The 53,259-nt window shown below is 35.4% G+C and carries 54 protein-coding genes and 1 tRNA gene; 41 read left to right on the top strand and 14 right to left on the bottom strand.

Translation table 11 applies throughout. From position 1 onward, the window contains the following. Positions 1 to 119 precede the first annotated feature (119 nt). The 3 genes from WFK35_RS00795 (at position 120) to WFK35_RS00785 (ending at position 2,469) form a co-directional block, all read left to right on the top strand. A complete protein-coding gene (locus WFK35_RS00795) occupies positions 120 to 581 on the top strand; it encodes a hypothetical protein (RefSeq protein WP_336730916.1) in 462 nt (153 codons plus the stop codon). Positions 582 to 1,422: 841 nt separating this feature from the next. Beyond that, positions 1,423 to 2,193 (top strand): hypothetical protein, encoded by a 771-nt coding sequence (locus WFK35_RS00790; RefSeq protein WP_336730915.1) that lies wholly within the window; start codon positions 1,423 to 1,425, stop codon positions 2,191 to 2,193. A 3-nt stretch (positions 2,194 to 2,196) separates the two neighbouring features. After that, positions 2,197 to 2,469: a hypothetical protein gene (locus tag WFK35_RS00785; RefSeq protein WP_336730914.1), complete on the top strand. Its 273-nt coding sequence runs from the start codon at positions 2,197 to 2,199 to the stop codon at positions 2,467 to 2,469. A gap of 129 nt (positions 2,470 to 2,598) precedes the next feature. On the opposite strand, the gene WFK35_RS00780 is transcribed toward WFK35_RS00785, so the two are convergent. Further along, positions 2,599 to 3,099 carry a hypothetical protein gene (locus WFK35_RS00780; RefSeq protein WP_076394544.1) on the bottom strand — a complete coding sequence of 167 codons (501 nt, stop codon included), beginning with the start codon at positions 3,097 to 3,099 and terminating at the stop codon, positions 2,599 to 2,601. A gap of 236 nt (positions 3,100 to 3,335) precedes the next feature. Between WFK35_RS00780 and WFK35_RS00775 the strand changes: the two genes are divergently transcribed. Next, positions 3,336 to 4,031 (top strand): hypothetical protein, encoded by a 696-nt coding sequence (locus WFK35_RS00775; protein WP_336730913.1) that lies wholly within the window; start codon positions 3,336 to 3,338, stop codon positions 4,029 to 4,031. Between the two features lie 253 nt (positions 4,032 to 4,284). Here WFK35_RS00775 and WFK35_RS00770 read toward each other — a convergent pair whose 3' ends face one another. Together WFK35_RS00770 and tpx (WFK35_RS00765) are read right to left on the bottom strand one after the other, a co-directional pair. After that, entirely contained in the window at positions 4,285 to 4,419 is a 135-nt protein-coding gene (locus WFK35_RS00770) for a hypothetical protein (protein WP_336730912.1), read from the bottom strand. Between the two features lie 225 nt (positions 4,420 to 4,644). Further along, the gene (tpx, locus tag WFK35_RS00765) at positions 4,645 to 5,217 is read right to left on the bottom strand and encodes a thiol peroxidase (RefSeq protein WP_336730911.1); all 573 of its coding nucleotides are present in this window, start codon (positions 5,215 to 5,217) and stop codon (positions 4,645 to 4,647) included. Positions 5,218 to 5,398: 181 nt separating this feature from the next. Here tpx (WFK35_RS00765) and WFK35_RS00760 point away from each other — a divergent pair, with 181 nt between their 5' ends. Beyond that, positions 5,399 to 7,027, top strand: a complete 1,629-nt coding sequence (locus WFK35_RS00760) for an NADP-dependent glyceraldehyde-3-phosphate dehydrogenase (protein ID WP_336730910.1) — start codon at positions 5,399 to 5,401, stop codon at positions 7,025 to 7,027. A 533-nt stretch (positions 7,028 to 7,560) separates the two neighbouring features. Here the strand turns inward: WFK35_RS00760 and WFK35_RS00755 are convergent. After that, positions 7,561 to 8,391, bottom strand: coding sequence for an alpha/beta fold hydrolase (locus WFK35_RS00755; protein WP_336730909.1), 831 nt, complete (start codon positions 8,389 to 8,391; stop codon positions 7,561 to 7,563). Positions 8,392 to 8,517: 126 nt separating this feature from the next. On the opposite strand from WFK35_RS00755, the gene WFK35_RS00750 reads away from it, so the two are divergent. From WFK35_RS00750 to WFK35_RS00730, 5 genes are all read left to right on the top strand, one after another. Continuing rightward, a complete protein-coding gene (locus WFK35_RS00750; RefSeq protein WP_235130308.1) occupies positions 8,518 to 9,021 on the top strand; it encodes an RNA polymerase sigma factor in 504 nt (167 codons plus the stop codon). A 16-nt stretch (positions 9,022 to 9,037) separates the two neighbouring features. Continuing rightward, on the top strand, positions 9,038 to 9,856 hold the full coding sequence (locus tag WFK35_RS00745; RefSeq protein ID WP_336730908.1) for a hypothetical protein: 819 nt from the start codon (positions 9,038 to 9,040) through the stop codon (positions 9,854 to 9,856). A 96-nt stretch (positions 9,857 to 9,952) separates the two neighbouring features. Continuing rightward, positions 9,953 to 11,965 (top strand): M4 family metallopeptidase, encoded by a 2,013-nt coding sequence (locus tag WFK35_RS00740; protein WP_336730907.1) that lies wholly within the window; start codon positions 9,953 to 9,955, stop codon positions 11,963 to 11,965. Positions 11,966 to 12,087: 122 nt separating this feature from the next. Continuing rightward, positions 12,088 to 12,585, top strand: coding sequence for an RNA polymerase sigma factor (locus tag WFK35_RS00735; RefSeq protein WP_214590141.1), 498 nt, complete (start codon positions 12,088 to 12,090; stop codon positions 12,583 to 12,585). 20 nt (positions 12,586 to 12,605) lie between these two features. After that, on the top strand, positions 12,606 to 13,202 hold the full coding sequence (locus WFK35_RS00730) for a hypothetical protein (RefSeq protein WP_336730906.1): 597 nt from the start codon (positions 12,606 to 12,608) through the stop codon (positions 13,200 to 13,202). Here WFK35_RS00730 and WFK35_RS00725 read toward each other — a convergent pair. Together WFK35_RS00725 and WFK35_RS00720 are read right to left on the bottom strand one after the other, a co-directional pair. Continuing rightward, the gene (locus tag WFK35_RS00725) at positions 13,119 to 13,805 is read right to left on the bottom strand and encodes a YdcF family protein (protein WP_336730905.1); all 687 of its coding nucleotides are present in this window, start codon (positions 13,803 to 13,805) and stop codon (positions 13,119 to 13,121) included. The two genes, WFK35_RS00730 and WFK35_RS00725, sit on opposite strands and share 84 nt — an antisense overlap. A gap of 3 nt (positions 13,806 to 13,808) precedes the next feature. Beyond that, positions 13,809 to 15,344 carry a S41 family peptidase gene (locus WFK35_RS00720; protein WP_336730921.1) on the bottom strand — a complete coding sequence of 512 codons (1,536 nt, stop codon included), beginning with the start codon at positions 15,342 to 15,344 and terminating at the stop codon, positions 13,809 to 13,811. A 443-nt stretch (positions 15,345 to 15,787) separates the two neighbouring features. On the opposite strand from WFK35_RS00720, the gene WFK35_RS00715 reads away from it, so the two are divergent. Further along, positions 15,788 to 16,885 (top strand): MBL fold metallo-hydrolase, encoded by a 1,098-nt coding sequence (locus tag WFK35_RS00715; protein WP_336730904.1) that lies wholly within the window; start codon positions 15,788 to 15,790, stop codon positions 16,883 to 16,885. 1 nt (position 16,886) lies between these two features. Here the strand turns inward: WFK35_RS00715 and WFK35_RS00710 are convergent, their stop codons facing one another. Further along, complete coding sequence (locus WFK35_RS00710) at positions 16,887 to 17,174, bottom strand: GNAT family N-acetyltransferase (protein WP_336730903.1); 288 nt, start codon at positions 17,172 to 17,174, stop codon at positions 16,887 to 16,889. Positions 17,175 to 17,419: 245 nt separating this feature from the next. On the opposite strand from WFK35_RS00710, the gene WFK35_RS00705 reads away from it, so the two are divergent. The 20 genes from WFK35_RS00705 (at position 17,420) to WFK35_RS00610 (ending at position 32,521) form a co-directional block, all read left to right on the top strand. Continuing rightward, the gene (locus WFK35_RS00705) at positions 17,420 to 17,848 is read left to right on the top strand and encodes a hypothetical protein (RefSeq protein ID WP_336730902.1); all 429 of its coding nucleotides are present in this window, start codon (positions 17,420 to 17,422) and stop codon (positions 17,846 to 17,848) included. A gap of 119 nt (positions 17,849 to 17,967) precedes the next feature. Next, positions 17,968 to 18,861 (top strand): helix-turn-helix domain-containing protein, encoded by an 894-nt coding sequence (locus tag WFK35_RS00700; RefSeq protein ID WP_087710808.1) that lies wholly within the window; start codon positions 17,968 to 17,970, stop codon positions 18,859 to 18,861. Between the two features lie 88 nt (positions 18,862 to 18,949). Then, the gene (locus WFK35_RS00695; protein ID WP_336730901.1) at positions 18,950 to 19,951 is read left to right on the top strand and encodes an aldo/keto reductase; all 1,002 of its coding nucleotides are present in this window, start codon (positions 18,950 to 18,952) and stop codon (positions 19,949 to 19,951) included. Between the two features lie 75 nt (positions 19,952 to 20,026). Further along, positions 20,027 to 21,217: an MFS transporter gene (locus WFK35_RS00690; RefSeq protein ID WP_273074685.1), complete on the top strand. Its 1,191-nt coding sequence runs from the start codon at positions 20,027 to 20,029 to the stop codon at positions 21,215 to 21,217. Between the two features lie 285 nt (positions 21,218 to 21,502). Continuing rightward, positions 21,503 to 22,000, top strand: a complete 498-nt coding sequence (gene tpx, locus WFK35_RS00685) for a thiol peroxidase (protein ID WP_336730900.1) — start codon at positions 21,503 to 21,505, stop codon at positions 21,998 to 22,000. 121 nt (positions 22,001 to 22,121) lie between these two features. Next, positions 22,122 to 23,333: a DUF763 domain-containing protein gene (locus WFK35_RS00680; protein WP_336730899.1), complete on the top strand. Its 1,212-nt coding sequence runs from the start codon at positions 22,122 to 22,124 to the stop codon at positions 23,331 to 23,333. A 237-nt stretch (positions 23,334 to 23,570) separates the two neighbouring features. After that, positions 23,571 to 24,161 (top strand): Crp/Fnr family transcriptional regulator, encoded by a 591-nt coding sequence (locus WFK35_RS00675; protein ID WP_336691163.1) that lies wholly within the window; start codon positions 23,571 to 23,573, stop codon positions 24,159 to 24,161. Between the two features lie 76 nt (positions 24,162 to 24,237). Then, entirely contained in the window at positions 24,238 to 24,645 is a 408-nt protein-coding gene (locus tag WFK35_RS00670) for a VOC family protein (protein ID WP_336730898.1), read from the top strand. Between the two features lie 343 nt (positions 24,646 to 24,988). Continuing rightward, complete coding sequence (locus tag WFK35_RS00665) at positions 24,989 to 25,420, top strand: VOC family protein (protein ID WP_336730897.1); 432 nt, start codon at positions 24,989 to 24,991, stop codon at positions 25,418 to 25,420. A gap of 75 nt (positions 25,421 to 25,495) precedes the next feature. Next, a complete protein-coding gene (locus WFK35_RS00660; protein ID WP_308003661.1) occupies positions 25,496 to 25,909 on the top strand; it encodes an SRPBCC family protein in 414 nt (137 codons plus the stop codon). 23 nt (positions 25,910 to 25,932) lie between these two features. Continuing rightward, a complete protein-coding gene (locus WFK35_RS00655) occupies positions 25,933 to 26,187 on the top strand; it encodes a DNA-directed RNA polymerase subunit alpha C-terminal domain-containing protein (protein ID WP_087710780.1) in 255 nt (84 codons plus the stop codon). A 158-nt stretch (positions 26,188 to 26,345) separates the two neighbouring features. Continuing rightward, complete coding sequence (locus WFK35_RS00650; protein WP_336730893.1) at positions 26,346 to 27,212, top strand: VOC family protein; 867 nt, start codon at positions 26,346 to 26,348, stop codon at positions 27,210 to 27,212. A gap of 132 nt (positions 27,213 to 27,344) precedes the next feature. Further along, positions 27,345 to 28,178, top strand: coding sequence for an SDR family oxidoreductase (locus WFK35_RS00645; RefSeq protein ID WP_336730892.1), 834 nt, complete (start codon positions 27,345 to 27,347; stop codon positions 28,176 to 28,178). Between the two features lie 38 nt (positions 28,179 to 28,216). After that, positions 28,217 to 28,645 carry an SRPBCC domain-containing protein gene (locus WFK35_RS00640; protein WP_336730891.1) on the top strand — a complete coding sequence of 143 codons (429 nt, stop codon included), beginning with the start codon at positions 28,217 to 28,219 and terminating at the stop codon, positions 28,643 to 28,645. 17 nt (positions 28,646 to 28,662) lie between these two features. Continuing rightward, complete coding sequence (locus WFK35_RS00635) at positions 28,663 to 29,109, top strand: SRPBCC family protein (protein WP_336730890.1); 447 nt, start codon at positions 28,663 to 28,665, stop codon at positions 29,107 to 29,109. Positions 29,110 to 29,206: 97 nt separating this feature from the next. Next, complete coding sequence (locus WFK35_RS00630) at positions 29,207 to 29,665, top strand: DoxX family protein (RefSeq protein ID WP_336730889.1); 459 nt, start codon at positions 29,207 to 29,209, stop codon at positions 29,663 to 29,665. 521 nt (positions 29,666 to 30,186) lie between these two features. Then, positions 30,187 to 30,741 carry an RNA polymerase sigma factor gene (locus WFK35_RS00625; RefSeq protein ID WP_336730888.1) on the top strand — a complete coding sequence of 185 codons (555 nt, stop codon included), beginning with the start codon at positions 30,187 to 30,189 and terminating at the stop codon, positions 30,739 to 30,741. A 13-nt stretch (positions 30,742 to 30,754) separates the two neighbouring features. After that, positions 30,755 to 31,096 (top strand): hypothetical protein, encoded by a 342-nt coding sequence (locus WFK35_RS00620; protein WP_214590122.1) that lies wholly within the window; start codon positions 30,755 to 30,757, stop codon positions 31,094 to 31,096. Positions 31,097 to 31,182: 86 nt separating this feature from the next. After that, entirely contained in the window at positions 31,183 to 31,455 is a 273-nt protein-coding gene (locus tag WFK35_RS00615) for a hypothetical protein (protein WP_273075453.1), read from the top strand. A 418-nt stretch (positions 31,456 to 31,873) separates the two neighbouring features. Further along, the gene (locus tag WFK35_RS00610; RefSeq protein WP_116098831.1) at positions 31,874 to 32,521 is read left to right on the top strand and encodes a J domain-containing protein; all 648 of its coding nucleotides are present in this window, start codon (positions 31,874 to 31,876) and stop codon (positions 32,519 to 32,521) included. A gap of 289 nt (positions 32,522 to 32,810) precedes the next feature. Here the strand turns inward: WFK35_RS00610 and WFK35_RS00605 are convergent. From WFK35_RS00605 to WFK35_RS00595, 3 genes are all read right to left on the bottom strand, one after another. Then, positions 32,811 to 32,882, bottom strand: a tRNA-Arg gene (locus WFK35_RS00605). 87 nt (positions 32,883 to 32,969) lie between these two features. Next, entirely contained in the window at positions 32,970 to 34,736 is a 1,767-nt protein-coding gene (locus WFK35_RS00600) for a TonB-dependent receptor (protein WP_336730887.1), read from the bottom strand. A 106-nt stretch (positions 34,737 to 34,842) separates the two neighbouring features. Then, on the bottom strand, positions 34,843 to 37,806 hold the full coding sequence (locus WFK35_RS00595) for a tetratricopeptide repeat protein (protein WP_336730885.1): 2,964 nt from the start codon (positions 37,804 to 37,806) through the stop codon (positions 34,843 to 34,845). A gap of 249 nt (positions 37,807 to 38,055) precedes the next feature. Between WFK35_RS00595 and WFK35_RS00590 the strand changes: the two genes are divergently transcribed. The 4 genes from WFK35_RS00590 to WFK35_RS00575 are packed head-to-tail and all read left to right on the top strand — an operon-like array spanning position 38,056 to position 41,086. Continuing rightward, positions 38,056 to 39,726 (top strand): APC family permease, encoded by a 1,671-nt coding sequence (locus tag WFK35_RS00590; protein ID WP_336730883.1) that lies wholly within the window; start codon positions 38,056 to 38,058, stop codon positions 39,724 to 39,726. Positions 39,727 to 39,730: 4 nt separating this feature from the next. Further along, complete coding sequence (locus WFK35_RS00585; RefSeq protein ID WP_336730882.1) at positions 39,731 to 40,342, top strand: hypothetical protein; 612 nt, start codon at positions 39,731 to 39,733, stop codon at positions 40,340 to 40,342. Between the two features lie 2 nt (positions 40,343 to 40,344). Then, positions 40,345 to 40,683 (top strand): DUF962 domain-containing protein, encoded by a 339-nt coding sequence (locus WFK35_RS00580; RefSeq protein ID WP_336691152.1) that lies wholly within the window; start codon positions 40,345 to 40,347, stop codon positions 40,681 to 40,683. 55 nt (positions 40,684 to 40,738) lie between these two features. Beyond that, the gene (locus WFK35_RS00575) at positions 40,739 to 41,086 is read left to right on the top strand and encodes a DUF4377 domain-containing protein (RefSeq protein ID WP_336730881.1); all 348 of its coding nucleotides are present in this window, start codon (positions 40,739 to 40,741) and stop codon (positions 41,084 to 41,086) included. A 34-nt stretch (positions 41,087 to 41,120) separates the two neighbouring features. Here WFK35_RS00575 and WFK35_RS00570 read toward each other — a convergent pair whose 3' ends face one another. Then, positions 41,121 to 42,071, bottom strand: coding sequence for an SPFH domain-containing protein (locus tag WFK35_RS00570; protein ID WP_336730880.1), 951 nt, complete (start codon positions 42,069 to 42,071; stop codon positions 41,121 to 41,123). A gap of 232 nt (positions 42,072 to 42,303) precedes the next feature. Further along, positions 42,304 to 43,659: a deoxyguanosinetriphosphate triphosphohydrolase gene (locus WFK35_RS00565; RefSeq protein WP_336730920.1), complete on the bottom strand. Its 1,356-nt coding sequence runs from the start codon at positions 43,657 to 43,659 to the stop codon at positions 42,304 to 42,306. A gap of 161 nt (positions 43,660 to 43,820) precedes the next feature. On the opposite strand from WFK35_RS00565, the gene WFK35_RS00560 reads away from it, so the two are divergent. From WFK35_RS00560 to WFK35_RS00535, 6 genes are all read left to right on the top strand, one after another. After that, positions 43,821 to 44,366, top strand: coding sequence for a hypothetical protein (locus WFK35_RS00560; RefSeq protein ID WP_336730879.1), 546 nt, complete (start codon positions 43,821 to 43,823; stop codon positions 44,364 to 44,366). A 50-nt stretch (positions 44,367 to 44,416) separates the two neighbouring features. Continuing rightward, the gene (locus tag WFK35_RS00555) at positions 44,417 to 45,151 is read left to right on the top strand and encodes an endonuclease (RefSeq protein ID WP_336730877.1); all 735 of its coding nucleotides are present in this window, start codon (positions 44,417 to 44,419) and stop codon (positions 45,149 to 45,151) included. A 15-nt stretch (positions 45,152 to 45,166) separates the two neighbouring features. Further along, positions 45,167 to 46,249 carry a hypothetical protein gene (locus tag WFK35_RS00550; RefSeq protein ID WP_336730875.1) on the top strand — a complete coding sequence of 361 codons (1,083 nt, stop codon included), beginning with the start codon at positions 45,167 to 45,169 and terminating at the stop codon, positions 46,247 to 46,249. A 915-nt stretch (positions 46,250 to 47,164) separates the two neighbouring features. Next, complete coding sequence (locus WFK35_RS00545; protein WP_336730919.1) at positions 47,165 to 47,905, top strand: AAA family ATPase; 741 nt, start codon at positions 47,165 to 47,167, stop codon at positions 47,903 to 47,905. Between the two features lie 127 nt (positions 47,906 to 48,032). Beyond that, positions 48,033 to 48,605, top strand: a complete 573-nt coding sequence (locus WFK35_RS00540) for a hypothetical protein (RefSeq protein ID WP_336730874.1) — start codon at positions 48,033 to 48,035, stop codon at positions 48,603 to 48,605. A gap of 110 nt (positions 48,606 to 48,715) precedes the next feature. Continuing rightward, complete coding sequence (locus tag WFK35_RS00535; protein ID WP_336730873.1) at positions 48,716 to 49,540, top strand: hypothetical protein; 825 nt, start codon at positions 48,716 to 48,718, stop codon at positions 49,538 to 49,540. Positions 49,541 to 49,639: 99 nt separating this feature from the next. On the opposite strand, the gene gcvP is transcribed toward WFK35_RS00535, so the two are convergent. After that, on the bottom strand, positions 49,640 to 52,498 hold the full coding sequence (gene gcvP / locus WFK35_RS00530) for an aminomethyl-transferring glycine dehydrogenase (RefSeq protein ID WP_336730872.1): 2,859 nt from the start codon (positions 52,496 to 52,498) through the stop codon (positions 49,640 to 49,642). Positions 52,499 to 52,846: 348 nt separating this feature from the next. Next, positions 52,847 to 53,218 (bottom strand): response regulator, encoded by a 372-nt coding sequence (locus WFK35_RS00525; protein WP_336730871.1) that lies wholly within the window; start codon positions 53,216 to 53,218, stop codon positions 52,847 to 52,849. Between the last annotated feature and the right edge of the window lie 41 nt (positions 53,219 to 53,259).

Genomic DNA, 53,259 nt, shown 5'->3' with positions numbered 1-53,259 from the left:
CCTTTGTTTAGCTTACAAAATTTTAATAAGTAAAAAAATCTTTTGTTTTTCTTTGGGATAAATTAATATAATACTATAAATCTATTGTTTAAATTTATTTCTTATTCCGAACTGAGGTTATGAATAAAATATTTTACATTTTTCTATTTCTGGCTCTGGTTTCCTGTAAAAAAGATCATGAGGTGAAAAAGGACGAGTGGGATTATCTAAACAGCAGTTTTAATAACAAAGAAAACCTGACCGATCTTACGATGCACTGTATGTATGATCTGTTTTCTGTAAAAAGGATCAATGATTCATTGTTCTACATCAGGCTTGATGAATTTCAGGGATGGAAAAAAAATTACAGAGTCTATGAAGATACCGTAAAATTAAGCGAGAATAAAAAGATTACAGATTCATTGGGCAACCAGAAAAAACAGATCTTAAGATTTTCGAACAGCCATAATGTAGATCTTGAAATTGAGATTCATAAAATTGCAGTACATTTCGATTCGGCTTCTCTCTACGAATATAACGGAAGAGTAAGCATCAATAACAAAAAGCTTCGGTATACCTGCAAAGATTTATTTGTAAAGTAAAAATTGTTTTTCCTCAGTAAAATGATATTTTTGAAGGATGAAATTGTTCACGATAAAACAAATTTTATCTTCTTGTCAGCTTTTAGATGAAGCAGGGGTGAAAATCTTTGATTTTCTTCTTATGTGATCTTCTAAATACTTCATTAAACTAAACTTATGTGACTTAAGTGTTATATTTAAAAATCCTGTCATTCTGAATGGAATTTTGTGCAGCATTATGAAATCATGAATCTATCAAGATGCAGTTGTTTTTAGATTTTTCGACTCCACTTCGTTTCGCTCAAAATGACAGCTTTGCAGGTTGAAAAGTTTTTAAACACTTAAGTCACATAAGATTTTAAAATAATTCTAAGTTTTATATAAGAACACATTAGTTTATGAAAATCTTTGATTTTCTTCTTATGTGATCTTTTAAATATTTCATTAAACTAAACTTATGTGACTAATGTGTTATATTTTGAAATAGTTAAATTCCTCTGTCATTCTGAATGGAATTTTACGAAGCATTGTGAAACGAAGAATCTCTTAAAATGCAGTTGTTTGAGATTTTTCGGCTCCACTTCGTTTCGCTTAAAATAACAGCTTTGCAGGTTGAAAAGTTTTTAAACACTTAAGTCACATAAGATTTTAAAATAATTCTAAGTTTTATATAAGAACACATTAGTTTATGAAAATCTTTGATTTTTATGCTTTTGAGGGCTTTTATTATTCTGAAAATCAACTTTATCATTATCTTTTGTGCCTTTTGCGGTTAAAGAAAGTAATCATATTTAGCTTGTTTTTTACAATTTTCAGCGCTGAAAAACCATAATAAAATTGTAATTTTCGGCAAATAAAAAATATGAAGAAAGTCGGGATCATCGGTTGTGGCTGGCTGGGAAATCATTTGGCGGAGCATCTGTCTAAAAACTATGAAATTTTTGCGACCACTACAACAGAATCAAAACTGGATGTTCTGAACGCTAAAGGATATCATGCGGATCTTGTAAAATTTCCAGATGAAACTGATGCTGACATGAAACCGTGGAAAATAGCTTCCGAACTGGACGCTATTATTGTTGCCGTTCCTTTTTCGGGACTCAGAGGCTCCAGGATTCCGATGACGGAAAAAAGGGAAAACCTGCTTCGTTTTATAGGAGATTTTAACCGTCAGATTTTTTATACAAGTTCCACAGGCGTTTATCCGGATATCGAAAAAGAATTTACAGAGGATGATCTTCCGGCAGCGGAAGTGGAAAGCGAAAGCTTTATTCTGGAGAAATTTCCTCAGACCAATATTCTTAGACTGGGCGGTTTAATGGGCGGCGAAAGACTGCTGAAAAATTATAATATATCCCATCCGGATCAGTTGGTGAATCATATTCATTATGAAGACATCTGTTCGGTTGTTGAAAAAATGTTAGGCCAGAAGTCTCAGGCTAAAGTTTATAATATTGTTGCGCCGATTCATCCCAACAAAGAAGAAATCATCAACGCGCAGAAAAATCTGGCTTATGAAGGAGAAAGAAGAACCACAGGAAGAATAATTTCCCCTGCAAAATTAAAAGAAGAGCTGAATTTTGAATTTCAATATCCTGATCCGAGATATTTTCACCTGAATGTAAATAATTAATATATGCTGAGTATTTTTTTAGCTTGCGGATCTGTTTTCGAGCCTTTAATGGGAATGTTGTTTTCTACGGTTGCCTGTATCGGTATTCTTGGGGTTTTAGCGGTTCGTTTCTTTAAAGGCGAAACTTATACGCTGTTGAAAAATTCAGGAACCGCGAATAAAACCTTCAGTATTATTCTGTATGGTGTGGCAGGAATTATAGTGACAGCATTTGTCTGGTTTATTCTCACCTTTATGTTTACGGCACTTGTTTTCTGGTATACTAAAAATTTTTAGAGTATTTTTTAAGTAAAAAGATCCTTCCACAAGCTCAGCATGACATCTTTGGTGCAGACTGTTATTTTCAACGGTGTAACACTGAGCCTGTAGAAGATTTATGATAAAATAATTAACAGGCAGTTTATTCTATCTGTTCATGAGTATATTCTCAATCGATTCTAAAATTTCTTTTTCAATATTTTCTTCGGTAATTGTTTCCAGAGTATATTTCTGCTCCTTAAAAGCAGCGGTTCCTGTTCCGTTCTGAAAAATGGTGTCCTGATGAATTCCGATGCGTTTCAGATTTTTATCGGCAACGAACATGATGTGCGGAAATTTATCATTCGCATAAAAATTAGATTCCACATTTCTGGAAATCTGAAGTTTCATATGGGTTTGTGAATTGACGCCCAAACCGTTTTTATTTTCTTCATTAAAAGTTACTTTACAGCCAAATCCGTTTTCTCTCAGCATCCTTCTGAATTCCTGCATTTTGGGTTCGATGAGGTTTTTACTCAGCGTTCTGAACCCTTCAATAAACATATCTTCCTCGCTTTTCTTCTTGGCAAGACTTTCCTGCAGTTTTTGTTCTTCCGTTTTTAAATTGGAAAACAGAGAATTAAGCCGTTCTATATTTTCTTCCTTCATGGTAATTAAAAATCAATAAATAATTGTCCTGTTTTTAAGTTCCGAAATATCGTGAATTTTTTTGAGTAGATTGATATGTTGCATTCAAGCTTAAATTATTAGTTCCACCTTTTTATTACTTTTGACTCCGTTAAACCTTTGGTTTGTAATTAATAAAAATTGTGGTCAGTTTTAAAAATATCAGTTTACTTTCCAACCTTTTTAGCCGATCATGCATCTTTATAAAAAAGATCAATATGAAAATAACGATACCAAAACCATGTCACGAAAACTGGGAAATGATGACACCCGAAGACAAAGGGCGATTTTGCGCAGTCTGCTCAAAGACGGTGAGAGATTTTACGAACGCTTCGGATGAAGAAATCATCAATGCTTTTTCTAACACATCAGAAAATATCTGCGGAAATTTCAACGAATCTCAACTCGACAGAGATCTGCATTATTCTTACCTCAATTCGCTCCTTACCAAATTTGCAGTAGGCTTTGTTTTTACAACAGCGGGCTTTGTCGCACTGAATGCACAGAAGACTACAGCGAAAGATACTATAAACAGGGAAAGAACCGATGGAATTGTTCTCACAGGATTTACTACTAAGAAAGAATGTAAACAGATTGTTACCGGTATTACAACAGTAACTTCTGAAGAACATGTGGCTAAAGAATCGGTAGCTCAATTAAGAGGAATGACTTCTGGTGTAAAGATAAAAGATACAGTTCAGTCGGACAGGCTGATTCTCGGAGGCATTCATTCCGTTAAAATTGATGATTACAGACCTTTGTACGTTTTGGACGGAAAGATCATCAGCGAAAAAAAGTTCCGGAAATTAGACCAGAAGTCCATAAAAACAATGAATATTTTGAAGGGAGCTTCAGCAACTGCAATTTATGGTGAGAAAGGAAAAAACGGAGTGATTTTGGTGAAGACGAAATAATTTTTTAGTGTAATAGCAAAAAGAACTATGCTAATCAAAAATTTTTAATTGATATGGCTGTCATTTTGAGCGCAACGAAGTTAAGCTGAGAAATCTTAAATTACTTCATATTAAGAGATTCTTCACTGCATAATGCTTCGCAAAATTTCATTCAGAATGACAGGGAAATTTAACCACAAAAGGTACAAAAGATAATGATAAAGCCAAATTTCAGAATAATTAAAGTCCTCAAAAGCATAAAAATCAAAGATTTTTAAAAACTGTTGTGTTCTTTTATTCTTACGCTTGTTAACTTTAATAAAACATCAAAATCTTTTGTGGCTTTTGTGGTTAAAAAAGTGCTTACATTTTCAACCCGTAAAACCATCATTTTTAAGAGATTCTTCATTGCATAATGCTTCGCAAAATTTCATTATGAATGACAGAAGAATTTAACCACAAAAGGTACAAAAGATAATGATAAAGCTGATTTTTAGAATAATTTAAGTTCCCAAAAGCATAAAAATCAAAGATTTTTAAAAACTGTTGTGAGCTTTTATTCTTACGCTTGTTAACTTTAATAAAACATCAAAATCTTTTGTGGCTTTTGTGGTTAATCAAAAGTCTTTCAGTCTTATTTTTTCACAGCAGCGATCGCCGCTTCATAATTCGGTTCGTGAGAAATATCTTCTACCTGTTCTTCATATACGATTTTTCCTGAAGGATCAATTACAACAACTGCTCTGCTCAATAATCCTTTCATAGCAGAATCGGTAAGTTCCACACCATATTTTTTTCCGAAATCTGAACGGAAATCTGAAAGCATCACAACATTTTTAATTCCTTCTGCACCGCAGAATCTTTTCTGTGCAAACGGAAGGTCTTTAGAAATACACAAAACCAGTGTGTTCGGAAGATTTGCCGCATCTTCATTGAAATGACGCACAGAAGCTGAACAGACTCCTGTATCTACACTTGGAAAGATATTCAGGATCATGTATTTTCCTTTATAAGACTCCAGAGTCTGCTCTTTCATGGTAACGTCGGTAAGGGTGAAGTTGGGAGCCATTTTGCTGACAGCGGGCAATTTCGCGTAGGTATGAACTGGTTTTCCTCCTGCCAAAACGGTATTGCCAGACTTTGAATTTTGTGCAAAAGTAAACACCGCCAAAAGTAACAGCGCACCGGAAAATAATTTTGAATACATGAATTTCATTTTTTAGATGGTTTGAATGTCTGGCAAAATTATTCTTTTTTCAGGGGCTGAATGTTAATTTTTGTTTTAAATAGAGCAAATCTATTACACGGAGTATTTTAAAACCAATTTTTAGATCTACCTTTAGTATAGACAAATTTTAACCTTACCATATTAAAAAAATAGAAGATTTATGAGTTCAGAAAATAACCCGTCATTTCATGAAATATTCAAATCCGAAAACGAAATCCCGGAAGAATATAAAGTTCCCGAAATTCATCAGCGGGAATACCTTCTTAATGGAGAACTGGTAGAATGGAACGGCGATGTGCAGCATATTTATTCCCCTGTCTGTATTCGTACAGAACATGGTCTGGAGAGAAAACTGCTGGGAAGCATCCCGAATATCGGTCCCGATGAAGCCATGAAAGTTTTGGATGCCTGCGTAAAAGCGTATGACAACGGACTGGGAGAGTGGCCAACAATGTCGGTGGAAGGGAGAATAAAATGTATGCAGAAATTTGTATACTTAATGATTCAGCAGAGAGATCTTGTGATCAGATTGCTGATGTGGGAGATTGGGAAAACATTGGCAGATTCCACCAAAGAATTCGACAGAACGGTAGATTATATCAACCAGACAATTGATGCACTGAAAGATCTGGACAGAGAATCTTCCCGTTTTCAGCAGGCGGAAGGAACGATTGCCCAGATTCGAAGAGCGCCGCTTGGCGTGGTGTTAAGTATGGGACCTTTCAACTATCCTTTAAATGAAATCTTTACGACGCTGATTCCGGCTTTAATCATGGGAAATACCATTCTGTTTAAACTTCCAAAACATGGTGTCTTAGCGCATTATCCTTTATTAAATGCTTTTAAAGAAGCTTTCCCGAAAGGAACGGTAAATACGTTGTACGGAAAAGGTTCGGAAATCATCACACCGATCATGGAAAGCGGAAAGGTGAATGTTCTTGCATTCATCGGATCGAGTAAAGTTGCGAACGGGCTGAAAAAACTGCATCCGAAAGTTAATCGTTTAAGAGCGATTTTAAGTCTGGATGCAAAAAATGCAGCAATCGTTACAAAACATGCGAATCTGGATGTTGCCGTGAGCGAATGTATTTTAGGCTCCCTGTCTTTTAACGGACAACGATGTACCGCTTTGAAATTAATTTTCGTTCAGAAAGAGGTGGCAGAAGAATTTAGCCGCAAATTAACCGAAGCCGTTTCTGCCATGAAACCGGGACTTCCTTGGGAAAAAGACGTGAAAATAACTCCTCTTCCGGAAGTCAATAAGCCTTCTTATCTGAAAGAATGTATAGATGATGCGTTATCCAAAGGAGCAAAAGTCTTAAATGATAACGGCGGCTTTACGGAAGAATCTTTCGTGTTTCCGGCAGTGGTTTATCCTGTAAATCATGAGATGAAATTGTATCATGAAGAGCAGTTCGGACCTGTAATTCCGGTGGTTCCTTTTGACGATATTGGAGAGCCTATCGATTATCAGGTAAATGCAGATCACGGAATGCAGGTAAGTATTTTCAGTGAAGATGCTATGGAAGTTTCAAAATTAATTGATCCTTTTGTGAATCTGGTAAGCCGTGTGAATATCAATTGTCAGGCTCAGCGCGGACCGGACGTTTTCCCGTTCACCGGAAGAAAAGACAGTGCAGAAGGAACGCTTTCTGTTTTTGATGCGCTTCGTTCGTTCTCAATCCGTTCTCTGGTTGCTGCAAAAGTTACAGATTCTAATAAAAATCTCCTGAACACGATTGTAAGAGATCATGATTCTAATTTCCTGAGTACGGATTATATTTTTTAATCACTGATCTTTTAACCTGATTTTGAAATTTTATTAAAAGTTAACAGGCGTAAGAGTTTTTTTTAACACATAAGTCACATAAGATTTTATAATAATTTTAAGCTTTATATCAGAACACATTAGTCTATGAAAATCTTTGATTTTCTTCTTATGTGATCTTTTAAATATTTAATCAAACTAAACCTATGTGACTAATGTGTTAACTTTTATAGATTAATAAGGCTTTTAATTAACCAGAAAGTCACAAAAGATTTTGATACTTTATTAAAAGTTAACAGACTTAAGAGTTTTTTTTAACACATAAGTCACATAAGATTTTATAATAATTTTAAGCTTTATATTAGAACACATTAGTTTGTGAAAATCTTTGATTTTCTTCTTTTGAGCAATTTGATTATTCTTAAGCTTAGCTTTATTTTTTGCAATTTAATTTGAAGTTAGTTAAATAAAGACCATACAACAAAATCCGCAATCTGAAAGGACTGCGGATTATTTGATTAGTAAAAATCAAAAACATATATTTGGAAGAAAAGTTATTTTTCTGTTAGAAATCTGCTGATAATGCTGTTTAAATCATCTGCATGCGTTACGTTTAAACCGTGAGGTGCGCCTTCAATAATAACAAATTCGTTATCGGCAATTCCCTGTGCAGCCTGTTTTCCTGCTGTATCAATGGGAACAATATTGTCTGCATCTCCGTGAACGATGAGTGTTCTTACGTTCACGTTGGCTAATTCGGGACGGAAATCTGTATTTGCCCAGCTTTCAGCACACTTTATGGTGGCAATAGGATTGGCAAAAGAAGCAATTGCCCAGTCGAAATCCAGCTGTTTCTGGCTTACAGGCTTTGAAAGCATTCCGAAATTATAAAAGTCTTTGTGGAAAGATTCAAGAAAAGTGATTCGGTCTGTTTTCAAGGCATTCATGATCTCGTCCAATTTTTCCTGAGGAACTCCGTCCGGATTGTCGTCTTTCTGCTTAACAATCGGAATAATGGATGAAATTAAAGCAACTTTATCAACATTTTCTGAGCCGTAATTGGTTAAATAACGCACAACTTCTCCGCCTCCCATAGAGAAACCAAAAAGGATAACATTTTTAAGGTCTAACTGTGAGATGATTTCATGAAGGTCTTTTGCCAGGCTATCATAGTCATATCCATCGTAAGTAGGTGAGGATTTTCCGAACCCTTTTCTGTCGTATGCAATAACGCGGTATCCTAAATTTAAAAGTACCGGAATCTGCATTTCCCAGGATTTTCCGCTTAAAGGCCATCCGTGGATTAATATAATGGGTTGTCCGGATCCGAAATCTTCATAGTAAAGCTGAACGTTCTGATCGTTCTGTTTTGTAATGTAAGGCATATTTATATTTTTGGTGTTACTCATCAATTCCAAATATTAAGCCATAAATAAGGGATATTTAAAAATTTAAGATAGTTTGTGTAACAAAATACCACATTTCCTACTAACTGAAATACAGCCTAAATAATGTCTTTACTGGAAATGGAATTCTTAGAGAAGATTGAAAAGCATAAAGGTGTAATTTTCAAGATCTCGAAGATGTATATGGATAATCCCGACGATCAGAATGATCTCTATCAGGAGATCATTTATCAGGCGTGGAAATCTTACAGCGATTTTCAGAAGAAGAGTGAATTTTCGACATGGTTATACAGAACCGCGCTTAATACTGCCATTGTATTTCTCCGAAGCGAAAAAAAACGTAGTTTTATACAGAATCAGAGCATAGAAAATCTTAGTGTTCATCAGGAGTCTTATAATGATGCAGACGACAGGAATATGAAGCTGATGTACGAGGCAATCCATCAGTTGAGCGCGATTGACAAGGCATTGATTTTTTTCTATCTGGAAGATTTTTCGGGAAAGGAGATTGCAAAGCAACTGGGCATAACGGAAGTAAATGCAAGAGTAAAGCTGAACCGGGCGAAAACCAAACTGAAAGAAATTATTGAAAAACAAGAGGCTCTCTAAACGTAAAGAAAAAGGTATGGAATTAGAAAATTTTAAAGAACTCTGGGACAAAGATCATCAGGAACTTCCGGAAGTTTCTTTGGAAAAACAGAATGAAATACATTCGCCGCTGGAAATGATCAGAATCAACATGAAAACTGAGTTTTGGCTGATGATTCTCACGCTTCCAATGATTTTAATCGGTTTTCCTTTTGCAACGGAAGATTTTAATGTAAAGACCATTTCGGTTTTAGTGGCATTTCTTACGATAGCTATTATTATTTATTTTTATTCAAGATTCATAAAGCTGTATAAGATGCTCAAGAAGACGAGTATTAATACCAATTATGATCTTTTCAATATCAAAACCCAACTGCTGGTTGCCAAAGAAATTTATATTTCATACTACATCTCTTATATTCCTTTAGCGTTTGTTTCTTCTCTTGAGCGGATTGATTTTCAGTTTAATATAGATTACCATTTTGCTGTTTTTGTCGTTAGTTTTTTGATCGCCATTTTTGTTTTGTTTATTTTAATAAAGTACTGGATCTACTATATGTACGGAAAATATATTGAAGATGTCGTACGGCTTGTGGATGAACTTAATGGAGTTGAAGCAGAGATCAGACAAAGAAAAAACAGGGATAAAACATGGTTTGAACGTTCCCAGAAATATTTCATCAAAAAATTCGGAATTAAAGGAAATATCCTGAACACGGTATTGTGGTTTGTTTCCGCTTATAGTTTTATTGTTATTTTTTTTACTATTGTTCTGTTTGCGGTTATTTTAATCGGTGTGAAGCTTGATTTCATAGACGTTCATATCCTTCTGAAAGCTTTAAAAAAGGGGAATTAGAAAGTAATATTCATGAATTTTTAAAAAAATACTGTCCTTTTTGTAACAAACTTTATCTTTTTCTACTAACTGTCAGATTTAATCAAAAATAATAATATGAAAAAGACAGTTACAATCGTTAAAGCATTGATTTTTTCATTTGCTATCGGTATTGCACCGCTTTCTCTGGTGAAGGCTCAGAAGAAAGACCGCACAGAACTTTCTGTGAAAAATTTTCCTAAGCGTATTACTACTTCATCAATGGGAAATTTCAGTGCTGATTTCAGCGGGCAGAATATTCCTTCAGATTATCTTATTAATCATTTAGGAGAGTGGTTGGGAAGCAATGGAGATCACTCTTTTTCACTGGTAAAAACTGCTACGGATGAATTGGGAATTAAACATTCATCTTTTCAGCATTATTATAAAAATGTAAAGGTTGCAGATGAATTAATTCTGGTTCACGAGAAAAACGGGATTCTTACTTTTGTAAACGGAGAATTTACAGGTAATATAGATTTACAGATCTCACAGCCGCTTACGAAATCTGAGACAGAAAATATTGTAAGTAATGATATGAAAGCTCCGAATCTTTCCTTTACCGATTTTGAGCAGGTTATTACAAAAGTAAATTCTGCTAAAGGGGTAAAGCTGTATTTTGCATCTCAGATTAATGCACTTTCCCTGAAGGCTCTGAAGAGTTATTTGTACTATGTAGATAATTCAACGAAGCAGGTTGTTAAAAAATTAGAAAAAATTCATCAGCATAATAATGAAATCATAAACATCGCAAAACCTTTTGCAGATACTCCTTCTACAAGTGCCACTTTCTATAAGGGAAATCAGCAGATAACTGTGGATTCTTACAGCGGATCTTACCGATTGAAAGATAATGCGAGAAATATCCATACTTTGAACGGAACCAACTGGGACGGAAACGGAAATACTGCAACCGGTGAGCTTACAGGTGCGATTACTGAATATACGAGTACAACACCTAACTTCACGACAGCAGATACAAAACCTCCTGTTGAAGTTCACTGGGCAATGGCAAAGGCTCATGATTACTATGTGAGCAGACATAACAGGAATTCTTATGATGGCAACGGATCCATTGTAAGAAATTATTACAACATCAATTTTGCAAGTGCGGGACAACCTGCCAACGGAGTAAATGCTGCCGCAATCGATACACAGGGGATTGTAGCAATGGTTTATGGAAGCGGTGTTTATCAGGGATTATCCGGATATTTTAGCCCGTTTGTGGGAATAGATGTTGCAGGTCATGAATACTCTCATTTAATGGTGAGCCGAACAGCAAATCTTGCTTATCAGGGCGAATCAGGAGCTTTAAACGAATCTTTTGCAGATATATTTGGAGCATCAATAGAATTTTATTCTAATATCAGTCCGAACTGGACGATTGGTGAGGGGATTCCGAATCCGGCTCTGGGCTTTACATTTTTAAGAAGCATGTCTAATCCAAACTCGGGTCCTGCAGTATTGGGTTCGCAGCAGCCGGATACTTATCAGGGAACTTATTGGGTAGATCCCACAAGTTCTACTGATAGCGGGGGAGTTCATACAAACAGCGGGGTAGGAAACTATTGGTTTTATCTTTTATCAGCAGGTGGTTCCGGAACAAATGATATCGGAAATGCATTTAACGTAACAGGAATTACGATCCAGAAAGCTGAAAAAATAGCGTATCGGACACTTGCGAACTACCTTACTGCAAACAGTCAGTTTATAGATGCTTATACGGCAAGTAAACAGGCGGTTACAGATCTTTATGGAGCAACAGGTAACGAACAGCAGCAAAACGTTAAAGCATGGTATGCAGTAGGCATTGGCAATGGGCTTCTTTCGACCAATGAAGTTAAAAATAATTTAGAGAGTCAATTTAATGTTTATCCAAATCCTGTTAAAAACGGAGTGTTCACCATTGAAAATACTAAGAATGATGCAACCTTCGAAATTTATGATGTTTCAGGAAAACTGGTAAAACAAAATGAAAAATTAAATAAAGGAATCAATAAAATTAATATCTACGGATTACTAAAAGGAATTTATATCATTAAAATTAGTGTAGATGATACTGCTGTTTCTAAAAAAATAGTAGTAGAGTAGGTTTTCAGAATCAAGAAAACAAAATCAATGCCCGATGGAATATTCTGTCGGGTTTTTTATTTTAATAAAAAAAACTGTAACATTTTTATGAAGGGTAAACTAATTCTATAGAGCGCAAAACTATGACCTCATTAGAACAGGATTTTTTAAGAGAAATAGAAAAACATAAAGGAATCATTTTTAAGATTTCTAAAATGTACATGGACGAAAAAGAAGACCGCGATGATCTTTTTCAGGAGATCACCTATCAGGTCTGGAAAGCCTATCCCAAATTTAAAGGAGAAAGTGAATTTTCTACATGGCTGTACAGAATTGCCCTGAATACGGCCATTATTTTCCTTAAAAACGAAAAAAGAAGAAGCTTTATAGGAAATGAAGATTTTTCGGAATATAAAATTATTCAGGAAGAATTTGATCATGAAAAAGAAGAAAAACTGAATGCCATGTACAAAGCCATTCATCAGTTGAATCCCATTGATAAAGCTTTTATTTTCTATTATCTCGAAGATTTTTCGGGAAAGCAGATTGCCGAACAGATGGGGATTTCCGAAGGAAATGTAAGGGTAAAAATGAACCGCGCCAAAAATAAGCTGAAAGATATCTTAAACGCAAATAAATAATAACATTTAAATCAGACATCATGAATATAGACGACCTAAAAAATACATGGAATGAAGATCATTCTTTTGGAGAAACCCCTGAAATAAGCATCGAACAGAAAAACAGAATTCATCTTCCGCTGGAAAAGATCCGTAAAAATATGCGGATGGAATTTTGGTCTACCGTGGCAATTTTCGTTTTTGCTTTTGCCTTAATTGCAGTATGTGCAGGATCTTTTAAGTTTAAATTTTACATCACAATTCTTATAGGATCTATGGTTTTTGTAACCTTTTTCTTTTACAGTCAGTTTTTTAAGCTGTATAAAAACATGAGCGAAACCATGATGAAAACCTATGACAGTCTGCAGGATCTTTTGCATCAGTTTAATCTGAATAAGCAATACTATCTTTCTTTTTATCTGTCTTTTGTGCCGTTCTTGGTCTGTGAACTTATTATCGTTCTGGAGTTTATACCGAGACCGGTTCCTTTATCGGATACACAGATTGCCATCGCGCTGATTTCTACCATGATCATCACCATGCCTTTGCTGTTTTTACTGGGGAAAGTTTGGTTCAATGGTTTCTACGGAAAATATATTAAACAGATTGAAACGCTTTTCTCTGAACTGAAAAAATAAATTTTGATTGGTTTTCGGCGGCGAAGCCGCCGAAAACCTTTTCTGCGTATAATAAGCTGGAAATTCACGCAAAATCGAATACAGATCCCGCCATTCAAAATAAGCCGGACTTGCTGAACTTACATTTTCAAAACCCCGATCTTCAAACAGTTTTTTGGTTCGGGTTACGTGGAAATATTGGGAAACAACGATAATGCTCTTAAAATGTAACTGAGGCTCAAGTTTAAGCGTATTTTCAACGGTCAATCTTGTGTTATCTCCTTTATTATCAACAATAATTACAGAATCCGGAACTCCATTATTAACAAGGAAATCCTTCATTTTATCGCCTTCATAGAAACCCTCTTTTCCCAATCCGCCACTCACGAGAATCTTTTGGATTCTGTGTTGCTGATACAATGCAATTCCGGTTTCCAGACGTTTTTCAAGCCTTGTCGATAAAGTTCCGTCTTCGTTCACTTTATTTCCTAAAATCACGGCAAGATCGGCACGTTTTCCCTGATCAGAAAGACCATCGGTAATCATATAGACAGAATGAATGACGAACCATAAAAACAGAGCCGCAATTATGATTTTTAAAATTTTATAAATACTTTTTTGCATCAGTTATGGGTGTTTTTCTTTGTCAATTTCAGTCATGATCCAATCCAGTTGCGGATCTTTTTTCTCAAGAATATCTTCCATGGTTTCAGAAACTTTCACATCGGGAACAACGCCTTTTTGAGTATCTGTAAATGTAATATTGGGCTGTACCAGAAGAACACCGATAGGCAGATCGATCTTGGAATTAGGCAATGTTTGATAAGAGTAAAATCCGGCAACCGTACCGTCATTGGCTCCGCCGGTTTCCTCACCCACAAGAACTGCTTTCTTATCATTTTTAAGCTTTGAGGTTAAAATAGAAGATGCCGAAAAACTCGAGCCATTAATAAGCACAAAAACTTTCCCTTTAAAAACATCATTTTTGGGTTTAGATACTTTGTCGGCTCTCGTTTTGTAATAAAATTTGCCGTCTTTTTTATACGTGCTGAAAGTCTGTCCGAAGAAAAATGCAGGGTACATCAATGTTTTGAAAGCATACTGCAAAAAACCTGATTTTCTGAAATAATTGGTTTTCAGAGGCGACGATTTCGAGATTACCTGTGACGGTTTTATCAGCGTGTACGGCTCAGAACTAAGATAAGAATACAGATTATTGATTTCTTCAAGCGAACCTCCGTAATTGTTCCGAATATCAATAATTAAATATTTTGCATCCGCTTTTTTTATCTTTCTGAACGTTTCTTTATAAAACTTCGAAGAAAAAACACCCGAAAAACTTTTCACCTGAATGTAAGCAATTGTACTGTCCTGATCTAAAAATTTAAAATTACGGTTATAAGAATTGCTGAAAGCAACGTAATCATTCACTTTTTTCTCCTGCGTCCGCTTTTTGTTTTCCTCGTCTTTCTTAAGATCCTCTTCAGATTTTGATTCCCGCGTTATCTCGTAAGTCTTTTTTTCTCCTTTATAAACCGTTTCCAGAGTCGCGTGGTCTTCGTAGCCTTTTTCCGCAACATAATAATTGAAGAAAACATCTTTCAGGAAATAAGGCTGAAAAGTAGTGTTGAAACCATCACTGCTGATCAGTTTTTTATACCGTTTAATATATTCAGAAACAGGAATCTTATCGATCGAGAGAATTTCTGTTCCCGGCTTTATATTTTGGATCGAATCTTTATTTTCGATAATGTAAAGCCTGTCGTTTTTCACATAATATTCAAAACGGCTGAACATTCCTTTTTTCCCTTCCAGCGTTTTAATTTCCTTTTTGGTGATTCTCTTGGACGGAATTCTCAGCGAAAGATGACCTTCACGGATTTCCGCAATCACAGGCTGCAATTTAAAATAAAACTGAAGCGGCGTAAGCGGTTCCTGAAGCGTTTGTTTAAGACTGTCAAACTTAAAATCCAGCGTTTCTCTGGTGATGTACCAATACAAATTTGGGTGCGTTTCTTTCAGTTTGGAATACGCAAAATCTACATCTTCTTTCAGTTTTTCGGGGGAAATACATACTTTCTGCTGCTCATTGTGCTTTTTTACAGATACACAAGAGCATAGCGAGACAATTAATACTAATATGAAATAATTTCTGAGGCGCATTTTCAATTTTACCAATGCTAAAATAATTACTTTAACACAATGAATTGTTGATGTTTACCAAAAACAACTAAAATACTTAAAACTTTAACATATTTCTAAATATATAACGCATTTTGGATTTCTTCACTTTGTATTACTTATATAAGTGAAACGCCTTGTTTGACTTAATTTTCCATTATTCAAATCAATTTTGTCTTTCTTTGCGGTTTAATTATTGAAAAAGAGCTTCTTACAATAAAATCATGCATCATTTCCTTTGTGACATCGGAGATTCAAAGAAGTCAACCGTAATTCCGAACTGAATATATTACAAAAATATCAATAAATCCTCTGAAAACCAGACGTTAGAACAATTACTAAAAATTATTCATAAAAAATAAAGGAATTTCAATTTCAAATCGTCATAGCTTATAAAGTCATACATTTGACAATTATTTTAAGAAATGGTTTATACAATTATTGCAGTCGCAGTTTTAGTGGTTTTATTATATTTCGTAATTACAGGACAGGAAGTCTTTGGTGCAGAAGTAAAAGGAGAAAGATTGAAAAGAATGCAGCAGTCCCGTCATTACAGAGACGGTCAGTTTCAGAACCTCAGCGAAACCCCCTCTCTTGCAGAAGGATATTCCATGCCGAAAGTAATGTTCGATTTCTTTTTTGCCAAAAAAAATCCGCTTTTAAAGCCACTGAAAAATATTCCATCTATTCATACAGATTTAAAAAACCTTCCTAAAAATGAAGATATTTTTGTGTGGTTGGGACATTCTTCGTATTACATTCAGACCGATGGCGTTTCATTTCTTATTGATCCGGTGTTAAGTTCTTACGGTTCGCCGTTTAAGTTTTTTAATAAGGCCTTTTCCGGAGCTGATATTTTTAAGCCCGAAGATATTCCGGAGCTTGATTATCTGGTGATTACCCACGATCATTACGACCATCTGGATTATCCTACGGTAAAAGCCATTAAAAATAAAGTAAAAAAAGTAATTTTGCCATTGGGAGTCGGTTCACATCTGGAAAGATGGGGTTATGAACCGGAACAGCTCATCGAAGAAGAGTGGGGAAGTGAAGTTGTTTTGAAGAATGATCTTAAAATAATTTATACTCCTGCAAGACATTTTTCAGGAAGAAAAATCAAAAGAAATGTTACGCTCTGGACTTCCTATGTTTTGGAAACCCCTATAAAAAAACTGTTTTTAGGCGGAGACAGCGGCTACGATACCCACTTCAAAATGATCGGTGAGAAATACGGACCTTTCGATTATGCGTTTATGGAGAACGGACAGTATAATGAAGCGTGGAAATACATTCATGCATTGCCGGAAGATGTTATTCACGCAAGTATTGATGTAAAGGCGAAAAATATCATTCCGGTGCATTCGTCCAAATTCGCATTGGCACTCCACGCTTGGAACGAACCACTGGAAAAAGTAACAAAATTCGGAAAAGATAAAAATCTTAATATTTTAACACCCATGATCGGCGAACCTGTTGATCTGAATGCTTCAGATAATAAGTTCAGAGACTGGTGGAAAGATTAATTTACGCGTGCCAAATGTCTTTGTAACGGGCAGGATGATTTTCAAACTGCTGTCTTACAAAATTACATTCAGGATCTACCAGAAGATCTTTTTCTTCGGCATAGCGAACAAGTTCATCCAGAAGCATTTTGGCGTAGCCTTTTCCCTCATACTCCTCTTCAAGTTTGGTGTAGTAGACAATTAAAAGTCTGCCGTCGATCTCAATGGACATATAGCCCGACTTTTTTCCTTCAATAAGTATCTGCAATTCATCCTGATAAGGAGATACTTCAAATTTTATATTTTCCATACGATTGAGATTTTTGGTGAGTAAGAAGTATTGAAAACTTTCTTCTTTTAAAATTACAAATTAAAACTGAAATCTGCGAAAGTTTTAAGAATTTTTAAAATCATTAAGAAAAATTTATGAATGGTTTGTATCTTTAAGATAATCAGTAATTTATGAATGTTTTCTGTTGCGTTTAGAAATTGTTTTAAATGGTTTGGCATTCAAATTGAAAATTTATATTCAGTTTAATTTAAAATGAATGAAAGATGAAAAAGTTAATCATAACAATGATGTTGGTAGGAACTTTTGGTTTATCCTACGCACAGACAGACTATTATAACGATTACAGAAGAAGTATTACCGATGTCAATTGGCAGAGTGTAATTTCAGATCTGGTGCTTTCAACAACACAGGCAAACCAAATTTATGCGCTGAACGACCGTTACAGAGATTATGATTCTTGGAACAGAGTATATGATAATAATCCTGATCGATGGAGAAATGACCGTTATGTAGAGTTGGAAAGAATTTTGGGAAGAGATAAATATGCTAAGTTTAAAAACAGATATTACAAAGGGCAGAATCCGGTAGCGGTCTACAACAGAAATAAAAATAATGATAAACGCTACAAACACATGGATAAAAAAGCCAAAGGTTACAAACAGAACCATGGCAACGGAAAAGGACATCATTAAAATCAATTAATCATTATATTCAATCTTAAAACGGGTGGTCGAAAGATCAGTCGTTTTTATTTTATCTATCGCTGTTATTTCATTATTGAAATTCTGTTTGAATTTTATAATTTTGAAAAATGGAATCTAATGAAACCGTAAAAGGATTTTACCAGCGCGTCGGTCTGGAATGTATAAAAACTCCCGGAGTAGGACATTTTAATGTCTTTTCACGCGAAAACTGCTCACTCATTACACCGTACAGCAGAAGAGATTATTATAAAATTTCTTTGATTATCGGGAAAGGAAAACTGCATTATGCCGATAAATGGATTTATGTGGATCAGCCGGCTTTGCTCTTTTCAAATCCGGTAATTCCTTATTCTTGGGAAGCGGAAGATAATGATCAGAAAGGTTTCTTCTGCCTTTTTACAGATCATTTTGTACATGACGGAAATCGTCTGGGAAATCTTCAGGATTCCCAGCTCTTCAAAATTGGCGGAACTCCCGTATTCTTTATCAATGAAGAACAGCAGAAAACCGTTGCCGATATCTTTATTAAAATGATGAACGAAATTCAGTCTGATTATCTTCATAAATATGATATGCTGCGTGCTTACCTTCATCTTCTGATTCACGAAACGATGAAAATGCATCCTGCGGAAAATTTTGAACCTTATCAGAATGCTTCGCAGAGAGTCGCTTCCTTATTCATGGAATTGCTGGAAAGACAATTTCCGATTGACAGTCCCGAAAGATTTTTAAAACTGAAAAGTCCTGTAGATTATGCCGAAAGTCTTTCCATTCACGTCAATTCATTAAACCGTTCCGTAAAGGAAATTACCGGAAAAACGACAAGTCAGCAGATTGCGGCAAGAATTATTCAGGAAGCTCATGCCTTATTAAAACATACCGACTGGAATGTCTCTGAAATTGCCTACGGATTAGGCTTTGAAGAACCTGCCTATTTTACCAATTATTTTAAAAAACAAACCGGAATGACACCCAATGCAGTAAGAACTGCTCTTGTTTGAATTTTATAATTCTTCGTTTGAATTCTATATTGAAATCATCCCGCGGCTGTTATAATTTTGTACTGTAACTTTAAAATCACAAGCTATCATGAAATTTAGAAAATTAGGAAACACAGGTGTAGAATTATCGGCGATCGGTTTGGGCTGTATGGGAATGAGCTTTGCTTATGGACCAACGGATGAACAGGAAAGCATTAAAACCCTTCATAAATCGTTGGATCTTGGGATCAACTTTTGGGATACAGCCGATATGTACGCCAACGGAGAAAATGAAAAACTGATTTCAAAAGTTTTGGTTCCGAACCGTTACAAAATTTTTATCGCAACCAAATTCGGATTCAGGTTTAAAGATGGAAAAGCCGGTCACAGCGGCGCTCCGGGAACGTATTTTGACGGTTCACCGGAATGGATCAAGAAGGCAGTGGATTTAAGCCTTCAGCGCCTTAAAATTGATGAAATTGATTTGTACTATGCACACAGAGTAGATCCCAATATTCCTGTGGAAGAAACGGTAGGAGCAATGGCAGATTTGGTAAAGGCAGGAAAAGTAAAATATCTAGGTTTATCCGAAGCTTCTGCGGAATCGATCAGAAAAGCACATAAAATTCATCCGATTACCGCGCTGCAGTCAGAATATTCTCTGCTTACGAAAGATGTGGAGCGTGAAGTTCTGCCTGTAATCCGTGAACTGGGAATCACTTTAGTTCCTTATTCACCTTTAGCACGGGGACTTTTCTCCAATATCAATCAGACTAAGAATTTTACGGATGGAGATTTCAGAAAGTCTTTACCGCGTTATCAGGAAAAATATCTTGAAAATAACAGAAATTTAGCTCAGGAGATCAATGATTTTGCGGCTTCAAAAGGTGTAAAAGGAACTCAGCTTGCTTTAGCGTGGGTTCTGAATCAGGGAGATGATATCATTCCCATTCCGGGAACGAAACGCATCCAATATCTCGAAGAAAATATTGGAGCAACCAAAATTGAGCTTTCAGAATCCGACCTGAAAACAATAGATTCAATCTTAAAAAAATATCCCGACGTTGGTGAAAGATACAGCGAAGGATCAATGAAATTAGTCAATAATTAAAATTGCATGAATTCAGATTTTTAGGATTTTTTTCCGGAAATCTGGATTTTCAATTGATAATTTTTAACATCAGCAATGGTTACCCTTAAAGAAAAAAACAAATTTATTGCTACGGTTTTAGCATTTGCCGTTATTCCGATGTCCGGATTGGCAACGGATATTTATCTGCCTTCTATGCCGAGTATGGCAACGGAACTGCACCAGACGGAAAGCAATATTCAGCTTACTTTATCCATATTTTTAATCAGTTACGGTCTTACCCAGTTTTTTGCCGGAAGTATTGTAGATTCTTTCGGAAGATATAAAGTTTCCATGATTTCTCTGGCACTTTTTGTCGCCTCTTTTTTAATTACCGCTACAACGCAGAACATTTTTGTGATCTATGCAATGCGTGTTTTGCAGGGTGTTTTATCGGGTTTCGCAGTCGTTGCCAAAAGAGCTTTTTTTGTAGATGTTTATGAAGGAGAAGAGCGGAAGCATTATCTCAGCATCATGACTATTGTATGGTCAGTTGGACCTATTGTTGCACCGTTTATTGGAGGTTATCTGCAGAAAAATTTCGGATGGCAGTCAAATTTTTACGTTTTGGCAGGGTACAGTTTGTTATTGCTGATTCTTGAATTTATATTCTCTGGTGAAACATTAAAAAAGAGAAATCCATTTCATGTGGAATTCCTGATTAAAGAATATAACTCCATGTTCAAAGCTAAAGATTTTTTCTACGGAATGATTATGTGTGGTTTGAGCTACTCGATGATTATGTTTTTTAATTTGTGTGGTTCCTTTATTATTGAGCATAAAATGGGCTATTCCGAAGTTGTGGCAGGATATGTTTCTCTTATTCTCGGTTTTGCATGGATGACGGGCGGATTTTTAGGAAAGGCATTAATTAATAAAGCTTTTTTACCCAAAATAAGAAACGCTAACTTTATTCAGTTGCTTCTGATTGCTGTTATGTTTGCCGCTTCCTATTTTTCCAATAATATTTACAGTCTGGTTGCTTTCGCTTTTTTAATTCACGTAACGGCAGGATTTATTTTCAATAATTATTTTTCCTACTGTATCGGAAGATTTCCCAATTCTGCAGGAATTGCAGGCGGTTTAACGGGTGGAGTAGCCTTCATTATTACTTCAGCATTAAGCTATGGAATTGCCGCTTTCATAAAACCTCAGATTCAGCTTCAGGTTGCGGAAGGTTATTTTATTCTGGGACTTTTAGGTCTTTTTATTTTAAGCATGATTAAATTCAGAAAAGCTCATGCTTAATATTTTTTATTTATTTAAATTTTCCACGACATAGTTTTCATAATTAATCCTCTCATTTTCGGGAGGATTTGTTTTTTACTTTTCATATTTTTAATAGAAAAGCCCCTTTATGAAAGGAGCTTCTGTTAAGTATATTGCTAATAATTTCGGATACTATTTGAAACCCATTGAATGTAAAAGACCCGTTATTGGTATTTCTTTCCTGATTAATTATTTTTTAACCATTATTTGATGGGAAAAGTTTTCTTTTTTAGCTAAATTTGAAAAACATTAAAAAAACAAATTATGTCAAGTATTACATTAAAAGGAAATGCAGTAAATACAATAGGAACTTTACCGTCAATAGGAAGTACAATTAAAGATTTTGCTTTGGTAGATTCTGGGCTTAATGTGAAAACTCTGGAAACTTTCGAAGGAAAGAAGAAAGTGTTCAACATTTTCCCAAGTATCGATACCCCGACTTGCGCATCATCGGCAAGAAAATTCAATGAAGAAGCTTCAGCTTTAGAAAATACAGTCGTTATTAACGTATCTAAAGATTTGCCTTTTGCTTTGGGAAGATTCTGTGCCGCGGAAGGTCTTAATAATGTAGAAACGTTATCAGATTTCAGAAGCAGTTTTGGAGACGATTACGAAGTAACCATTACAGATTCGCCAATGAAAGGACTTTTAAGCCGTGCTGTCATTGTAGCGGATGAAAACAATAAAGTGGTGTATACAGAGCAGGTATCAGAAATTGCAGATGAACCCGATTATCAGGCTGCATTAGCTGCGTTGAAATAAAAACCGATCCATAAAAAATCGGAGTCCTGCACAGTTTGCAGGACTTTTTTCTTTCCTGTTTTCCATAAAATTATTGATCACAATCATTAAAAATTAAAAACTTTCCGCTTACCTTTACATAATGAAACGTTCCGGAACCGCAGATTTACCCCTTCACTATGGCAAAGTACCGCCGTGGTTGTATGAACGGATGTCGATCCTCGGGCTTTCTATTGTTGAGGTAATTCTCATGGAGTATGGAAAAGACGAAGTTCTCCGTCGACTGGCAGATCCTTTCTGGTTTCAGAGTTTTGGCGCGGTGATGGGAATGGATTGGCATTCTTCAGGAATTACAACCTCCGTAATGGGTGCTTTGAAGCGTTCCATCAATCCAAATTCCCAATCATTGGGGTTGTATATTTGTGGCGGAAAAGGAAAATTTTCCCGCGAAACACCTTCGGAATTACTTCAGATTGCTGATAGAACAGGATTGAACGGAAATGATCTCGTAAAAGCCAGCAAACTTTCGGCAAAAGTGGATAATACGGCAATTCAGGATGGATATCAACTGTATCTGCATAATTTTATTCTGTCGGATAACGGAAACTGGAGCGTTGTTCAGCAGGGAATGCATGAATCGGACGGAACGGCAAGACGCTATCATTGGCATTCGGAAAATATTAAATCTTTTGTGGAAGAACCTCACACCGGAATCAACGGAATTTCAAGAGGAACCATTTTAAACCTTACAGATGCGGAAGCTTCCGGGAACAGAAAAGGAATTCTGGAAATTTCCCACACCGATTCTGCGGAAATCATGAGCGATTTCTCAAGATTAATTCTTCCCAATCATCACGATGTTCAGGCTTCTGATGTTGATCTGAAACGACTTGGAGCACTTTTATACGTAACCAGAGAACAGCAGCCACAAAATTTCGAAGATTTGCTCATGCTTGAAGGCGTTGGTCCGCGAACCATGCAGTCTCTGGCTTTGGTAAGCGAAGTCATTCATGGTGCGCCGTCAAGATTCAAAGATCCTGCGAGATTTTCATTCGCCCATGGCGGAAAAGACGGTCATCCGTTTCCGGTTCCTACCAAAGTGTATGACGAAAGTTTGCAGATTTTAAAATCAGGAATCGAAAAATCTAAACTGGGAAATTCCGACAAGTTAAAAACCTTAAACAAACTACACCAGATTATTGAATCAACTGAAAAGGATTTTACTCCCGATTTTGATATTCGGGAAGTCATTGAAGAAGAAAGACAGAATTCATGGCGGTTTGGAGGAAAAACTGTATTTGGAGATACCCAGAAACCTTCCAGTCCAAAACCTATACAGCTTTCTCTGTTTTAAACTTTTAGATTTGAAAGTTTTTCTTGATTTTGTGATTTCAAAAGAATCCACTCAAAGGATTTATAAAGATTAACACTTCTTTTGTCATTAATTTGTAATCGGTGAACAGATCCGGAATATACTTATTGTAAAGGATTACGCAAAAATAAGCTACCACAAATCATCACTTTGTTTAAGAATTGCTTCATCAGTTCCGGGAAAAATTTTATTTTTAAAGCTTTGAAAAACATTTACTTGATGAGTAATAAGGCCTTACAAATCTGTTACGATTTCCCTTTTTTCCTTGATGATGAGCTGGATGAAATATTTCAGGCACATGAAAAAGTTTTTTTTCATAAAGGAGATTTTATACTGAAAGAAGGAAAAACAGCCAATGAATATTATATTCTGGAGAAAGGTCTTGCCCGCTCATTTGTCAACGATTTTAACGGAAATGATGTAACGATTAATTTTTTTGTTGAAAATGAAATCATTATTGAAGTTTCTTCACTGTTTCAGAGAATTCCCACTCAGGAAAATATTGTCTGCATTACAGACTGCGAATGCTGGAAATTTGATTTTGAAACTTTTCAGGAACTGTTTCATAAAATTCCGAATCTCAGAGAATGGGGGAGAGCATGGATGTCTCAGCAGCTTTTCTTTGGTAAACAGCGTTCCGTAGAAATGTTTACCCTTTCCGCAACCAAACGTTATCTCAATCTTTTAGAGCAGAAGCCGCATGTAGTACAGTTTGCTCCCTTAAAGCAGATTGCTTCATTTCTGGGAATTACAGATACTTCTTTGAGCAGAATCCGTAAAGAGCTGGTTTCCCATCCGAAGAAAATTTAAATCTTGTCTTATGGCAAGTTGATTTTTATTTTAACTTGATAACTTTGAGTATAATTTTAACAGTAAAAACAGCAAAATGAAAATCAATCAGATTTATGTGAATCTTCCGGTGAAGGATGTACAGAAAACAAGAGAATTCTGGACAAAATTAGGCTTCCCAACCAATGATGAAATGTCCAATGACCAATCCGTTTGTATTGTTATGAACGATAATACTTACGTGATGTTTTTAACGGAAGAATTTTTCCAGACTTTTTCAGAAAGACCTGTTCCGGAAGGAGATACAACGCAGGTTTTGGTCGCCATAAGTTTAGATACCCGTGAACAGGTAGATCAGATGGTAAATACCGCTGTGGCGAATGGTGCAACACAGCATGAAGAACCGCAGGACTACGGATGGATGTATCACAATTCCTTTTGGGATATTAACGGACATGGCTGGAATGTAATGTTCGCAGATCCGTCCCAAATGCCTAAAGAGTAAAATTTAAATCAATACAATTAATTCTTACATAAATTTTAGTAAAAAAAATTTGTGCGGATATTTCTTTGTCATTTTAACGGAAATTCTCTTGAATGATCTGATATTAAAAAAATGATAAAATAGATTCTTCCTTCGTTAGAATGACAAATTATCCGTTGATAAAAACACCAATCACACAAACGCTCTACACAAATTCCATAAATATTATTAGTGTTATTCGTAAAAAATATTAGAGCTATTTGTGTTTAAAATATTAATACACAAATTCCACAAATATTATTTGTGGTATTAGTGGAAAAATTAGTGCTATCTGTGTTTAACTAAAAAAAAAATAAAAAAAATTATGGCTAAATTAAATCCTTACTTAAATTTTGATGGGAAAGCAGAAGAAGCTTTCAATTTTTACAAATCCGTTTTCGGCGGAGAGTTCGTTGGTGAAATTTACAGAATGGGCAATGCTCCCGGAACTGAACATTTATCGGACGAAGAGAAAAACAGGGTAATGCATATTGCACTTCCGATAGGCGGAGATTTACTGATGGCATCAGACATCGTTCCAAGTTTTGGACAAAAACTGAATGTGGGAAATAACAATTATGTTTCTGTTTTTCCGGATTCCAGAGATGAAGCCGACAGAATTTTCAAAGGGCTTTCTGAAGACGGAAATATAGAAATGCCGATTGAAGACCAATTCTGGGGAGACTATTTCGGAAGCTTTCAGGACAAATATGGTGTTCACTGGATGATCAATTATAATGAAGAATACGTAAAATAGACTTATCTTTAAACTGAATTATATTGAAGGGGCAACTTAACTTTGGTTGCCTTTTACACCTTTAAAAATAATATTATGGAACCAATTCACATCGATATTACCATTCTGGCTCCCGTTCAGAAAGTCTGGGATTATTACAACGGACCGGAACATATTACAAAATGGAATTTTGCCCACGAATCCTGGGAATGTCCGAGCTCTGAAAACGACTTAAGGGTTGGCGGACAATTTAAAAACAGAATGGAAGCCAAAGATAAAAGTTTCGGATTCGATTTTGTGGGAACGTATGATGAAGTTATTCCGAACGAAAGAATAAAATATCATATGGAAGACGGAAGAAAAGTGGAGATCATTTTTGATAAGATCGACGAAAATACAACCAGCGTTACCATCACATTCGATCCGGAAACGCAAAATCCTGTAGAAATGCAGAGAGAAGGGTGGTACGCTATTCTGAACAATTTTCATAAGTATGTAGAAAACAATTAAGAACGATTTTAATTTTCAGAACCATGATCAATTTAGTAATAATGGCAAAATGTTTAAGTTCCATTTGCGCGGTGAGTCATGTAGTGAGCGGAACTTTTTTACAGGGAATTCTTTCTGCACCTGCGAGAAGAGCTTTGGCGAAAGAAAAAATTGATTCTCTGGAAAAACTTTCAGATTATTCTGAAAAAGAAATTATGCAGCTTCACGGTTTCGGAAAAAATGCGATGCAGAAACTCAAAGCTTATATGAAAGAAAACCATGTTTCATTTAAAAATTGATATTGGACACAAACTGAACCAATATCAGCATAAATTTTCACTATAAATTTGGTTAAATGCTTCATCAACAATGCAGTTTCTGTCGAACCATTCGTGATTATTCGTGAAAAATATTTGCAGCTACTCGTGTTTAAGACAAAAAAAATAAATTTAAAATTATGAACAAAAATATTTTCCCGTGTCTTTGGTACGACGGAGACGCGAAAGAATCGGCAGACTTTTACTGCAAAATATTTGACGGAAAAATTACCACAGATACTCCGATGGTGATGAACATCGAACTTTTTGGTCAGAAAATGATGCTCCTGAACGGTGGTCCGCATTTCAAGAAAAATGCTTCGGTTTCTTTTATGGTCATTTGCGAAACAGAAGATGAGGTACAAAAATATTGGGACGGATTATTGGAAGGCGGAATGGCTTTAATGCCTCTGGATTCTTATTCCTGGAGCAAAAAATATGGCTGGCTGAAAGATAAATATGATGTAACGTGGCAAATATTTTTAGGTGAAAAACAAAGCGAACAAAAGATTATTCCTACTTTGATGTTTATCCATGAAAATAATGGTAAAGCAATGGAAGCAATGGAATTATATACTAAAGTTTTCCCGAATTCCCAAATCGGAAATATTTTAAGATACGGCGATGGAAGTGAAGGGCATCCTGCTCCTGAACCGGCAGAAAATATTCAGCATGCCCATTTTGAAATTGATGGATACAGTTTTTTCTGTATGGATAATTCTTACGATCATCAGTTCGATTTCAATGAAGGGATTTCTATGGTCGTAATGACAGATGATCAGGAACAAACCGATCATTACTGGAATGCTTTAACGGCAGATGGAGGAAGAGAAAGTATGTGTGGCTGGCTGAAAGATAAGTTTGGCTTGAGCTGGCAGATTGTTCCCAAAAGATTGTTGGAACTGATGAACGGATCAGATCCGGTAAAAGGACAAAAAGTATTTCAGGCGATGATGGGAATGCACAAAATTGTTATTCAGGATCTGGAAGACGCTTATAATTCTTAGTATCTGATTGAAGAAGGAAGCAGGGAGGTTGAAGCTTTTTAACCGTTACAAAACTTTCTGCTTATATTCTTCAAATTCATAATTTTTCCGTTTCGGCTTGCTGTTTGATGGGTATTCATAAAAGATTTGCTTATGAAGACACAGAACAAGTCAGACTCAAAGTCAAAAGTTCCTGAAGACGGGTTATTTCCTGAAATCATCCGTGAAAATTATAAAGGAAGCGATAAACTAAAGGGTAAAAAAGCCTTAATTTCAGGTGGAGACAGCGGAATCGGACAGGCGGTTGCCGTTCATTTTGCGAGGGAAGGAGCAGATGTTGTGATTATTTACAAAGAAAGTGACGATGATGCAAAAGAAACACAGAATCTGGTAGAAAAAGAAGGGCGGAAATGTATTCTGATGAAAGGAGACGTCTCCGAAAAGTCCTTCAGAAAAAAATGCGTGGATTCGCTTAAAAAAGACTGGAAAACCTTAGATATTCTTGTAAACAATGCGGGTATTCAGTTTCCGGAAAATGATATTAAAAATATTTCTGATGAGCAGATTCTCGAAACTTTTAATGTCAATATTATTTCTATAATTGCTCTCACCAGAGATCTTTTAACCCTGATGAAAAAAGGCAGCCGGATTATCTGTACCACATCCGTGACGGCGTACCGCGGAAGCGATCATCTGATTGATTATTCTGCTACAAAAGGAGCTATCGCAACTTTCATCCGTTCTCTGGCAACCAATATCGCAGAGAAAGGGATTTTAGTCAACGGCGTTGCTCCTGGTCCAATCTGGACTCCGCTTGTAAAGGAAACTTTCGACGATCTCTCAACCTTTGGAAAAGATAACCCGTTAAAACGTGCAGGGCAGCCATCGGAAGTTGCTCCGGCTTATGTTTTTCTGGCTTCGGAAGATTCCAGTTTTATTACGGGAGAAATTATTCACATTAACGGCGGAGATTTCGTAGGCGGGTAACATCGTATTTAAAATAACAGCTAGTTTATATATTTTTTATGGAAAAATTACATTTTGATATTCAGATCAATGCTGAACCGGAAAAAGTATGGAGTGTACTCTGGGATGATTTTTCTTTCAGACAGTGGACTTCAGCATTCAGAGAAGGTTTTTTTTATCAGGGAAATTTAAAAGAAAATGAAATTATTAAATTTCTGGATCCTCAGAACAACGGGATGTTCAGCAAAATTGTGAAGCTTGTTCCCAATGAAGAGATTACCTTTCAGCATCTTGGTGAAATTTATAATGGCGTTGAAACACCGCAGAACTTTGAAAGTGGTACAGAAAATTATATTTTAACAGAAAACGAAAATACAACGCATCTTACCGTTGAAATTCAGACTTCCGAAGAGTTTAAAAGCTTTTTCGAAGAAAATTTCCCCAATGCACTTTCCAATGTGAAGCATTTATCTGAAAATCAGTTTTAAAATTGAATAAAAACATTATGGAAACTTTATCGTATGAAATTATCATTAACGCTCCGAAAGAAAAAATCTGGGACGTTTTGTGGAATGAATACACTTATAGTGAGTGGACGAAATTTTTTAATCCGAATTCGGCTTCTTTTATGAGATCCGACTGGAAAGTAGGCGGAAAAACCTATTTTGTAAATGCAGCCGGAGCAGGAATGGTTTCAACAATAGACAGTCTGGAAAAGCCAGACCAGATTATTTTTAAACATCTGGGAATGATCGATGAAGAAGGAAATGAAGATACCGAAAGCATGGAAGTGAAACAGTGGAGCGGCTGTTTCGAAAAATATTTTTTAATCGATTTTGATGGCAAAATAAAACTTCATGCCGAAGTTCAGACTGAAAAAGATTGGGAAGAGCATATGAATACAGGTTTTACCAAAGGGCTGCAAATTGTAAAGGAACTTGCCGAAAAATAATATTTCCGAATTTATTTTAGGCTATATTTACAGTTGATAAAGTTACGATTAATCATAGTGTAAATCTTTGTATCTTCTGGAAACAAAAAGATATTTTATGAAATTACTCACCATTCTTTTTACCACATTCATTTTAGCTTTATTGGCAACCAGAATTTTTCAGAGCGACTGGAATTTTTTGTTTTCCGGAAATCTGGGAATGGCTGTTTTCATCATATTTACAGGATTTTCTCATTTTAAATTCCAAAAGGGAATGGCAATGATGATTCCGGATTTTATCCCGGCAAAACTATTTTGGGTATACATAACAGGAATTATTGAGATTGCAGCCGGAGTTGGATTGATGATTCCTTCCATTCGTGAACTGACTGCTGTTTTACTGATTGTTTTTTATGTTTTGGTTTTCGTTGCGAATATCAATTCTTCCCGAAAAAAAATCAATATTTTTAAAGCGGATTTCACTGGTCCCGGAATGAATTATCTGTATAAAGAAAGAATTCCGATGCAGATTATTTTGATTGTCTGGACTTGGTACTTCGGAATTTATCTGAATTAAAACTTATCATTCAAAATACAAACGGAAGGCTTAGCTTTTCGTTTTTTTGTTTAAATACAAATTAGGACATATATCTTTTAAAATTTCATACTTAACCTGAGTTCTGGAGAAGTCTTCTTAAACGCAAGGTTAAACAAAAGATTCAATTATCAGGAATTCAGCTTTTAAGATATACAAAGGCGTAGAACTTATAAAAGTAATACCATTTTTGTTTTTTTTTAATAAACGAAGTGCCCTTGTTTAGCTTACAAACTTTCAATAAGTAAAAAAACTTTTGTTTTTCTTTGCGATAAATTAATATAATATTATAAATCAATTATTTAAATTTATTTCTTATCCCAAACTGAGGTTACTTAATGACAGAATTTGTGTTATTAGCAAAAAAAAATTGTGTTATTCGTGTTTCAAAATACGGATGAATAAAAGAAAATCTTAATTTCTTAAAAATTATTTTAAATTTATTAAAGTAAAACAAAATTTTCAATCGTCATAGCAATATGGAGATTGTCGAAAAAATAACAATGCCACAGAAGGAGAAGGAAAATATCATCTCACAGACCGTTTCAAAGTACGGAGGAAAGCTGATGTCGTACATTCGTCCGAAAGTGAAAAATACGGAGGATGCGGAAGATATTCTGCAGGAAGTGTGGTATCAGTTCAGTAGTCTTACCAATCTTTCGGAGATTGTGAATGTTGGCGGTTGGCTGTACAGAGTAACGGCAAATAAAATCACGGACAAATACCGCAAAAAGAAAACCGAAAATCTTGAAGATTTTGTGTATGAAGATGAAGACGGAGATTTTTCCATCAAAGACATTCTGCTCATGGATGAAAGTGCAGGACCCGAAATTAAAATGTTTCAGGACGAGATCTGGAAAAAGCTCTTTGAGGCTCTGGATGAACTGCCGGAAAAGCAAAGACTGGTCTATGTGGAAAATGAACTCAATGACAAAACCCTTCAGGAAATTGCGGATGAACAGGGCGAAAATATCAAAACGATTATTAGCCGTAAAAATTACGCCGTCAAACATTTAAGAAACCGATTGAAAAAATTATACGAAGATTTAAACAGTTAGTAAATAAAAAGATATGAATCATAAACATAAAAAAGGCTGGATTTTCCTGATTCTTTGTCCGCCATTGATTTTTTTAGGCGTTACATGGATCGTGATGGCGCTCTGGAATTGCCTTCTCCCTGAAATTTTAGGAGTAAAATCAATCACGTTCTGGCAGGCAATGGGAATTCTGATTTTAAGTAAAATTCTTTTCGGAGGATTTCATTTCGGAAAAGGAATGAGGGATTTTAAAGAAAAGAAGATGAGAGAAAAAATGATGCATCTTACTCCCGAAGAAAGAGAGAAATTCAAAGAAGTGTGGAGAGACAAATGTTCAGCAGGTTTTTTCAACAGACACAACAGAACCAACGAATAAATAAAAATTTAGAAGTAGTAAAGTAAATTCAGCATTTATTCGTCTATATAAAAAACAAGAAGTAGTAAAATTTAAAATTTTGAAAAATGAAAAATTCAGTATTAAAAGGCGCTTTAGCTGCTTTAGCCGTAGTAGGAGTTGCAGCAGTTGTTAAAAAAGCAGCGCAGAGAAAAAGATTTGTAAAAGGTATTTTTGATGAATACGGAATTAAAGAAAAATCTCCTTTCGGATTGGCAGATAAAATCAGAGAAATGAATGACGAGCAATATCAGGAGCTGAAAGGGAAGTTTAAAAAAGAATTCGCTTCAAGATGCCGTCATAGAGGTTTTGAAAGAAAAGAAAACGCTGCGGAAGCATAATAAAAGTAACTCAATTGAAATTGTTTAATTCCGGCTCGGGAAGCGAAGCTTCCCGAGCCGGAATTTTTTACAGTCATTGCGATGAGCGAAGCGAAAAAGCAATCTCGGAAAATAGGGTTTCGGTTCAGGCGGCAAAGCCGCCTGAACCGAAACATCAAAAAGATTTAAACAAACAAGTTTGAGATATTTTGATAAATGTTCTAAAGATAGCGTTCCTACGGAACGCCGAACGTTCTTTTAATATGATTTCTACACAGATAAAACTCCAAAGAGTTTTTAGGAATTTTACTTTATACGACTGTTTGTTTTAAAGAAAAAAATTAAAAGCATAACATAAAATTATTCAGGCTATTTATGAAATTATTCGTGCCATTTGCGTTTAAAAAAGAAAATAAATTCCCTATTTTTGCATAGCTTAATGAAAGATTACTACTATTTTCTCGGAATTTCTCACGATGCTTCGGAAGAAGACATCAAAAAAGCGTATAGAAAACTATCTTTAAAATATCACCCTGATAAAAATGATAATGATGATTTTTTCGCAGACCGGTTCCGTGAAATTCAGGAAGCTTATGAAACATTGAGTGATAAAAGCAGAAGACATTCTTACGATCAGAATTTAGAAAGCCATCAGAAAAGCTTCAGGTACAATATTCCGCCTTCTATTAAAACTTTTACGGCAAACAAAATTCATGCGAAAAAAGGAGAGGAGATCATTATCAATTGGCAGACTCAAAATGCGGATGTGGTGAAAGTGTTACCTTTCGGACTGGAAAAACCTTATGGAGAAAGAGTTTTTAAAATAACGGAATTTAAAGACGGAAAATTCCAGATTCTGCTTCATGCTACGAATTCACTACTGCACAAAACAGCCGTTCAGGGCATTACGATTACCGAAGTTTTTGAAAACAATTCGGAAAAATTTAAAGATAAGGCAGAGGAATTATTTAAGTCACAGCCAAGAACTGTTGCAAATCCTCACGGACAGCCAAAAATCGCGAGAATTATTATTGGGGTAGTGTTACTAATTCTGGCGGTCTATTTCCTGTTAAAAAGCTTTAATTAAGCCATTTTCTTTCTTCCCGGGCACTTTTTACATCTTTTTCCTTTTTTAAATTTTTTGCAGCATGATTTCTTATCGCCGCAATACATTTCTTCGGTATTCATTGAAAAAGCAGGAGCTAATGGAGCTACTTTGAAAGGAACGATCATATTCATGATGCAAATATATTAATTTAGAATAAATCCAGATAATAAATTTGACAAAAAATTAATGATATATATCAAAGAGATTTAAATGATTGGCAATGATAATCAATAAAAAAGGACAAACATCAAATGTCTGTCCTTAAAAGTGACCGCAGAAGGATTCGAACCCTCACTGTCGGAGCCGAAATCCGAAGTTCTATCCATTAAACTATGCAGCCGTATTGAGTCGAAAAGTTTGAGACTAAGAGAGTTTTAAATCTGAATAAATAAACACTCAAACACAAAAACTTTCCCATCCTAAGACTCTAGAACGTAATCTTCACGCCTCCCAAAATCTGTGCACCCAGAACTTTATAGCCTTTGTACGTTTGATATTTTGAGCTCAGAAGATTATTTCCAAGCGCGAAAATACTGAAATTTTTGTGAATTTTATACTCTGCCGATAAATTTAAATCTGCATAACCTCCCACTTTATCGTTGGTGTTCTCTGTAGACTGATAGAACATGGGACTTCCAACTCCCTGAATAATAAATGAATTCGTTGTTCTGTCACTGGCAAAAATCCCTTTAAAACCTAATAATAATTTTTGATCCAACATCGTATATTTTGCTCCGATTGTTGCCGTAACCAAAGGTACATTGTAAATATTTTCGTAGTTTTTAAGATCAAACTTAGTAAATTTCACTTCTCCGTCCAATACTAAATTTGCCAGAGGAAAATACTGCAAACTACCTTTGATATCTCCTACATTTCCGTCATCATACACCGCAGAAAAAGTATTTGCGAAGTTATAGGCAGAACGGTTCAGGGTAAAATTCGTATCAAAAAGATCATTTGCCTTAAAGAACATAATGTCTCTCATTTTTCCGTATCCTGCAGAAACATCGTACTTAAAAGTTTCATCAATATCTCCTCTCAAACCTACATAAAAATGGTATTTTGTTTCGGTAGGTCTTAAATACTGGTCAGAAACGATGAAAGGATTCTGCTGCAGTAAATCCGAATACGTATTCAGTTTTAAACTTCCGTCAACTCCTCCGTAAAATTTAAACTCCTGTGCGGCAGCAACCTGAAATTCCGCTTCCGGAAACCAATAGGTTTTATTGTTTTTCATTTGTTCAGCCATCAGATCATTTTGGTTTTTACCATTCAGAAACGCAAACTGCGATCCTAATTTCAAGTAAGAATCCCCTTTTCTGAAAGTAACTTTCGGGCTCAGATTTGTATTGAAAAAGTTGGACGAATTTTTATCTCTGATCGAAAATTCAGTTTTTACCGTTTCCAAACCAACGCCTAAATCTGCATTCAGACTGATACCTGATTTGCCGATTTCAACCCCATGTTTCGAAAAGTTAGCCAAAACGGAAGCCTGATTTTCCTGAGCGTCAAAATGATCTTTTAAAAATGAAGATTTCACCCTCACATCATTCAGAATTTCGTTCGAATAAAAATCATAATAACCGTTTACTTTAAACTGATTGACTCTTTGATCCAGATCAACATCATTGCTCGGAGTCAGCGCATAAATTCCGTAATAATTATAGCTGTTCAAACCATATTCCGCATTCAGATTGAATTTTCCTTTATCTCCGTAAGAATTCAGAAAAGCTCCTAAAGTGGTTGAACTCTGCTTAGAATCCCAGTCGTATTCCTTTTTTAAACCCTGTGTTGAAAGAAAATGAGCATCCACTCCAACCTCAATTTTATTTTCCAGCGTTTTCGAAATATTTGCGTCGCCCAGAATTTTACCGAAATTTCCCATTCCGAACTGGATGTAGTTGTTTTGCGCTGAACCTTCGAATTTCGGGGTTACATCTGCTCCCTGAATGGTTGATGTTTTAAAATCCGAAACCGCAGGAACATCCGTAATGTTGTATTGTACAGGATTCTGAGATTTTTCTTCCGGTGGATAATTTTTAATGGTCTCTACCGAAGTTTTCTTTTTTTCGATCTTTTTTACTTCCGGTTCTCTTTTTTTATTGAGAATCAGTTTTTCTTCTTTGATCTGGGAAAACGCTACCGACGAAAACCCTAAAAATATGATGGATAATAATTGAATTCTTTTATTCATTACTTTTTGTATTAATAATGTACCAATTTATCAATGCAGCAATCCGGCAATGTATAGTTTGATTGGTAAACTGTTACATTGATAAATTGATACATTAAATATATTTTTACTTTTTAATCTGCTTTTTAACTTCCTTCGCTTCCGCTACAATTTCAGGAAAATCTTTGTAATTTTCAATGATCTGATCACAAGTGTAACTTGCTTGATAATTGTCTTTCAGACCAACATAGTTTTTCGCCATCAGAACTAGTGCTTTTGCCCCCCAATATTCTTCGGAAGAATAATTATTGGCCAATTTAAAGATCGTTTCATTAGAGGATTTAAACGCTTTTCCTTTGTTTTGATAATAAGCTTTCGCGTACAGAGATTCTGCGGCAACCGAGGTATTGGATGATTTTTCAAGAGAAGCGTAAGCCGACTGTGCGTCTTTGTCTTTTCCTGAATTCATCAGACTTCTTGCCTTAATTACTTTTGCTGTCTCAATAACCGCTGCGGAGTTTTTATTGTTGGCAATCACCGCATCGGCTAATTTTTCAGCCTGAGAAAAATTCTTTTCATCAGCATAAACTTTCATCAGTTCAACATTGGCGTAATTTTTAATATTGACGTCTGATGAGTTTTTAATATTTTCAAGATATTTTTTAGCTTCAGCCGTATTCCCCTGATTGACATGGATTTGCGCTAAACGGGTTTGTGCATCATCCTGATAATCATTCTGAACATTGGCAACTTCCTGTAAAACCAACAGTGCTTTTGTAGTATCTTTGGTCTGATAATAACTTTCACCAAGCTCATATTTTGCCTGATAAAGCCCTTCTCCGGTAGGATTCTGTGTTAAATATTTTTCGTAGTAAGAAATCGCATTTTTGTAATCTTTCTTCGTGAAATACTGTTTTGCAGTCGATAAGTTAATTTCATCAATTTCTGATGCATCAATATTAACGCCTAAATTTCTTGCGAAAGTTTCATAGCCGGAAACATCTCCGTTTTTCGTGAAGATTGGTTTCGCCGCCTGAACAATTTTTTCAGCATAGGCTGTATTTTTATACTGTTCTCCAAGAGATCTCAGTTCAGACAAAGCCTTATCACTTTGGTTTTGGTCAATATAATTTTGTGCTCTGTAAATCGATGCATTGGCAACCAAATCTTTATCAGACGAAGTTTTAATCACTTTATTAAAATAATCATTAGAATTGCTGAAATCATCCTGTGCTGCGTAAGCTGTCCCGATTTCGTATTGTGCATCATCATAATAATCAGAATCCGGATATTTGGATAAAAGATTTTTCAGGTTGGTGATTTTTGCCTGAGTATCTCCTTTAAATCCTAAAGCCATTGCCTTTTGATACAATGTATAATCTGTTGCATCTTCATTTTTATCGTAGATAGCAATCGCTTCGTTCAGGTTATTATTCGCGTAATTAATATCTGCCAAACGAAGTTCTGCATCATTTCTAAACTCAGGTTTTGGATTCGTTAAATACTGTTTGAAATACGTTTCCGCCTGGTCGAATTTTTTAGATTTGAAATAAGCATAGCCTAAATCATAAGGAAGCTGCTGCTTTTCAGGGAAATTTTCACCCAGTAATTTTTCATAACGGGCGATTGCGGAAGGATAATTTCCTTTCTGATAATACACCTGTCCTAACCAATACAAAGCTCTGTTGTTGAATTCTTTATTGATGTTGAATCCTAAACTTCTTAAGAAATAATTTTCCGCTTCATCATAATTTCCTTTGTTGAATTCTTCCGTTCCCAAAAGATAAGAAACTTCCTGATCGATTTTATTGATTTCCGGCGTTGAGCTTTGTAAACGGTCAATCGCATTCAGCGTTTCTTTATAATTTCCGGAATATAAATAGGATTTTACCAAAAGCGATCTCATTTCCGAAGCATTCGCGCCGTTTTGGTTTTCATTAATATAATTCTGAATTACCGTTGAAGCACTTTCAAACGGATTTCCGATGTCGTAGCTTAATTTAGCGTATTGTTCATGCGCAAGCTTTTTCACATTCTTATCATAATTCATCTGATACGCAGAACGGAAAGCAGAAAGTGCTTCCTGTTTTTTACCAACCGCCAGATAAGCATTTCCAAGCTGATAATAAGCATTCTGAGCCAAAGCCGAATTGCTGTTCAGCAATTGGTTGTAGTAAGAAACCGCTTCGTCATATTTTTTAAGCTGAGCCGCTACAAATCCCATCTCATAAAGATCATTCTCGGACGGATTTTGCTGAACGCTCAGATAATCTTTCAAATGCGGATAAGCCGAAGTGTAATCATCTTTCATGAAATAACTTTCACCGATGATCTTGTGAACTTCCGCTTTGTAAGATTCCGAAATATCTTCATTCAGTAAAGCAGTTCCTTCAGAAATCGCTTTATCGTAATCCTTATCATTATAGTACATCTGAACATAATAAGGACGCACCAGCTTAGAATATTTCGGTTCTTCTTTAATGGAATCAAAATAACGGAACGCTTTATCATTCTGTCTGTTGGAATAATATAAATGTCCCAACATATAAGCAATATCGCCTTTTTGAGACTGATCTGCCGTTTTATAAGCTTCTTCCAGTGCATCTGTTGCACCTTTGGAATCGCCCATCATGAATTTGGCATATCCTAATTTCAGAATGTATTGTGTATTTTCCTCTTTTGAAAGCTGATACTGGTTTACTTTTTTCAGAGTTTCCAGAGCTTTGGCGAAATCTTTTTTAGCCAAATAATAATCAGCCAACGGTAAATTGGCCTGTGCAAAATACGCAGAGTTCGGATACTCTTTCATGAAAGCGGTTAATCCTTCTTCCGCATGATTTTTCTGAAGAATAACGCCTATCACATTATCAAAAAACTGCGCAGCCTCTTTTCTCGAACGCGACAAATGCTGATTGTAGAAGTATTGTCTGGCGTATTCGTATTGTGAAGCGTTGTATATTTTGGTCTGATAAAGATTTTCAGCGAGATTGAATCTGTAGTTTTCTTTTTGGGTAAAGTACTGAGACTGTTGCGCATCGGAGATCCCGAAATACATTACAGCAGCCGCTAAAAGTATTTTTTTCGATTTCATTAATTTTAAATTTTAACATGAAGAAGCCTGAAAATCAGGTTCAGATATTTAAAATTACGGGAATTTTTATCCACAATTTATCAACGAAAATATTGAAAAGATATTGTATAAGCAAGCGTTTTAACACATTGTTAGTAACCAAATATTTTTTTAAGACTTCTTAACTTTCTTGTAAGAAACGTTAAGAAAATAAAAATTATTTCGGAGAAATAATTACATTTGCTTTTTTCGAATCAAATATAGAATTGAATGAATCAACTTTTTAGAAGAAAAATCTATTCAGATACAGACACATCTACAAGTTTATTGAGGGTTTTGGGTGTTTGGGACATCGTATTTTTTGGTATTGCCGCCATCATCGGAGCCGGAAGTTTCAGCAGTTTGGGAGAAGCCGTCTTCAGAGGAGGTCCCGGTGTGATCTTACTATATTTGATTTGTGGTTTTGCGTGCGGTTTTACGGCACTTTGCTATGCAGAATTTGCGAGCAGGATCCCGACAGCGGGTTCCGCATATACTTATGCCTATGCAAGTTTCGGGGAATTAATTGCCTGGATCATAGGCTGGGCACTGATTATGGAATATTCTTTCGGGAATATCTATGTTGCCTTTTCATGGTCCGATTATTTTACAAGTTTCTTGCACCGCTTAGGAATGCATATTCCTGATTATCTTACGTGCAGTTATACCGAAGCTAAAAAAGCTTTTATGAGCGGTTCCGAAAACAAAGAACTTATTAATGCATGGACGAATGCTCCGTTAATAGGAAGTTTAAAATTCATCGTTGATGTTCCGGCTTTGGTTATCAACGGATTGATTACATGGCTTTGTTATGTAGGAGTTAAGGAAAGTAAAAACTTTAATAACGCGTTGGTAATCCTGAAATTAGCGGTGATTGTTTTGGTGATTTTAGTAGGATTTGCTTACATCAACACAGATAACTGGACGCCTTTAAATCCGGAAACTCAGGTTACTTCTTTCATGCCGAATGGTTTTGCAGGCGTAATGAGTGCGGTTTCGGGGGTTTTCTTCGCTTACATCGGGTTTGATGCGCTGAGTGTACTTTCAGAAGAAACAAAAGATCCTCAGAAAACGCTTCCGAAGGGAATGATTATTTCTCTGGTATTGTGTACATTTATTTATATCGCTTTAACGCTGGTTCTTACCGGAATGGTGGATTACAGAAAATTCGATGGAGTAGGAGATCCGCTTTCCTTTATTTTTGAAAAAGGAAATGCCAATGTTGCATGGATGGAACTTGTTGTTTCGTTTGTAGCCATTGTAGCGATTACAACCGTTCTTTTGGTATTCCAGATGGGACAGCCGAGAATCTGGTACGCCATGAGCCGTGATGGACTGATGCCGCAGAAATTTCAGACGGTACATCCGAAATATAAAACACCATCGTTTGCGACCTTGGTTACAGGGATTGTGGTGGGAATTCCGATTTTGTTTACCGATAAATCTTTCATCCTCGATTTTACAAGTATCGGAACTATTTTCGCGTTTGTTTTGGTTTGTGCGGGAGTTTTAATGCTTCCGGCAAAGGAAAAGATCAAAGGAAGATTTCACTTGCCTTACGTGAACGGAAAGCTTATTTTTCCTCTTATTTTCATCGGTGGATTAGTGGTTTTCTATTTCTGGCAGCCTGATTTTTTCCATAATTTAATGGACTGGAAAGATCCTAAAGAAGGAGAATTCAGAGCTTCTATTTTCTTTTTTATTCTGGTCAACTTACTGCTTTGTGTATTGGCATTTGTTAAAAATCTTTCACTGATTCCGTTAATCGGTTTAAGCTCATGTTTATATCTTCTTACAGGAATGAGCCATGACAACTGGTTCTGGTTTGGACTGTGGTTTGCTATAGGTTTGGTAATTTATTTCTGCTACGGATACAGAAACAGCAAACTGGGTAAAGCTTAATTGTATGATGAAATATCTGCTTGTTTTTTCGCTTCTGATATTGGGAGGCTGTAAAAAGACATCTGATCATGAAGGCAATTCCCCAACAAACCGTACAGAAGTAAAACGAAGTTATAAGGAATGTTTAACAGCAATTCATAAAAAAACAGAAGCAGAGAAAAAGCAGTATTTTTTTAAATTTATCAATAATGATGTTCCTCAATACTGGGCAAAAACGCCATGGTCATTTGCAGGAACTTCCAGAGAGCCGAAGAAGGGAAGTATTGCCTGCGGATATTTTGTAACGAATACTTTATCGGATTACGGTTTTGATATCAACAGAACGTATCTCGCGCAGCAGGCTTCGTCTGTAATGATTAAAAAACTTTGTACAGAGATAAAATATTTCAGCAAAAGGCAGGATCTGGAGCATTATATTTTAGGTAAAAATAAAAATCAGGTATATATTGTAGGACTGGATTTTCATACAGGTTACATTACCCGCGAAAACAGAGACACTTATTTTATTCATTCTAATTACATTAAGAATGAAGGGGTAATAAAGGAACTAACTAAAAATTCACGTGCATTGAATGCTTCTGAAACTTTTATGATTGGAACTTTAAAGTACAAATAATCATGTCAGAAAGAATTAAAACCTTCAAAGAGTTCTATGAATTTTATCTTACGGAGCACAGTAAAACAGGAACCAGAATCTTTCATTTTCTGGGCACATTGCTTGTCTTTTTTGTGATAGGTTATGTTATCAGCTCCGGAAAAGAACGCTTTCTCTGGTATGTCCCAATTTTCGGGTACGGATTCGCGTGGTTCAGTCATGCAGTGATTGAAAAAAACAGACCTGCAACCTTCAAATATCCGCTTTGGTCGCTGATTTCAGACTTCAGGCTGTTTTTTGAACTGCTGATCGGGAAACAGAAATTTTGGGGAGTTTCAGATAAAAAACCTGTGGAAAAGTAGAATTTAAGATCATTTCACGGCACAGTAATTGCAACCCAGTCCTAAAATTTTATTTATGAAAAATTTCACAACATTTTTAAAAGTAACGTTTTCGGCAATTTTTGTTATGATTCTTACACAATGTACAACTTCTTCCAACGTTTCTTCTGCGAACGAAAAAACATTTATTGTAGGTCCTGAAACCGCAGACTGCACCGGAGTTGCACCCATGAAATGTCTTCAGGTAAAAGAAAATGCTTCAGATTCGTGGACGAATTTTTATACCAATATCGAAGGTTTTACTTATGAACCGGGTTATGAATATGTTTTAAAAGTAAAAACAGAAAAAATAGAAAATCCTCCGGCAGACGGATCTTCCATAAAATACACTTTGGTAAAGCAAATATCTAAAGCTAAAAAATAAACAATAAACCTCCGGAATTTCCGGAGGTTTTGCTTTATCTGCTGTTGTTTGTATTGTGATCGTGATCATTCTGCGGTTTGGGATAATTTCCTTTGGTTTCTTCTCCTACAGTATTGGCGGTAGTCATGGCAACAACCAGATCGTTCAGCATTCCGCTTGCTGCGGTAGGAGAATTGGGCAGTAAAACAAGATTGCTTCTGTTGCTTGCTCCCACAGAATGAAGCGTGTCGTAATGCTGCGTAACAACAATAAGAGCAGATGCTTCGTGAGAGTTGATATCAACGTTGTTCAGCATTCTTACAGATTCTTCCAGACCTTTTGCAATTTCTCTTCTCTGGTCTGCAATACCTTGTCCCTGCAGTTTTTTGGATTCTGCTTCGGCTTTTGCAACGGCTACAATTCTTATTCTCTGGGCTTCCGATTCGTATTCTGCGGCTGTTTTTTCTCTTTCCGCAGCGTTGATTCTGTTCATGGCGTGTTTCACCTGCTCATCCGGATCGATATCTGTAACCAGAGCTTTGATGATATCATATCCGTAACTCTGCATCGCTTCCTGAAGTTCTGCTTTTACGGCAATGGCAATATCATCTTTTTTTAAGAAAACATCATCCAGCTTTAATTTCGGAACTTCGGCTCTTACGACATCAAAAACATATGATGTAATCTGGTCGTGCGGACTTTCCAACCTGTAAAAAGCATCGGCAACCTGCGTTCTGATGACCTGAAACTGTACGGAAATCTTCATTTTCACAAAAACATTATCAAGAGTCTTCGTATCAATCATTACATCCAGTTGCTGGATTCTGAGGTTCATCCTTTTTGCGATCCTGTCCAGATAAGGAATTTTAAGCTGTAAACCTGCATGACGGACGGAGTGGAATTTTCCGAGTCGCTCCACAATGGCTGCAGTTTCCTGTTTCACCGTGAAAAAAGAAGCAAATAAGGTTACCAATCCTATAAAAACAATAATTCCGAAATAGGTCATAATCTGATTTTTTAAATGGTTTATAAATTCTGACCGGATGAAATATTTTCTTCCGTTTCTGTTTAAATATATGAAAAATAATTGAATGGCACAGCTATAACAATCAGCAGTTGTTATCAACAGAGAAAGAGAATTTACGTTCAGTTTAAGACGTAAAAAAACTTCAACAATATTAAATTGAAGAAGTTTTAATTTTAAATTTTAGTAAAACTTTTATTTGACTAAACCGCAATTACACGGTCATCCCAATGTCTATTCCTTTAATTTTACGGTAAAGATCGGTTGCATAATTATCCGTCATTCCTGAAACAAAATCAATTACACCCAAAACTTTCTGGTAATCGGTTCCATCGTCGTATACAAACTGTTTAGGTAATAGTTTTAAGGCTTTTTTATCGTAAGATTTTCTTTCATCGTGCGATTTAAGAATAGACGGAATAAAATGATCCAGCAATTCGTACATTACATTATAACCTGCATTTTCAATTTCCACAACGGCTTTATGGTTGTAGATTTTTTCTATTGAGAAAGATTCGATATCCTGCAAAGCATTATTCTCAGATTTATAAATGTCCAGAAGACCTTTTTCTAAATTTCCTTCCAGAATGGTATTAAAGTTATTTTTATAAAGCTCAATCGATTTGTTGATTAATGCATTGATTACTTTAGCTCTTAAATAAGAAATCTGTTCGTTTTCGTTTCCGATGGAATCCAGCTTGTCTTTTACTCTGTTTATATCGTCGGTTTCAGATTTTACGAGTTCAAAGAACAGGTTTTTGCAGTCCGCCGTGGAAACGATTCCCAATCGGTGCGCATCTTCCATGTCGATAATATTGTAACAGATATCATCTGCAGCTTCAACCAGCCAGACAAAAGGATGTCGCTTAAAAATATAAGGTTCTTCGCTTTCTGAAATTAAATTTGTGCCTTTTGCAATCTCAAGGAAAATATCTTTTTCATTCTGAAAAAATCCGAACTTTTTACGGTGAATAATTCCTTTCTTTTTAGCAATCGCTTCACAAGGATATTTGGCGATACTTGCCAAAGTAGAAAACGTAAGCTGAATTCCTCCCGCATCTTTTCCCTGCTGTTGCTGCGCAAGAACCCTTATTGCATTGGCGTTTCCTTCAAAATTCACCAGATCCGCCCATTCTTTTTCATTGAATTTCGGTTTTAAATCAGATTCATTTCTTTCAAAATAACTCGCAATTGCATCTTCTCCGGAATGCCCGAAAGCAGGATTTCCGACATCGTGACACAGACACGCCGCCGCAATAACGTTGCCTAAATTGTGAAGGTAAAAGTTTTTGGAATCTTCTGTAAGATCATTTTTAAATTCATCATGAATAAACTCACCCATTACACTTCCCAGACTTCTTCCGACAGAAGAAACTTCCAGCGAATGCGTTAAACGGTTGTGTACAAAAACACTTCCCGGAAGCGGAAAAACCTGCGTTTTATTCTGCAGTCTGCGGAAAGCCGAAGAGAAAATGATTCTGTCAAAATCTCTCTGAAAATCCGTTCTTGAAGCCTTTGTATGTGGATTGTTTCCGGTACGCTGATTCGTGAAAATCTGGTTTAAGTTCATCATTTTTCAAAATTACTTCAAATTTTATTTTTTTCGAAAGAATAAGAAGAATTTTTCTGAAAAATATCGTGTTTCCACACCTGCTTTTCCGTAAAATACCTGTGACATTTTGCAGATTTCCATTGTAATTTTAAAGGAACTAACTTTTAAAAACTAAAATCATGTCCGAATTTTTTGAACAAATCCTTGGAAGTACGATTGTTACAGGATTTTTCACCGCAGTAATCGCATATTTCTTTCACAAAAGAACAGAAAAATACAATTCCGTTTTGAAAAGGGAATTTGAAGCATTATCAAAAAAAGATACGGCTTATTTTGAATGGAGAAAAAATACCGTAGAATTGTTGGGGCAGGTTTACATTCATCTGAACCGTTTAAAGCTTGCTTTTCAGAACAAATATTCTAAAATACAGAAATATGACGGATTCTATGAAGATGAAATTATTTTAAAATCCAATCAGCACATCAGAGATCTGCTCATCAATAACGGTCATGCTTTGCCTCCTGAATTATTGGACGAAGCCACAAAACTGATCGAACATTTCGATGTTTGGTTAACGAAATACAATCAAACAAGAATTTTGGATAAAGATTTTAATTCAAAACAAATTTACGTTGGACCGGATGGTTTCCGTTTTCCTGAAAATGCCGAAAAACTGTTCAAAGAAAAATATGTTGAAATGTTTAATGAACTTCATCGGTCTTAATTTTTTTCATGGCAAAATAATTGTTGTGTACATTTTCTAATTCATATGCTATGCCCGAAGGTCCACCGATTGTTCTGATGAAAGAAGATCTGCAGAAATTTGCAGGCGAAAAAGTAATGGAGGTAAAAGGAAATTCGATTACTGAAACTACAGAAATTAAAGATCATATTTTACGCGAAATAAAAACCTTCGGAAAGCAGACGTTTTTAATTTTTGATAAAGCCAATATCCGAATTCATTTGCTGATGTTTGGTTCTTACAGCTTATTTGAAAGAAAAGATCAGGCGCAGAATCTTCGTCTGGGCTTAACCTTTAAGAACGGTGGAATGTACTTTTATACCTGCAATGTAAAAACGGTAAAAGATAAATTCTTAAAAGATATCGATTGGGAAGTCGATGTGATGAGCGATCTGTGGAATCCCGAAAAGGCAGAGGAAAGGTTAAAAGCTAATCCTGAAATGATGGTCTGTGATGCTTTGATGGATCAGGATATTTTTGCGGGAGTAGGGAATATTATTAAAAATGAGGCTTTATTCAGAATTGGAGTTCATCCTGAAACTTTTATTAAAAATTTACCTTCAAAAAAATTAAAGGAACTGATTGCAGAAGCCAGAAATTACAGTTTCGATTTCAAAAAATGGAAAAAAGCGAATATTCTGAGAAAACATTTTGAGGTATATCATCAGGAAAAGTGTCCAAAATGCGGTCTGGAAATTGTGAAAAAAGAAACCGGAAAAGGGAAAAGGACGAGTTTTTTCTGTGAAAAAGATCAGAAATTGTATTAGAAAAATTAATCAGCCATGAAATTCATTTATATTTTAATTCCTCTTGTGTTGTTTTCCTGCAAACAGTATGAAATTGACAGAAACTGTTTTGAAAGTGGAAATAAAAAAGAACCTCAATACAAAGAGTTTGAGTTGGATCAGCCTGAAACCATTATCAAATCCAATCCGAAACATGTAAAGTTTTCTGTCGATGCAAACGTTAAAAGTTTTGAGGAAGAACAGGATGAAATTAACAGTAATTTCTTTGATGAAAAGGAACGCAAAAAGCGGATGGATGAATATGACCTGAAATTTTCTGAACTGGAGAAAGATTTTGGCGATCAGTTTTATTATAAAAATATTCAGAAAGAAAATGGTCTGATCTACGGAATTGGTGAAAACCAGTTCGGATACTGGTTTCTTGAAATTAAAAACAATATTCCCAATGCTTATTATCTGGGGTTGAGTAAGTTTACCTATCTTAATAAAAATCAGCCTGAAATTTTTGTTTCCGGTAATAAAATAATACTTTCCGGAAGTTTTGTAAGAATAAGCGAAAATTGGGGATATCCCGAATTTCCATCAAAAGAAGCTGTAAAGGACAGACTGGTTTTTGAAATTGATCTGAAAGAAGTTTTAAAAGACAGCGATAAAGACCGCTTTAATGACCTGTTTGAAAAATTGATTTTGTTAAATCCGGATTCATCAGATACGGATAAAGACGGAATAAGTGATTTTACCGATAAAAATCCCCTGTACAAATCTGAAAAATCAAAGTTTTCGGATCTGTATTCTCAAATTATTGACATGGATTACGAACAGTTTCATTTCTCTGAAAGCCATTACTTTTTCACAGGATATTTTTCTGACTGCGATTATTTTCAAAAGATGAATCCGGAAAGTATAAAAGTTCTTATTTATCCTGAAAAAGAACAGTTTCATTTAGAATCAGATTATCGTCTCGGAATGTTTCCTGATTATATCGGAAATATTAAAAAAACCGATGATAAAGAACGGTTTCTGATCAATTACGGAAGTGGGGCGGGTGGCGGATTTATAGAAGCTGTTTTCAAAAGCGGTAAATGGACATTAAAAAAGACACAGACGATCGTAATTTGATTTATCGATCTTAGTGTAATCTGAATCCTCTTTATAATTGAGTGAGTTTATAGATTTTGATTTTATCATTTTCTTATACTATCTGGAAAAAATTTTGGGAAATAATTATTCTTCTTCAAAAATTTCTGTTATGTTAACAGGGAATCATAAAAAATACTATCATTTTTCGTCCTGAAAAAAGCTGTTTTTTTCTTTACTCTAAAAAATTTTATTCAAAAAAAATACTCGAAAATGTGCCTTGTAGAGTTTCTATGCTAACATTTCTTAACATTGCGGAAGTTAAATATCAAAAATAAGTGAGATATTATTGTCCCCGAAAATGTTATTATGTATTGCATTTTTTCTTTTTTGGATTATCAACTTTTAAATACAAGCTGTAAAATATTTAACAGATTAATAATTTTTTGCACATAAATCAAAAAAAGCCGTATTATTTTTTCATTTTTATATTAATTATTTGTAAATTATTTTTATCTAAATCTTAAACAAAAACCACTTAAAACACTGATATACATCATGATTATTTATTTTGGAACCTTGTTTGAAAGTTGTAATATTGCAAATGTAAAATTGATAATAAATAGTCAAATAATTAAAAATTAAACAAAATGATCACTTACATCGGAATTGCAACATGTTTAGTAGTATTCGCCTCTTATTTTGCAGCAGCAAGAAGAGAAAGAAACTAATTTAGAAAGTTCTGATCTGGAGAAATTCAGTTCCTGAACAAAGACGAAATTATATTGTTATATGTTTTCAATCTGCAAAGATTGACTGCTCTTTTACTCAGCGCGAGTAAAAGGGCACAAAAAACATAAAGCAAGATTTTACACTAAGGAAGATAATTTTAATTTTTATAATAGCCGATAGAAAGTCGAACATTCATTTGTTCGGCTTTTTTGTTGGATAACCTTTATCTTTGCATATAATTTTCGCCAAATGAATCTGTACAATCTTATTATTCAAGACAAAGAAGAAGTTAGCCTTAATGATGTGTTCCTTGATCCTCAAAATAAAGAACAGCTTGTACAGCTTATTAAAGAAAATACATTTTCCAAAGAACTTCTGGAATTTGGGCTTCCGGTAAACAACAAAATTCTTCTTCAGGGAAGTTCCGGCTGCGGAAAAACAATGACAGCAAAAGCCATTGCCAATGCTTTGGGAAAAAGCATCATCATCCTCAATTTAAGCAATATCGTTTCTTCAAGAATCGGGGAAACTTCCCAGAATATCAAAATGATCTTTGATAAAGCGGCAAGAGAAAGATCTGTCCTCTTCCTCGATGAACTCGACCAGATCGGGAAAGCCAGAGGAAGCGACGATAAAGATGTGGGTGAAATGAGACGTCTCGTAAATACTCTCATTCAGTTGATTGATTATTTTCCGGAAAATGCGCTTCTTCTATGTGCGACCAATCATCCCGAAATTATTGATACGGCTTTATTAAGACGCTTTCAGCTTAAAATAGATTATGCACTGCCTTCAAAACAATTTTTAGATGATTTTTACGACGATTTACTCATGAAGTTTCCGGCAGATTTAAGAAGTATTGAAAGAAAATATGATATTTCTTTTGCGGAAGCGAAAGATCATGCTTTTACGGTGGTGAAAGGGAATTTGATCAGGAAGCTGGAATCTAATGCAGAGAAAATATAAGCTGTCTTTATTAAGTCCAAATTTTCAATAATTTTAACAGCAGCTTTATTGTCATAAATATTCTTTTAATGTAGCGTACTGAAATATTTTTAATACTTTGGGGCTCTAAATTTAAAACTAATACACTATGGCAATCAATTTTGCATCAGAGGAAGAGAAAAACGGTTTCTGGGAACTTTCTAATACCATTCAGGCAGGAAACTATGAAGAAGCTTTAAATCTTTCTAAAAATTTACTCGAAAAATTTCCCGACAATAAAGCCATCTACCATAACCAGATCGGCGCAATGATCTATCTTTCCAAGAATGATTACTGGGGCGCAACATCGCACTATACCAAAGCTTTAGAATATGGTTTCGACGCGGAAGCCTGTGAAGAAAATATCTGGGAATCGGCTGTAGATTCTTACAAATTCCTTATCGACAGTGAAGAGGGTTTCTGTTCACTGATGATTAAAGATACACACGAATTTATTGCCGCCAATGATTTGGTTCAAAAATACCAAAGCCTTTTCCCGAATGGAAAATATGCAGATGAAGCTAAAGAACTCAATTACATTTTCAGCTTATCAGAAGAACTGCTGGAAAACAATAACTACAATTCTTCGGCATTGCAGCAAAACTATTCGGAAAAATATCCGAATGGAAAACAACGCGAAGTGGTGACGGCTTTGTGTGAAATTGTAGATAGGAATTTATAATTCTATATTAATTACGGATTGCTCTATTTGCAATATAAACGATAAACTCCCTTTCAGGAATGAAAGGGAGTTTAATATTTATCAAAAAATAATTTTTAAACCTTATATGTATGAAAACAATTTTAACAAACAGAATATCATTCGGAATTGGTGAATCTTTTTCAACAATATTTCTAATATTATTTCTTCTATCTATTTGTGTTTTTATATATCGAGTTTCGAAAAATAAGCGGAATGGAAAATATAAATTTACACTTGGTTCTCTTTCTTTCCTATTAACCTTACATTTGATTATTTTTCCTTTTATATATACCTTAATGCTCAAAAATAACCCAGCCAGTTTTGAGTTTAAAACTACTATTCACACCAATCAAAAAAAGATAGTTCTTAATGAGTGGATTAATGATTCGCGGTCTCTTCCACATGAGATTAAAGATCTTGAGGAGATTAAACTTTCGAATTATAGTATTTTAAAAATGCAAATAAAGGAATTAAAACGATTAACTTTTACAAAAGATTATGTAATTCACAGCGATATTAATTTCAATATCCCACGAGATTTCATAGGAACTATTTATATATTTAATAAAGAAGGTGTTTTAAAAAACAAATTGAATACATTTGGAAATCGACAAGAAATAGATTCAACTAAATTTGAAAGTGTCTTAAACAATAATATTAACTATCTTAAAAATGAACTTCAATATTATAAAGTAAAAAAGGCAGAACTTGATAGAAATAATTTTTGGACATTTGCAACAGTACTTCCTTATAGTATATCTTCAATATTTACAGGAAATATGTCTCCAATAACACCAATAGCCAATATATTTTATTCCTTTCATTATTTTATAATTTATTGTATCGGAATAGGTGTTTTTCTTCACTTTTTAATTTTGAACATCAATTTTTTAATTAGAAATCGAAAGTCTTAGCCTTCCAAACGAGATTGCTTCGTCGCTTCGCTCCTCGCAATGACATAAAAAATCCCTTTCATCACTGAAAGGGATTTTTCTATAGCTAAAAACTTTTAATTACATATAAGCTTCAATCGGCTCACAGGTACAAACTAAGTTTCTGTCTCCGTAAGCTTCGTCCACTCTGGAAACTGTAGCGAAGAATTTGTGGTCTCTTACCCAATCTAAAGGATAAGCTGCCTTTTCTCTGCTGTATGGTTTATCCCAGGAATCGGAGATTACCAACTGTTCCGTGTGAGGAGCGTTTTTCAATACGTTGTTGGCTGCATCTGCTTCTCCGTTTGCAATCTCATCAATTTCCTGTTTGATGGAAATTAAAGCTTCTGCAAAACGGTCGATTTCTGATTTGCTTTCAGATTCAGTCGGCTCAATCATTAAAGTTCCTGCAACCGGGAAAGAAACCGTAGGAGCGTGGAAACCATAGTCCATCAATCTTTTTGCCACATCAGCAACTTCAATTCCTAAAGATTTGAACTGTCTGAAATCTACGATACATTCGTGGGCAACTCTTCCGTTTTCGTTTGAATATAAAATCGGGAAATGTTCTGCTAAAATTTCTTTTAAATAATTAGCATTTAAAATAGCGTGTTCCGTTGATTTTTTCAATCCTGAATTTCCTAGCATTTTAATGTAAGCATAAGAAATATTCAGAATTAAACCTGAACCGTAAGGCGCTGCTGAAATACCTTCAATTGCGTCTTTGGATCCGATTCTGATATTGGCATTGGAAGGTAAGAAAGGAACTAAGTGTTTAGCCACACAAATCGGACCAACTCCGGGACCTCCTCCTCCGTGAGGAATTGCGAAAGTTTTGTGTAAGTTTAAGTGACAAACGTCTGCTCCGATGTTTCCGGGACTTGTATATCCAACCTGAGCGTTCATGTTCGCTCCGTCCATATAAACCTGTCCTCCGTGTTCGTGGATTAGAGCTGTAATTTCTTTAATGTTGGCATCGAAGAATCCGTAAGTTGACGGATAAGTAATCATTACGCAGGAAAGATTTTCAGAATGCTGTTCTGTTTTTGCTTTTAAATCTTCGAAATCGATTTCTCCGTTCTCAAGGTTTTTAACCACAACAATCTTCATTCCTGCCATTGCTGCAGAAGCAGGGTTGGTTCCGTGTGCAGACTGAGGAATCAATACAACGTTTCTGTGACCTTCACCTCTTGAAATGTGATATTCTCTGATGACCATCAATCCTGCATATTCTCCCTGAGCTCCGGAATTCGGCTGAAGAGAAGTTCCTGCAAAACCTGTGATTTTAGCTAAATCTTTCTCAAGCTCACGGATCATTTCCTGATAACCTCCCGCTTGATCAACCGGTACAAACGGATGAACAGAACCCCAATTGTCCCATGAAAGCGGTAACATCTGCGTTGCTGCGTTCAGTTTCATCGTACAGGAACCTAAAGAAATCATTGAGTGCGTCAACGATAAATCTTTTCTTTCAAGACGCTTGATGTAACGCATCAATTCTGTTTCCGTATGGTATTTGTTGAATACTTCTTCCGTAAGAATTTCGTCTTTTCTTAAATTCTCTTCCGGAATGCTGTATCCTTCTTTAATTTCTAATTTGAAAGTCTGTTTGTCTTTGAACTGGGCAAAAGAAGCCATCAGATAATTTAATTTATCCAATGTTGTACTTTCGTTGATCGCAATACTTACAACGCCTTCCGTGAAGTAGTTTAAGTTTAATTTGTGATCAAGCATCATTCTCATCAGTCTTCCTTTCTCATCTTCATTCATCGTGATTTTTACCGTATCAAAGATCGGTTCTTCCACGATTTCATATCCTAAAGCTTTCAGGCCTCCCTTCAAAGCATTGGCTTTAAAATGAATCTGATCTGCGATATAATTTAATCCTTTCGGACCGTGATAAACAGCGTACATTCCTGCCATAACAGCCAAAAGAACCTGAGCGGTACAGATGTTTGAAGTCGCTCTTTCTCTCTTAATGTGCTGTTCTCTCGTCTGTAAAGCCATTCTTAAAGCACGTTTTCCGTACATATCCTGAGAAACCCCGATAATTCTTCCCGGAATATCTCTCTTATAATCTTCCTTACAAGAGAAAAATGCTGCGTGAGGACCGCCATAACCCAATGGAATACCAAATCTCTGCGTTGTTCCCACTGCACAGTCTGCTCCCATTGAAGCCGGAGATTTTAACTTCACCAAAGCCATCGGATCACAGGCAACAACTACCTGAAGATCTAATTTTTTATATTCTACGATGTTTTCTGTATAATCTAAAACAATTCCGTTTTTCCCGGGATATTGTAATAAAACTCCGAAGTAAGAACCGTCAAACTCATGCGTTTTGTGATCTCCTTCTACAATTTCGATCTCAAGACCTTCTGCTTTTGTTTTTAATACAGAAACCGTTTGAGGAAGAACAAGATCGGAAACGAAGAACTTGTTTGCTCCCGCTTTTTTCTGATCCTTCGTTCTGTTATTGAAGAACATATGCATTGCTTCTGCAGCCGCAGTAGATTCATCCAGCAATGAAGCGTTTGCCAGAGCAAAACCTGTAAGATCACACACAACAGTCTGGAAATTAAGAAGAGCTTCCAGTCTTCCCTGTGCGATTTCCGCCTGATATGGAGTGTAAGCGGTGTACCAGCTCGGATTTTCAAAGATATTTCTCTGAATAGCCGATGGCAGCAAAGTGTTGTGATATCCGAACCCGATGTAGCTTGTATAATCAGTATTTTTCGATGCTAATTCCTTAGAATGGATCAGCATTTCGTATTCTGAAAGCGGTTCTGAGATTTCAAGATCTTTTTCTAAACGGATAGAAGAAGGGATGGTTTGAGAGATAAGCTCCTCGATACTTGAAACGCCAACTTTTTCCAGCATCGCCTGTTTATCGGCTTCATTCAGGGAAATGTGACGGCTCACAAACTGTTCTGTATTCATTTTTATTTATTAGATTTTTTAAGTAAAAAAGATTCGTAAAATTACGCATTTTTAGAAAATTGTACAACTAAATTAAAATCATAAATAAATAATCTAAAGTGTTTTAACTTATTTAAAATTAATGGCTTTTTGTTGAGTTATTGAACATAAAATCTGTTAAAAATAATCGATGGAAATAAATTTTTACCGACGGTAAATTATCCGAAATTAAAAAATAGTGGATATTACAAGTCCTTAACATTATTTAAATATTAAATTTTTTCAACCGCCTGTTGAAAATTTTAATATCAGGAATTAAAAAAATCCTCCAAATTGAATGGAGGATCTTATATAAATTGTGGGTGATAATTACTGAAGGTTAGGTTCTTTTACCAGATTTTCAATTTTTAATATCACATCATCAATGTCAAAAGGTTTAGGGATGAAAACATCTGCTTTGCAGGAGTTTACCACATGGGCTGCTTTTGCATGAGCGCTGATAATCATTACGGGAATATGAGAGGTTGCAGGATTTTCTTTGATCTGGTTGCATAAATCTGTTCCCAAACCATCCGGTAATTTCACATCCATGATAAAAATATCAGGAATTACAGATTGGTCTCTGTTATTAAACGCTTCCGCAGTGGCAAAAGAGCGTACATCATAATTCGCAAATGACAGGAGTAGCTGTAATGCATCTCTGATGCCTGTCTCATCTTCAACGATAAAAATTGTCTTCATATTCGTTTCGTGGCAAAAACAAAGCCAATCTTAAATAAATA

The sequence above is a fragment of the Chryseobacterium sp. VD8 genome, assembly GCF_037149975.1.
Taxonomy (GTDB): domain Bacteria; phylum Bacteroidota; class Bacteroidia; order Flavobacteriales; family Weeksellaceae; genus Chryseobacterium; species Chryseobacterium indicum.
The sequence above is the reverse complement of the archived record's forward strand: the minus strand, read 5'-3'. Positions and strand labels throughout refer to the sequence as shown.

Excerpts from the sequence above, each read along its gene's own strand:
- WFK35_RS00795 (WP_336730916.1), top strand. The coding sequence starts at position 120 with ATGAATAAAATATTTTACATTTTTCTATTTCTGGCTCTGGTTTCCTGT.
- WFK35_RS00790 (WP_336730915.1), top strand. The coding sequence starts at position 1,423 with ATGAAGAAAGTCGGGATCATCGGTTGTGGCTGGCTGGGAAATCATTTG.
- WFK35_RS00785 (WP_336730914.1), top strand. The coding sequence starts at position 2,197 with ATGCTGAGTATTTTTTTAGCTTGCGGATCTGTTTTCGAGCCTTTAATG.
- WFK35_RS00780 (WP_076394544.1), bottom strand. The coding sequence starts at position 3,099 with ATGAAGGAAGAAAATATAGAACGGCTTAATTCTCTGTTTTCCAATTTA.
- WFK35_RS00775 (WP_336730913.1), top strand. The coding sequence starts at position 3,336 with ATGAAAATAACGATACCAAAACCATGTCACGAAAACTGGGAAATGATG.
- WFK35_RS00770 (WP_336730912.1), bottom strand. The coding sequence starts at position 4,419 with ATGAAGAATCTCTTAAAAATGATGGTTTTACGGGTTGAAAATGTAAGC.
- tpx (WP_336730911.1), bottom strand. The coding sequence starts at position 5,217 with ATGTATTCAAAATTATTTTCCGGTGCGCTGTTACTTTTGGCGGTGTTT.
- WFK35_RS00760 (WP_336730910.1), top strand. The coding sequence starts at position 5,399 with ATGAGTTCAGAAAATAACCCGTCATTTCATGAAATATTCAAATCCGAA.
- WFK35_RS00755 (WP_336730909.1), bottom strand. The coding sequence starts at position 8,391 with ATGCCTTACATTACAAAACAGAACGATCAGAACGTTCAGCTTTACTAT.
- WFK35_RS00750 (WP_235130308.1), top strand. The coding sequence starts at position 8,518 with ATGTCTTTACTGGAAATGGAATTCTTAGAGAAGATTGAAAAGCATAAA.
- WFK35_RS00745 (WP_336730908.1), top strand. The coding sequence starts at position 9,038 with ATGGAATTAGAAAATTTTAAAGAACTCTGGGACAAAGATCATCAGGAA.
- WFK35_RS00740 (WP_336730907.1), top strand. The coding sequence starts at position 9,953 with ATGAAAAAGACAGTTACAATCGTTAAAGCATTGATTTTTTCATTTGCT.
- WFK35_RS00735 (WP_214590141.1), top strand. The coding sequence starts at position 12,088 with ATGACCTCATTAGAACAGGATTTTTTAAGAGAAATAGAAAAACATAAA.
- WFK35_RS00730 (WP_336730906.1), top strand. The coding sequence starts at position 12,606 with ATGAATATAGACGACCTAAAAAATACATGGAATGAAGATCATTCTTTT.
- WFK35_RS00725 (WP_336730905.1), bottom strand. The coding sequence starts at position 13,805 with ATGCAAAAAAGTATTTATAAAATTTTAAAAATCATAATTGCGGCTCTG.
- WFK35_RS00720 (WP_336730921.1), bottom strand. The coding sequence starts at position 15,344 with ATGCGCCTCAGAAATTATTTCATATTAGTATTAATTGTCTCGCTATGC.
- WFK35_RS00715 (WP_336730904.1), top strand. The coding sequence starts at position 15,788 with ATGGTTTATACAATTATTGCAGTCGCAGTTTTAGTGGTTTTATTATAT.
- WFK35_RS00710 (WP_336730903.1), bottom strand. The coding sequence starts at position 17,174 with ATGGAAAATATAAAATTTGAAGTATCTCCTTATCAGGATGAATTGCAG.
- WFK35_RS00705 (WP_336730902.1), top strand. The coding sequence starts at position 17,420 with ATGAAAAAGTTAATCATAACAATGATGTTGGTAGGAACTTTTGGTTTA.
- WFK35_RS00700 (WP_087710808.1), top strand. The coding sequence starts at position 17,968 with ATGGAATCTAATGAAACCGTAAAAGGATTTTACCAGCGCGTCGGTCTG.
- WFK35_RS00695 (WP_336730901.1), top strand. The coding sequence starts at position 18,950 with ATGAAATTTAGAAAATTAGGAAACACAGGTGTAGAATTATCGGCGATC.
- WFK35_RS00690 (WP_273074685.1), top strand. The coding sequence starts at position 20,027 with ATGGTTACCCTTAAAGAAAAAAACAAATTTATTGCTACGGTTTTAGCA.
- tpx (WP_336730900.1), top strand. The coding sequence starts at position 21,503 with ATGTCAAGTATTACATTAAAAGGAAATGCAGTAAATACAATAGGAACT.
- WFK35_RS00680 (WP_336730899.1), top strand. The coding sequence starts at position 22,122 with ATGAAACGTTCCGGAACCGCAGATTTACCCCTTCACTATGGCAAAGTA.
- WFK35_RS00675 (WP_336691163.1), top strand. The coding sequence starts at position 23,571 with ATGAGTAATAAGGCCTTACAAATCTGTTACGATTTCCCTTTTTTCCTT.
- WFK35_RS00670 (WP_336730898.1), top strand. The coding sequence starts at position 24,238 with ATGAAAATCAATCAGATTTATGTGAATCTTCCGGTGAAGGATGTACAG.
- WFK35_RS00665 (WP_336730897.1), top strand. The coding sequence starts at position 24,989 with ATGGCTAAATTAAATCCTTACTTAAATTTTGATGGGAAAGCAGAAGAA.
- WFK35_RS00660 (WP_308003661.1), top strand. The coding sequence starts at position 25,496 with ATGGAACCAATTCACATCGATATTACCATTCTGGCTCCCGTTCAGAAA.
- WFK35_RS00655 (WP_087710780.1), top strand. The coding sequence starts at position 25,933 with ATGATCAATTTAGTAATAATGGCAAAATGTTTAAGTTCCATTTGCGCG.
- WFK35_RS00650 (WP_336730893.1), top strand. The coding sequence starts at position 26,346 with ATGAACAAAAATATTTTCCCGTGTCTTTGGTACGACGGAGACGCGAAA.
- WFK35_RS00645 (WP_336730892.1), top strand. The coding sequence starts at position 27,345 with ATGAAGACACAGAACAAGTCAGACTCAAAGTCAAAAGTTCCTGAAGAC.
- WFK35_RS00640 (WP_336730891.1), top strand. The coding sequence starts at position 28,217 with ATGGAAAAATTACATTTTGATATTCAGATCAATGCTGAACCGGAAAAA.
- WFK35_RS00635 (WP_336730890.1), top strand. The coding sequence starts at position 28,663 with ATGGAAACTTTATCGTATGAAATTATCATTAACGCTCCGAAAGAAAAA.
- WFK35_RS00630 (WP_336730889.1), top strand. The coding sequence starts at position 29,207 with ATGAAATTACTCACCATTCTTTTTACCACATTCATTTTAGCTTTATTG.
- WFK35_RS00625 (WP_336730888.1), top strand. The coding sequence starts at position 30,187 with ATGCCACAGAAGGAGAAGGAAAATATCATCTCACAGACCGTTTCAAAG.
- WFK35_RS00620 (WP_214590122.1), top strand. The coding sequence starts at position 30,755 with ATGAATCATAAACATAAAAAAGGCTGGATTTTCCTGATTCTTTGTCCG.
- WFK35_RS00615 (WP_273075453.1), top strand. The coding sequence starts at position 31,183 with ATGAAAAATTCAGTATTAAAAGGCGCTTTAGCTGCTTTAGCCGTAGTA.
- WFK35_RS00610 (WP_116098831.1), top strand. The coding sequence starts at position 31,874 with ATGAAAGATTACTACTATTTTCTCGGAATTTCTCACGATGCTTCGGAA.
- WFK35_RS00600 (WP_336730887.1), bottom strand. The coding sequence starts at position 34,736 with ATGAATAAAAGAATTCAATTATTATCCATCATATTTTTAGGGTTTTCG.
- WFK35_RS00595 (WP_336730885.1), bottom strand. The coding sequence starts at position 37,806 with ATGAAATCGAAAAAAATACTTTTAGCGGCTGCTGTAATGTATTTCGGG.
- WFK35_RS00590 (WP_336730883.1), top strand. The coding sequence starts at position 38,056 with ATGAATCAACTTTTTAGAAGAAAAATCTATTCAGATACAGACACATCT.
- WFK35_RS00585 (WP_336730882.1), top strand. The coding sequence starts at position 39,731 with ATGATGAAATATCTGCTTGTTTTTTCGCTTCTGATATTGGGAGGCTGT.
- WFK35_RS00580 (WP_336691152.1), top strand. The coding sequence starts at position 40,345 with ATGTCAGAAAGAATTAAAACCTTCAAAGAGTTCTATGAATTTTATCTT.
- WFK35_RS00575 (WP_336730881.1), top strand. The coding sequence starts at position 40,739 with ATGAAAAATTTCACAACATTTTTAAAAGTAACGTTTTCGGCAATTTTT.
- WFK35_RS00570 (WP_336730880.1), bottom strand. The coding sequence starts at position 42,071 with ATGACCTATTTCGGAATTATTGTTTTTATAGGATTGGTAACCTTATTT.
- WFK35_RS00565 (WP_336730920.1), bottom strand. The coding sequence starts at position 43,659 with ATGAACTTAAACCAGATTTTCACGAATCAGCGTACCGGAAACAATCCA.
- WFK35_RS00560 (WP_336730879.1), top strand. The coding sequence starts at position 43,821 with ATGTCCGAATTTTTTGAACAAATCCTTGGAAGTACGATTGTTACAGGA.
- WFK35_RS00555 (WP_336730877.1), top strand. The coding sequence starts at position 44,417 with ATGCCCGAAGGTCCACCGATTGTTCTGATGAAAGAAGATCTGCAGAAA.
- WFK35_RS00550 (WP_336730875.1), top strand. The coding sequence starts at position 45,167 with ATGAAATTCATTTATATTTTAATTCCTCTTGTGTTGTTTTCCTGCAAA.
- WFK35_RS00540 (WP_336730874.1), top strand. The coding sequence starts at position 48,033 with ATGGCAATCAATTTTGCATCAGAGGAAGAGAAAAACGGTTTCTGGGAA.
- WFK35_RS00535 (WP_336730873.1), top strand. The coding sequence starts at position 48,716 with ATGAAAACAATTTTAACAAACAGAATATCATTCGGAATTGGTGAATCT.
- gcvP (WP_336730872.1), bottom strand. The coding sequence starts at position 52,498 with ATGAATACAGAACAGTTTGTGAGCCGTCACATTTCCCTGAATGAAGCC.
- WFK35_RS00525 (WP_336730871.1), bottom strand. The coding sequence starts at position 53,218 with ATGAAGACAATTTTTATCGTTGAAGATGAGACAGGCATCAGAGATGCA.